Annotated in this window: 52 protein-coding genes and 3 pseudogenes (1 of these 55 running past the window's edge); 18 read left to right on the plus strand and 37 right to left on the minus strand. The window is 69.4% G+C overall.

All coding sequences use genetic code 11. The annotated features are described in order from the left end of the window. Positions 1-76: 76 nt before the first annotated feature. The 8 genes and pseudogenes from ABZT93_RS29330 to ABZT93_RS29365 all read right to left on the minus strand — a co-directional run. A complete protein-coding gene (locus ABZT93_RS29330; RefSeq protein WP_356110402.1) occupies positions 77-1,000 on the minus strand; it encodes a site-specific integrase in 924 nt (307 codons plus the stop codon). 73 nt (positions 1,001-1,073) lie between these two features. Next, on the minus strand, positions 1,074-1,283 hold the full coding sequence (locus tag ABZT93_RS29335; RefSeq protein ID WP_356110404.1) for a helix-turn-helix domain-containing protein: 210 nt from the start codon (positions 1,281-1,283) through the stop codon (positions 1,074-1,076). 217 nt (positions 1,284-1,500) lie between these two features. After that, the gene (locus ABZT93_RS29340; protein WP_356110406.1) at positions 1,501-2,676 is read right to left on the minus strand and encodes a DUF3631 domain-containing protein; all 1,176 of its coding nucleotides are present in this window, start codon (positions 2,674-2,676) and stop codon (positions 1,501-1,503) included. A gap of 349 nt (positions 2,677-3,025) precedes the next feature. Beyond that, positions 3,026-3,916: a bifunctional DNA primase/polymerase gene (locus ABZT93_RS29345; RefSeq protein WP_356110409.1), complete on the minus strand. Its 891-nt coding sequence runs from the start codon at positions 3,914-3,916 to the stop codon at positions 3,026-3,028. A gap of 160 nt (positions 3,917-4,076) precedes the next feature. Then, entirely contained in the window at positions 4,077-4,538 is a 462-nt protein-coding gene (locus ABZT93_RS29350) for a hypothetical protein (RefSeq protein WP_356110569.1), read from the minus strand. 10 nt (positions 4,539-4,548) lie between these two features. Continuing rightward, on the minus strand, positions 4,549-4,743 hold the full coding sequence (locus tag ABZT93_RS29355) for a hypothetical protein (protein ID WP_356110571.1): 195 nt from the start codon (positions 4,741-4,743) through the stop codon (positions 4,549-4,551). A gap of 152 nt (positions 4,744-4,895) precedes the next feature. After that, positions 4,896-5,147, minus strand: coding sequence for a hypothetical protein (locus ABZT93_RS29360; RefSeq protein ID WP_356110411.1), 252 nt, complete (start codon positions 5,145-5,147; stop codon positions 4,896-4,898). 141 nt (positions 5,148-5,288) lie between these two features. Continuing rightward, a pseudogene (locus ABZT93_RS29365) lies at positions 5,289-5,701 on the minus strand (cell division protein FtsK); the annotation flags it as partial. Between ABZT93_RS29365 and ABZT93_RS29370 the strand changes: the two are divergent. Beyond that, on the plus strand, positions 5,702-6,574 hold the full coding sequence (locus ABZT93_RS29370) for a hypothetical protein (protein WP_356110580.1): 873 nt from the start codon (positions 5,702-5,704) through the stop codon (positions 6,572-6,574). It begins immediately after the preceding pseudogene. Between the two features lie 353 nt (positions 6,575-6,927). Beyond that, positions 6,928-8,415: a hypothetical protein gene (locus tag ABZT93_RS29375; protein WP_356110413.1), complete on the plus strand. Its 1,488-nt coding sequence runs from the start codon at positions 6,928-6,930 to the stop codon at positions 8,413-8,415. Between the two features lie 427 nt (positions 8,416-8,842). On the opposite strand, the gene ABZT93_RS29380 is transcribed toward ABZT93_RS29375, so the two are convergent. Next, positions 8,843-9,304, minus strand: coding sequence for a hypothetical protein (locus ABZT93_RS29380; protein ID WP_356110415.1), 462 nt, complete (start codon positions 9,302-9,304; stop codon positions 8,843-8,845). Between the two features lie 670 nt (positions 9,305-9,974). On the opposite strand from ABZT93_RS29380, the gene ABZT93_RS29385 reads away from it, so the two are divergent. Further along, a complete protein-coding gene (locus tag ABZT93_RS29385; RefSeq protein WP_356110417.1) occupies positions 9,975-10,751 on the plus strand; it encodes a hypothetical protein in 777 nt (258 codons plus the stop codon). A gap of 497 nt (positions 10,752-11,248) precedes the next feature. Here the strand turns inward: ABZT93_RS29385 and ABZT93_RS29390 are convergent, their stop codons facing one another. The 3 genes from ABZT93_RS29390 to ABZT93_RS29400 form a co-directional block, all read right to left on the minus strand. Then, positions 11,249-11,647 carry a hypothetical protein gene (locus ABZT93_RS29390; RefSeq protein WP_356110419.1) on the minus strand — a complete coding sequence of 133 codons (399 nt, stop codon included), beginning with the start codon at positions 11,645-11,647 and terminating at the stop codon, positions 11,249-11,251. A 463-nt stretch (positions 11,648-12,110) separates the two neighbouring features. Next, positions 12,111-12,452, minus strand: coding sequence for a hypothetical protein (locus ABZT93_RS29395; protein ID WP_356110421.1), 342 nt, complete (start codon positions 12,450-12,452; stop codon positions 12,111-12,113). Between the two features lie 296 nt (positions 12,453-12,748). Next, entirely contained in the window at positions 12,749-13,666 is a 918-nt protein-coding gene (locus tag ABZT93_RS29400) for a LysR family transcriptional regulator (protein WP_356110422.1), read from the minus strand. A gap of 128 nt (positions 13,667-13,794) precedes the next feature. Between ABZT93_RS29400 and ABZT93_RS29405 the strand changes: the two genes are divergently transcribed. Together ABZT93_RS29405 and ABZT93_RS29410 are read left to right on the plus strand one after the other, a co-directional pair. Then, positions 13,795-14,805, plus strand: coding sequence for a DMT family transporter (locus ABZT93_RS29405; RefSeq protein WP_356110424.1), 1,011 nt, complete (start codon positions 13,795-13,797; stop codon positions 14,803-14,805). 278 nt (positions 14,806-15,083) lie between these two features. Beyond that, entirely contained in the window at positions 15,084-15,314 is a 231-nt protein-coding gene (locus ABZT93_RS29410; protein WP_356110572.1) for a hypothetical protein, read from the plus strand. Between the two features lie 5 nt (positions 15,315-15,319). On the opposite strand, the gene mgtA is transcribed toward ABZT93_RS29410, so the two are convergent. Both mgtA and ABZT93_RS29420 read right to left on the minus strand, forming a co-directional pair. Continuing rightward, positions 15,320-17,986: a magnesium-translocating P-type ATPase gene (gene mgtA, locus ABZT93_RS29415; RefSeq protein WP_356110573.1), complete on the minus strand. Its 2,667-nt coding sequence runs from the start codon at positions 17,984-17,986 to the stop codon at positions 15,320-15,322. A 628-nt stretch (positions 17,987-18,614) separates the two neighbouring features. Further along, entirely contained in the window at positions 18,615-18,974 is a 360-nt protein-coding gene (locus ABZT93_RS29420) for a metalloregulator ArsR/SmtB family transcription factor (RefSeq protein WP_356110426.1), read from the minus strand. 444 nt (positions 18,975-19,418) lie between these two features. Here ABZT93_RS29420 and ABZT93_RS29425 point away from each other — a divergent pair, with 444 nt between their 5' ends. Next, on the plus strand, positions 19,419-23,408 hold the full coding sequence (locus ABZT93_RS29425) for an AAA family ATPase (protein WP_356110428.1): 3,990 nt from the start codon (positions 19,419-19,421) through the stop codon (positions 23,406-23,408). 458 nt (positions 23,409-23,866) lie between these two features. Here the strand turns inward: ABZT93_RS29425 and ABZT93_RS29430 are convergent, their stop codons facing one another. Next, a complete protein-coding gene (locus tag ABZT93_RS29430; protein WP_356110430.1) occupies positions 23,867-25,102 on the minus strand; it encodes an amidohydrolase family protein in 1,236 nt (411 codons plus the stop codon). Positions 25,103-25,328: 226 nt separating this feature from the next. On the opposite strand from ABZT93_RS29430, the gene ABZT93_RS29435 reads away from it, so the two are divergent. Next, the gene (locus tag ABZT93_RS29435) at positions 25,329-25,667 is read left to right on the plus strand and encodes a hypothetical protein (RefSeq protein ID WP_356110432.1); all 339 of its coding nucleotides are present in this window, start codon (positions 25,329-25,331) and stop codon (positions 25,665-25,667) included. 80 nt (positions 25,668-25,747) lie between these two features. Continuing rightward, a complete protein-coding gene (locus ABZT93_RS29440) occupies positions 25,748-28,000 on the plus strand; it encodes a DUF6571 family protein (protein WP_356110434.1) in 2,253 nt (750 codons plus the stop codon). 827 nt (positions 28,001-28,827) lie between these two features. Here ABZT93_RS29440 and ABZT93_RS29445 read toward each other — a convergent pair. Continuing rightward, positions 28,828-29,133, minus strand: coding sequence for a winged helix-turn-helix domain-containing protein (locus ABZT93_RS29445; RefSeq protein WP_356110436.1), 306 nt, complete (start codon positions 29,131-29,133; stop codon positions 28,828-28,830). 813 nt (positions 29,134-29,946) lie between these two features. Between ABZT93_RS29445 and ABZT93_RS29450 the strand changes: the two genes are divergently transcribed. Then, positions 29,947-30,222, plus strand: a complete 276-nt coding sequence (locus ABZT93_RS29450; RefSeq protein WP_356110438.1) for a hypothetical protein — start codon at positions 29,947-29,949, stop codon at positions 30,220-30,222. Between the two features lie 131 nt (positions 30,223-30,353). Here ABZT93_RS29450 and ABZT93_RS29455 read toward each other — a convergent pair whose 3' ends face one another. The 5 genes from ABZT93_RS29455 to ABZT93_RS29475 all read right to left on the minus strand — a co-directional run bounded on the left by ABZT93_RS29455 (position 30,354) and on the right by ABZT93_RS29475 (position 35,511). Further along, on the minus strand, positions 30,354-31,691 hold the full coding sequence (locus tag ABZT93_RS29455) for a S8 family serine peptidase (RefSeq protein ID WP_356110439.1): 1,338 nt from the start codon (positions 31,689-31,691) through the stop codon (positions 30,354-30,356). Positions 31,692-31,777: 86 nt separating this feature from the next. Further along, the gene (locus ABZT93_RS29460) at positions 31,778-33,199 is read right to left on the minus strand and encodes a hypothetical protein (protein WP_356110440.1); all 1,422 of its coding nucleotides are present in this window, start codon (positions 33,197-33,199) and stop codon (positions 31,778-31,780) included. 50 nt (positions 33,200-33,249) lie between these two features. Beyond that, positions 33,250-33,564, minus strand: a complete 315-nt coding sequence (locus ABZT93_RS29465) for a hypothetical protein (RefSeq protein ID WP_356110442.1) — start codon at positions 33,562-33,564, stop codon at positions 33,250-33,252. A gap of 178 nt (positions 33,565-33,742) precedes the next feature. Beyond that, on the minus strand, positions 33,743-34,489 hold the full coding sequence (locus ABZT93_RS29470; RefSeq protein WP_356110444.1) for a TIGR03943 family protein: 747 nt from the start codon (positions 34,487-34,489) through the stop codon (positions 33,743-33,745). After that, positions 34,486-35,511: a permease gene (locus ABZT93_RS29475; protein WP_356110445.1), complete on the minus strand. Its 1,026-nt coding sequence runs from the start codon at positions 35,509-35,511 to the stop codon at positions 34,486-34,488. Before ABZT93_RS29475 ends, ABZT93_RS29470 begins: the two co-directional genes overlap by 4 nt. A gap of 219 nt (positions 35,512-35,730) precedes the next feature. Here ABZT93_RS29475 and ABZT93_RS29480 point away from each other — a divergent pair, with 219 nt between their 5' ends. Then, positions 35,731-37,590: an NAD-binding protein gene (locus tag ABZT93_RS29480; protein ID WP_356110575.1), complete on the plus strand. Its 1,860-nt coding sequence runs from the start codon at positions 35,731-35,733 to the stop codon at positions 37,588-37,590. Positions 37,591-37,709: 119 nt separating this feature from the next. Here ABZT93_RS29480 and ABZT93_RS29485 read toward each other — a convergent pair whose 3' ends face one another. Further along, complete coding sequence (locus ABZT93_RS29485; protein ID WP_356110446.1) at positions 37,710-39,524, minus strand: prolyl oligopeptidase family serine peptidase; 1,815 nt, start codon at positions 39,522-39,524, stop codon at positions 37,710-37,712. A 150-nt stretch (positions 39,525-39,674) separates the two neighbouring features. Between ABZT93_RS29485 and ABZT93_RS29490 the strand changes: the two genes are divergently transcribed. Both ABZT93_RS29490 and ABZT93_RS29495 read left to right on the plus strand, forming a co-directional pair. Further along, complete coding sequence (locus ABZT93_RS29490) at positions 39,675-40,049, plus strand: nuclear transport factor 2 family protein (protein WP_356110448.1); 375 nt, start codon at positions 39,675-39,677, stop codon at positions 40,047-40,049. Positions 40,050-40,092: 43 nt separating this feature from the next. After that, positions 40,093-40,902, plus strand: coding sequence for an SURF1 family protein (locus ABZT93_RS29495; protein WP_356110450.1), 810 nt, complete (start codon positions 40,093-40,095; stop codon positions 40,900-40,902). A gap of 74 nt (positions 40,903-40,976) precedes the next feature. Here ABZT93_RS29495 and ABZT93_RS29500 read toward each other — a convergent pair whose 3' ends face one another. From ABZT93_RS29500 to ABZT93_RS29515, 4 genes are all read right to left on the minus strand, one after another. Beyond that, on the minus strand, positions 40,977-42,005 hold the full coding sequence (locus tag ABZT93_RS29500; protein WP_356110451.1) for a hypothetical protein: 1,029 nt from the start codon (positions 42,003-42,005) through the stop codon (positions 40,977-40,979). Between the two features lie 140 nt (positions 42,006-42,145). Further along, the gene (locus ABZT93_RS29505) at positions 42,146-42,802 is read right to left on the minus strand and encodes a SigE family RNA polymerase sigma factor (protein WP_356019436.1); all 657 of its coding nucleotides are present in this window, start codon (positions 42,800-42,802) and stop codon (positions 42,146-42,148) included. 373 nt (positions 42,803-43,175) lie between these two features. Continuing rightward, positions 43,176-44,234, minus strand: coding sequence for an aspartate-semialdehyde dehydrogenase (locus tag ABZT93_RS29510; protein WP_356110453.1), 1,059 nt, complete (start codon positions 44,232-44,234; stop codon positions 43,176-43,178). A gap of 163 nt (positions 44,235-44,397) precedes the next feature. Further along, a complete protein-coding gene (locus tag ABZT93_RS29515) occupies positions 44,398-45,675 on the minus strand; it encodes an aspartate kinase (protein WP_355749197.1) in 1,278 nt (425 codons plus the stop codon). Positions 45,676-45,878: 203 nt separating this feature from the next. Here ABZT93_RS29515 and ABZT93_RS29520 point away from each other — a divergent pair, with 203 nt between their 5' ends. Next, positions 45,879-46,562 (plus strand): response regulator transcription factor, encoded by a 684-nt coding sequence (locus ABZT93_RS29520; RefSeq protein WP_356110455.1) that lies wholly within the window; start codon positions 45,879-45,881, stop codon positions 46,560-46,562. After that, the gene (locus ABZT93_RS29525; protein WP_356110457.1) at positions 46,559-47,899 is read left to right on the plus strand and encodes a HAMP domain-containing sensor histidine kinase; all 1,341 of its coding nucleotides are present in this window, start codon (positions 46,559-46,561) and stop codon (positions 47,897-47,899) included. The genes ABZT93_RS29520 and ABZT93_RS29525 overlap by 4 nt, the downstream gene beginning before the upstream one ends. Here the strand turns inward: ABZT93_RS29525 and ABZT93_RS29530 are convergent. The 6 genes from ABZT93_RS29530 to ABZT93_RS29555 all read right to left on the minus strand — a co-directional run bounded on the left by ABZT93_RS29530 (position 47,865) and on the right by ABZT93_RS29555 (position 51,029). Further along, positions 47,865-48,365, minus strand: a complete 501-nt coding sequence (locus ABZT93_RS29530) for an SgcJ/EcaC family oxidoreductase (protein WP_356110458.1) — start codon at positions 48,363-48,365, stop codon at positions 47,865-47,867. The two genes, ABZT93_RS29525 and ABZT93_RS29530, sit on opposite strands and share 35 nt — an antisense overlap. Before the next feature lie 201 nt (positions 48,366-48,566). Then, positions 48,567-48,818, minus strand: coding sequence for a helix-turn-helix transcriptional regulator (locus ABZT93_RS29535; RefSeq protein ID WP_356110460.1), 252 nt, complete (start codon positions 48,816-48,818; stop codon positions 48,567-48,569). Continuing rightward, positions 48,815-49,231, minus strand: coding sequence for an SsgA family sporulation/cell division regulator (locus ABZT93_RS29540; protein ID WP_356110461.1), 417 nt, complete (start codon positions 49,229-49,231; stop codon positions 48,815-48,817). The genes ABZT93_RS29535 and ABZT93_RS29540 overlap by 4 nt, the downstream gene beginning before the upstream one ends. Before the next feature lie 127 nt (positions 49,232-49,358). Continuing rightward, positions 49,359-50,015: a DUF5063 domain-containing protein gene (locus ABZT93_RS29545; protein ID WP_356110463.1), complete on the minus strand. Its 657-nt coding sequence runs from the start codon at positions 50,013-50,015 to the stop codon at positions 49,359-49,361. Next, positions 50,008-50,607, minus strand: coding sequence for a recombination mediator RecR (gene recR / locus ABZT93_RS29550; protein WP_356110464.1), 600 nt, complete (start codon positions 50,605-50,607; stop codon positions 50,008-50,010). Before recR ends, ABZT93_RS29545 begins: the two co-directional genes overlap by 8 nt. A 77-nt stretch (positions 50,608-50,684) precedes the next feature. Continuing rightward, positions 50,685-51,029: a YbaB/EbfC family nucleoid-associated protein gene (locus ABZT93_RS29555; protein ID WP_059209072.1), complete on the minus strand. Its 345-nt coding sequence runs from the start codon at positions 51,027-51,029 to the stop codon at positions 50,685-50,687. 253 nt (positions 51,030-51,282) lie between these two features. Here ABZT93_RS29555 and ABZT93_RS29560 point away from each other — a divergent pair, with 253 nt between their 5' ends. Further along, positions 51,283-52,008: an SLATT domain-containing protein gene (locus tag ABZT93_RS29560; RefSeq protein WP_356110468.1), complete on the plus strand. Its 726-nt coding sequence runs from the start codon at positions 51,283-51,285 to the stop codon at positions 52,006-52,008. A gap of 31 nt (positions 52,009-52,039) precedes the next feature. On the opposite strand, the gene ABZT93_RS29565 is transcribed toward ABZT93_RS29560, so the two are convergent. The 4 genes and pseudogenes from ABZT93_RS29565 to ABZT93_RS29580 form a co-directional block, all read right to left on the minus strand. Continuing rightward, positions 52,040-53,602 (minus strand): substrate-binding domain-containing protein, encoded by a 1,563-nt coding sequence (locus ABZT93_RS29565; RefSeq protein WP_356110469.1) that lies wholly within the window; start codon positions 53,600-53,602, stop codon positions 52,040-52,042. A gap of 123 nt (positions 53,603-53,725) precedes the next feature. Next, positions 53,726-53,983: a hypothetical protein gene (locus tag ABZT93_RS29570; RefSeq protein ID WP_356110470.1), complete on the minus strand. Its 258-nt coding sequence runs from the start codon at positions 53,981-53,983 to the stop codon at positions 53,726-53,728. A 57-nt stretch (positions 53,984-54,040) separates the two neighbouring features. After that, positions 54,041-54,295: pseudogene (locus ABZT93_RS29575) on the minus strand (MarR family transcriptional regulator); the annotation flags it as partial. Continuing rightward, positions 54,278-54,552 (minus strand): annotated as a pseudogene (locus tag ABZT93_RS29580) (glutamine amidotransferase); the annotation flags it as partial. The pseudogenes ABZT93_RS29580 and ABZT93_RS29575, both read right to left, overlap by 18 nt. Positions 54,553-54,597: 45 nt before the next feature. Here ABZT93_RS29580 and ABZT93_RS29585 point away from each other — a divergent pair. From ABZT93_RS29585 to ABZT93_RS29595, 3 genes are all read left to right on the plus strand, one after another. Further along, positions 54,598-55,953 (plus strand): aspartate aminotransferase family protein, encoded by a 1,356-nt coding sequence (locus ABZT93_RS29585; RefSeq protein ID WP_356110472.1) that lies wholly within the window; start codon positions 54,598-54,600, stop codon positions 55,951-55,953. A gap of 92 nt (positions 55,954-56,045) precedes the next feature. Continuing rightward, positions 56,046-56,747 (plus strand): GntR family transcriptional regulator, encoded by a 702-nt coding sequence (locus ABZT93_RS29590; RefSeq protein WP_356110474.1) that lies wholly within the window; start codon positions 56,046-56,048, stop codon positions 56,745-56,747. A 130-nt stretch (positions 56,748-56,877) separates the two neighbouring features. After that, entirely contained in the window at positions 56,878-57,528 is a 651-nt protein-coding gene (locus tag ABZT93_RS29595) for a hypothetical protein (RefSeq protein WP_053849031.1), read from the plus strand. Positions 57,529-57,540: 12 nt separating this feature from the next. Here the strand turns inward: ABZT93_RS29595 and ABZT93_RS29600 are convergent, their stop codons facing one another. Continuing rightward, on the minus strand, positions 57,541-57,671 hold the final stretch of the coding sequence (locus tag ABZT93_RS29600) for a hypothetical protein (RefSeq protein WP_356110476.1). Its footprint extends 652 nt past the window's final position; the window shows 131 of its 783 coding nt (coding positions 653-783); its start codon lies off the right edge, out of view; it ends in the stop codon at positions 57,541-57,543.

Genomic DNA, 57,671 nt, shown 5'->3' on the forward strand with positions numbered 1-57,671 from the left:
CAGCAGCCTCGGCTATCGCAGTCCCGCCGAATACGAGACCGCACTCGCAGCCTGACCATCACACCGATGGTGTCCGTCAAAGCGGAACAAGCTCAAGTGGTTCGCCGCTCCGCGTCGTGAAGACGCGGCTGGTCGGGCTCCACTCCATCCCGCGCGATGCCCGCTCCTGCTTCTGCCATCGCATGTGCTCTTCGAGGACGTCGACCACCTGCTTCGGCAGAGCGATGGTCCGGCGGCTCTTCCTGGTCTTGGTATCACCGTGCTTGCGGACCGAGCGCCACACCGCGACGTGCGGCGGGGCCCCGTCCTTCGGCTCCAGGAAAACGTGATCCCAGGTAAGGGGCCGCGCCTCTTCCGTGCGTACACCGCTGAGCAGTGAGAGCACGAGGTAGGCGTACAGCCGTGAGGGGCGCGCGGCAATGAGCACCGCTTTCGCCTGCTCCAAGTTCAGCGCCTTGCTCGGGCGGCCGGGGCGCCCCTCCGGTGCGGTGACGAGTAGGGCGACGTTCCTCGCGGCCTTGTCCCTGCGCTGAGCGTGCGCGACGGAGCGGCGCAGAATGGCGAGCAGGTCGCGCAGGCTTCGCGTCGCGAGGAATTCGGCCCTGTCGTCCAGCCAATCGTCGACGTCGTCCGCGCTGAGATCCTTCAACTTGGCCTTGCCGATGAACGGAATCAGGTGCTTGTTCGCCATCGAGCGGTTCTTGCCGATGGTGCCTTTCTCGTCGCGACCCTTGAGTCCACGCTCCAACCAGTCGTTCACCGCGTCGGCCACGGTGTAGTTGGCCGGCGCTTTGACGCCGGTCTGCATCTCCTTCTTCAGGTCCCGGATCTTGTTGCGCACTTCGGTCTTCGTCTTGCCGTACACCTTCGGTCGGCGGCGCTTGCCGTTCGGGGCGTACCCCAGGGAGACGGCTCCCACAAAGCTTTTCTTGACGGGGTCCCAATAGATCGTGTCCGCACCGTGGCCTGCCCTTTGGGCGCGCTTCGGGGTCTCGCTCATGTTCTGTTGTTCCTCCATAGGACAGGGCCGCGCCCTGATGGACGCGGCCCTGTAGATCAGTGGTGAAGGTGATTCAGGCGGTGGCCTCTGCCTCGCTCTTGAGGAGTTCGACGTACCGCGCGATGTACTCCGGCGGCACGAGTCGGCGGCGGCCTATGCGGACGGTCTGAAGTCGCCCGAGGCGTATCTCCTCGTAGACCATCGAGCGTCCGATCCTGAGTGCCTTGGCTGCTTCTTCGGGGCGATAGAGGAGCTGTTCGGCAGGTTCAGCAACGGTGGCCATGCGGCGGTGCCTCCTCGGCAGGGTTCCGGGGACTGTGGCCCCCTTCCTGTCAGGTCCGCTACTTCCGCTACCTCCGCTACCTCCCTGGTCAGGGGCATGATCCAGGTAGCGGATAGGGGTAGCGGTAGCGGATGGAGCCGCTACCGGCCCCGGGTTCGTGACCGCGGGGCGGGTAGCGGATGGGGTGTTGCGGTAGCGGATGCGGAGCGGCTTGCCGCTACCCGGAAACCGCCTCTGAGCTGCCCGGTAGCGGAGGTAGCGGAAGTAGCGCACTTTCCGCGGGGGGCGGGCAGTAGCGCTGCCACGCGTCGTGCAGATCGCTCGCGTAGTAGCCCTTCATGACGCTCCCGCCTGCCTTGATGTTGCGGGCCGCGATGGGTGTGTTGTCCGCGGTCATGTACTCGCGCAGCATCCGAGACAGCCCGCGGGCATCGAGCGGCTTGCCGCTCATGTCCGCCCACGGCGCCTCTTCCAGGCTGTGCAGCCTGTCGAGGATAGCGACGGTGGGCAGGCGGTCTATGCCGTTGAACACGTAGTCGCGCAAGTCCGTGAGCAGGCGGATACCGATGCTGCCCTTGTCGCTGGTCTTGGCCGCGTTCACCAGCTCGATGCACGCGGTTCGGGCCTGCTCCGGCCACGCGCCGCCCGCGGCGTCCGCGATGGCGAGCAGGGGTTCCCACACGTCCGCGGGCCGGTCGCTGATGCCCTCCGGCAGTGCCGGGAACACCCCGTCGACCAGGTGGCGCACGGACTGTGCCCATGCGGCGAGCCGGTCACGCAGCGCGTGGCCCTCCTTCTCGTGGATACGCTGCCGGAACGGCTCAACCCGCTCGTTCGGTGCACGGCGACGCATGCGGACGATGACCGAGCGGGTCAGGATTGTGTCCGGCAGCGAGCCGAGACCGGCGACGGCGACCCCGCAGAACGACGGGAACTCCTGCACCTGCTGATTGGAGCCGTCGCCGACGCAGCGCCACATGACGCCGGAGCGACGGTGACCGGCGTTCAGGAAGCCGCGGAGCTGTTCGTTCTCTCCGGCCTTGGGACCGAATACGGTGTCAATCTCGTCGAACAGGATCGTGGGGCGTCCCTCCATGCCAGACACCGCGCGGAAGAGCGCGGAGGCGGAAGCGTTGACCGCGACCATCGGTTGCGGCACGAGGGTTTCCACGATCTCCAGCGCGCGCGATTTGCCGGAGCCGGGTTCCGGCGACAGGAAGGCGAGCCGCGGTGTGGAGTCGAAGCAGTCGAGCAGGTGCGCGTGCGCGTCCCACAGCGTCACTGCGACGTACGCGGCTTCGAGAGGGAAGATGTTGAAGCGGCGGTGGAAGGCTTCGACTTCGTCGAGCAGTGCGGAGCCGTCCATGGCGGGTGCCGGCGGGTTGGTGCTCATGCCGCCTGCCTCCCTTCCTGGTTGGTGCGGAGCGGGCATGCGTCACGGTGGGCAGCGTGGTCGTCGACCAGGGCGAGCACCTTCGGGCGTCCGACGGCGCTTCGGTCCCTGCCGCACAGGCACTTCGAGGTAGCGGTGGGCACGGCGCCGCGCGGCGCAGCGATGCACAGCCACGCGACCGGATAGCGACCGTCGCCCGGGTGCGGGTCGGGACGAAGAACAGAGGGGACGCCCTTGCGGGCGGCGCCTTTCGGCTCGCCCACGGCCGAACCGGGCCCGGCTTCAACGGCGAGGCACGGACCGGTGGGAGTTGTGGAATGGCTCTTCAGGGAGGGGCGGAGAGGGGTGCTCATGCCGCCCTCCGCTGACTGTTGCGAGGGATGGACCACTCCAGACCGCTGCGAATGGTCGCCTCACACGACCGCGGCGACAGACCGGCCTGCTCCCCCGCCCACTGAAGAGCCTCCTCAACCTGCTCCCTGGGAAGGTCGCCCCACGCGACGAACCGCCCCAAGGCTCGCGCCGCTCGGAGCAAGGTGGCGTTGCGCTCACCCTCCGGCGCCTGCCGTACGGCCGCGGTTTCCGCGTTCAAGCCCGATGCTGCGTAGTTGGAGGCGCGAACGGCCGATGGTGCAGCCGTCAATGCTTGCGAAGCCTGACGAGCCGTCAGGCGAGCGCGCAGCCATTCCGGCAGAGGTGCGGGCGGCACGTCGTTGACGATCGCGTAGGCGCCCGTGGGGGTGAGGCTTCCGGGGGCAACGACGTAGCCACCCCACGCGCGGGTGTCGATACGCTTACCGAGCCGTCCGGCGGTGTTGCCGAGCCGGGCCCCGGGCGGGGCGGCGAAGTACAGATGCACCCCACCGCCCGCAGTCCGCACCGTGCGCGTAGTGGGCACAGCCTGTCCGGCGCGCTCGCAGAGCGCCCTGAAGGTCGTCACGCCGTGAGGCGTGTCCACACTGCTCTTCCGCTTGGGCATGTCGAGGTCGACGACGACCAGCCCAGACGGGCCGGTCGCGATGCCCACGTTGAACGCCAGATCGCCCCACGCGCGGCGGATGCGATCCGGGTCGATGGTGGCGCGCTCTTCCCACTTCCGGTGACCGCCCGCGCAGTCCCCGATGCCGGGGCAGACGTCTTCACCGTGCAGAGCCGGACGCTTGTCGCCGGGGCGGAGCGGGAGAACGGCCCACCCCTGCTCGGCAGCGGCAAGAGCGGCGTACAGGAGGTGACGGTTCATGCCGTCACCCCCGCCATGCTCGAAGGGGTGGCATGGGCCGGACGGCCCTCGCCCAAACGCACTCGTTGGGTCATGCTGGAGATCTCCTGCTCTCTTGGAGGGACTGGAGAACCGGGGCGGGCGCAGGCTTGTGGTGAGACGGCGCCCGCCCCGGGCGTAGCTAGCCGTGGAAGTGATTGCGCTTGAAGACGGCCTTACGGATGTTGACCGTGGTCCCGCCGCGGTGGCCGCTCGCGCTGAAGACCTGCACGGCAACCCAGCCACCGAAGATGACGGCAGCGAGGGTGATGAGCTGAGCGATCAGCGCGGTCAACGCAGCGACGAACGCAGTCAGCAGGAACAGTCCGCCACAGACGGCACCGAACCCGATGCCCCCGAGCGCGATGTTCACCGCCGCGCGCGAGACGGGCGGCTTGGCCGCGACCGGTTCGGACTTGGCCGGTTCGAGGGAGTAGCCGGTGACGACGCGGCCATCCGGCAGAACGATGCTCGTCACCGCCGAGATCGTGCCCGGCTGCACCGGTACGACCGGCGCGGACGACATCGGGGCGAGCGGGGTAGGCCGGTGGACTTCTACAAGCGCCTTACGGTCCGGATACGGGGTTGGCGTGCTCGTACACAGCGAGCCTCCTTCAGTTGCCGAGGGCGGACAGGGCGTCGGCGGACGCCTGCACGAGGTTGTGGATGGGCTCGTAGGCCCCGGTCCCGGCGGCGAAGAACCCGAACAGGAACAGCACGATGGCCGAACCGCCCCCGGCGGACTTGGTCTTGACGGCAAGGGCGGACGCAGCGCCGAACAGCAGCACGGCAGAGATGCTCAGGACCATGGTGGAAACTCGCTTTCGGCGAGGTCGGTGGGTGGATAGGCTCAGCGCGCCCCGGGTGCTGGCAAGTTCGGGGCGTTGACCGGCGACCGCGCCCACCTAGCTCCTGCACGGAGCGGGGTCCGTCTCATGACGGGCGGTCGTCTGTCTTTTCCTCAGCTGGTTCCGGAGCGGCAGATGCGGGCCCAGCGGCTGTAGAGCCAGCGGCCGATGCGGATGCGCTTGCCGGTGGCCTTGCAGCGGCGGCAGTCCTTGCCGCGCTTTTGGCGGCCCTTGCGGTCGGTCTTCATGGCGAAGCCCCAGCCGTTGCACTTGCGGCAGTTGCCGAACGGCGAGGCAGCACACACGGCGACGTAACAGAACGTGACGCCGAGGATGAGGGTGATAGCGAGCAGGGCAGGGGTCATGACGGGCCCTCTCAGGCGGGTTTCAGGGGTTTCCGCAGGTGGGCCACTATCCGCTAGCAGCCTGATCAGATCGGGTTTGGGGCGCTAGCGGGGCCGCTAACGTTAGCGGGGTGTGCCGCTAGCGCTAGCGGCCCCGGATGCTCAGCCCGCGTCCCGGTTTCCGTCACGCTCCGCGATAGCGGTGGTGATGTGGGAGCGGTCGATGCCGCGCCGGTTGACGACCTTGCCGTTGACCCGGCGGCCCACCTGGATCGTGGAGACGCCATGCGGCTTCAGGGCGGCGGCGAGCCCTTCGGGTCCCAGCCGTCGTAGACCTCGGGCCGCAGTTCGGCGAGGCGGGAGACGACGGTCTCGGACCACACCTTGGGTTCGTCGGCCGGGACGACGGCGAGGATGTCGCGCAGCAGGTCATACGCGCTCATCTCGTCGGCCTCGGGCTCTTCCCCGAGCGCGTAGCCGGACAGCGTGCCGGCGAGTTCGCGGGCCTTGCGGGCGCGGGCCCCGATGGCCTCAGCAGCCGGGGCATCCACGTACACGGAGCCGACGATCCGGGCGTGGAGTACCCGTTCATGCCGATCGAACAGCTCCTCGTCGAGGGGCGTCAGTGGCTCCGCCGCGTCGTCGACCTGCATAAGAAGAGCCTCACACTCGCCCAGCACCGCGAAGTTCTCGCACTATCTGGTTGGCTTGCGCTTCTGGTCGGCTGCGTCGAGTACGACACGGGCGACCGCCACGCGGCCGAGTCGACGCGCCAGGCCGCGCTCTCGCTCGCGACCGAGGCAGACCATGCAGAGGTCGCCGGGTGGGCACACGAAATGCGGGCCTGGTTCGCCCTTACGACCGGCGACTACCGCGGCGTCATCGCAGCGGCGCGGGCCGGGGCGGAAGTGGCACCGCATCACGGCGTAGCTGTGCAGCTCGCAGGCCAGGAAGCCAAGGCGTGGGCGCGGCTCGGGGACCGCCGGCAAGTTGAGGTCGCGCTAGACAAGGGACGGCAGTTGCTCGAAGCGATGCCGTACCCGGAGAACCTCGACAACCACTTCGTGGTGGACCCCGCCAAGTTCGACTTCTACGCGATGGACTGCTACCGCCTAGTCGGTGAGGACAAACTCGCGCGCACGCTCGCCGAAGAGGTCCTGAGGGCGGGAACGGACTTCGACGGCACCGAGCGCTCGCCGATGCGCAACTCTGAAGCCCGCGTCACGCTGGGCGTGACGGCGGCGCGCGAGGGTGACCTGGAGCAGGCACTCATCATGGGCGAACGGGCCCTCGAAGGTGACCGGCAGTCGGTGCCGTCGCTCATCATGACCAGCCGAGAACTCGCCGCCGAGATGAAGAATCGGTACGGCTCCGAGCCAGCTGCATTGAACTACCTTTCGCGGCTCCGTTCGCTCGCCGAACAAAAGCCTGGTTTCCTGCCACGATAGCGAAAGTCTGAGAGGGCGCCGACCCTAGGTCGGCGCCCTCTTTCGTGCTCGTTAGTTGCTACGGAAGTCAGTTCTCTTCACGTGCAAGTAGAACAAGAATCAACAGCGCTACGAGAACCTGAAGTGAGACAGACGCCTGGTCATCGGCGTTCGGCAGTATGGCCATCACGAACTGCGCCAGATCCTCCGGACCGAACCGCACAGGTTTTAGAGACACGAGGCAGCACCCTCCCCTACATTTGAGGTGCTGGGCTAGTTGGCCCAGCAGATCTAGGCTGACCTGCTGGACGGGTGTTGCCGCTACTGTCACGCGTTGCCACCTGAGCGGCAACGCTTGGAACAGGGAGAGCAAGATGAGCGAGCTAGTCCCTCTGAGTGAAGAAATCCCCGACGCGGCGCGAGCACTAGCCACGGAACTGCGCAGATTTTTTCGACTTCTTGAAATATCTGTTCGCAGATATGCCACTCGATGCAACTATGACCCCGCCACAGTTTCGCGATACCTAAACGGAAAGAGAGTTCCTCCGTGGTCATTCATCCAGGGCCTCCTCACCGAGGTGGCAGAGCATCGCGGGCTACCCATTCAACCTGGCGCCCTAGAAGTTATTCGCAAACTGCACAGATCAGCCCTTCAGGCCAGCAATAGGCATCTTTACGAAGTTCAGATACTCCAAGATAAACTGGCCGAAGCCGACAAGGAACACAAGCTTGCAGAACTTCGCGAAAAGGCCCTCTTGGAGGCGGTACACGTTCGCGAGCACCGGATTTCAAAGCTAGAGCTTGAAACTCTAGAGCTCAACTCTTCACTACTTGAAGAGAGAGAAAATTCCACGAATTTGCAGAAAAGGATAGATAATGCTCACTCTACCGAAGAGGAGCTCACTAAACTCAAAGAGGAGGTGCGGGAACTCAAGGAACAGCTCGACCGCGCACAGGAGCTAAGCGAGCAAGCCGAAGCAAGGTGCGAAGAATTGGAGCAGAAACTGCGCGAAGCCGAGGAGGCAGCAAACTCTGGCAGGGAAGCCAGGGAGCAAGAAAATCTGGAATCAGCCCTACGGGAAGCGGCAGAGGCAAAATCTACCGTCGACCGCCTCCGAGAAGAGCTCGAAGAGCTGCGGCGCGAAAAGGAGGCAAAAAGCACCAGCACGCCCACTCCCCCGGAACCCGCACCTAAGGAACCCACACAGGGGGATATCCTCATAGATTCGGCACAAGAGCTCTCTACCAATGTGCTCGCAGCCGAGCTTGTGAAATTGAACTTCCTCGACGAAATCGACGAATATCGCGCTTCGACCGAGATATCAAGAGTCTACCCACTGGCGCAGCTTGGAGAACTCGTCCTCGAAATCGACAAGATATCTAATTCGATTGGGCGGACGTTCCTCCTCCTGATTTGCGCCCAACGCCCAACCGAAGACATATTCACGCTAATTGAAAACTATGGCCCGCACACCATCGCCGACCATTCAAATTTCGCCGAAAATGCAGTGAACTGGTTCACGCGAAGAAGGACCTGGGCAGAAATCAAATCCATGGCCGAACTCCTAGCTAACGCAGGACTAACAGAATTGGCGAAACAATGCTTCTTGGATACTGGCGCAGCTCAAGCAAACCACAATTTCGTTGAGACCCTCAGGGAAAGCTCAGGGATTGAGCGCGAAATCGTACTTCAAAGTATGGCACAGAACCGAAGCGACGAGAAGCTACTTGAACTCCTCTCTGAACTACACAGATCCGATTCTCCTCTTCTCTCGACTGTAATGGCGGCTATGGAGAAGGTAAACGCGAAACGCGCCAAGGGCCTCTCACGGACGTTGAGCACCCTCGGAGTCTCTTGGTAGACGTAGTGGGCACCCTAGACATCGTCCTCAGGGACTGATCAATACGGTCTGCATTCTGTTTTGCGCTCTTCCCGGCAGCTCGGAGTCGCTCCTCAGCTGTCCGGTGGCCATCCAACGGGATGCTGGGAGAATCGTGGGAGAAGATCTTCTCCCGAGGCCTCCTATACACCATGCGACACCGACCTACGCTAAGGCTTCAACCAGCACGAACAGGCCCAAGGTTTGATGTCGATCTTGCCCTGGCCTTATACGAAGAAGTCGTGGGTTCAAATCCCGCCACCCCGACGCTGGTCAGAGGGCCAATCGCATGATCGCGATTGGCCCTCTGTCGTGCTCGGGGGCCAAACGGGAGGCCCAAGGAAGTGGATCAAGCCCTTCGATCAGCCTCCGGTCGACGTAAGGTGTCTGCCCTGCATGAGCCAGTCGGCTAGATCGTCGACCAGGGCATGTAGAGAACGTAGTTCCCGTCGATGGCCTCCGTCTCACGCTGTGCGGTGCCGTTGAGTGTTTCCAGGGTTCGTCGCGCTTCTCCGATGTCGCTCGAGATTCGCTCCCCTATGTCGCCGGGCAGGGAGAACATCGCGTTCTCTACACCAGTGGCAGCTACGAGCCAGTCGTGCCCATCCGTGTTGGGGACAGGTCGGCTGTGATCCTCGCGGGCCCTCTCCAACAGGCTGAGGTATCCGCCGCCCAGATGGAAAAGCTCTATCGCTGCCCGGCGCGCCTCCGTTAGGAGTGCAGCTCGCTGCTGCCTTCTGTGGGTCGCTGATACGACTCCCCAGGCTGTCAGCGCAGCCACCACGCCGCCCAGCATCGCGGAAAGAGCGCCCTGTAGCAGTAGCCCCCACCAACCTTGCGGATCCACAACGTCCCCGATCGTGGCAGCCACGCACGCTGAGCAGCGCACCCCTACACCAACGGTCATGGCTACCCGCAATCAGCCGACGACAGCCCTCAGGCCGTTATCTCCTCTCATCGGCGAAGATGTCGTCCATCGCTTCGGCCCCCTCTGTGATTACGGGCCGGAGTTGCTTCCGGTAGACAGCCTCGGTGGTTGCCTGACTCCTGTGACCGAATCGGCCGCTACCTTCCGAGCACACACGGCCTCAGGTGGAACGAGAAGCGGGGCTGCTGGAGTGTGCCTACCCGTCACATCCTCGAGCTGGCTCGGCACCTGCTGCGCTATAACCAGGTGATCATGCTTAGGCGTGAGTACAACCCGATCGAGAAATGCAACGGGGCCTGGCGTCACACAGCAGGCCCCGACTGCCAGTGCTCATACCGGGCGAGCACCTCGGCCAAGGGAAATGGAAGGCAGGCTGGATCGAGGTGAACGAGTTCGACGCTAACTACACGGAGGCTCCTGGCACTGGACCGTCTTCACCCGCGATACCGACAGGCGACAGCGCCTCGATCAGAAGCCCGAGGCCAACTGGCGAAATGCCCGCGCCACAGGTGCCTGTCGATGAATACCGCCTCTGCAATTCGTAGGTAGCTGTGTGACAGCCACCCCGAAAGGCCCGCTTCGATGGCTGCGAGCGCTGGCATGATGCACGCTCATGGGAGCGAGAGACGGCAGTGACGAGGCGTACGTGGTCGGCTTGTGCAACCAGGTACTTGGCGAGACCGCACTGACCCAGCACAAGTTCGACTGGCTGCAGGGCGACCCCGGGACGGGCGGCCGACGTGCCAAACTGCCGGTCGATGCCTACTGGCCCGGCCACCAACTCGTGGTCGAATACCGGGAACTTCAGCACGACCAGCCCATGCCCCACTTCGACAAGCCCGACAGGCTCACTGTCAGCGGCGTCCACCGGGGCGAGCAGCGGGCACTGTACGACGCCCGGCGCGATGAGGAGATTCCCGCGCACGGGCTGCGGCTGATTGTGATCCGGCCGGCCGACCTCGACGCGGACGGTCGCGGACGACTGCGCCGTAGCCGGGAGACGGACCTCGCTGTGCTGAAGAAGATCCTGGTACGCCACAGCGACGAGGACCGGGTCACCGACGCCTTCCGTACCTGGCTTCTTGCCGAGGGATGGACACTGGTTGATCCCACGGATCGTTGGACCGACCTCGAAGCCGTACGTGGTGATGAGCGGCTGATCTGCGAAGCGAAGGGCCGCACCAGTGAGCAGGGCATCGACACCGACATCGCCTACGGACAGTTGCTGCGGCGGATGACGAGCCAGGAACCCCTCACGCGGTACGCGCTGGTGGTGCCGTCCTCATCAGTGAAGGCCGTCGAGCGCGTTCCGGCGCATGTTCGCAAGCTGTTGCGCATCGACGTGTACGAAGTGACGGACGACGACGCGGTACGCCGACTGCCGGCATAGAGGGTTTCCGTCCCGGACCGCTGCACCCCAGTGCAATACGGTCAGCCGCAAGACAGTGCCAGTTCGGTGGCGGATTCGCGGCGCTGATGCCGTCGGGCGCCCCGGGCTCAGGACGTGGGCCAGTGCTTCGGCGGGGATGCCTTCGGGTCAGTGATCTGCAGACGGTTGTGGCGCGAGGGGTCGACGGCCGTGAGGGACACCAGCCGCTGCCCATCGGCCCCTTCCAGTTCGGCAATGGCGTGCGGCAGTGCGGCACACACGATGGCTGTCGCGGTGCCGAGGCCGACCAGGCCGCCGTACTTGTAGTCCAGCGATCGCCTGGACTTCCATAGGCCGGTTCAGTTGCTTGGCGTCCTTGGTGATGATCGCCACGCGGCCAACGCGCGGTCAGAAGAATGCGCACGATCTCGACCATGGGTCTGGGGACGTTCTCATCGAGCAGCTGCTTCACGCGACATCGGTTCGAGTGCCCCGCTGAACCTCGGGCTGATCCCTCCTCAGACAGGCTCCGGAAGCCAGCCGAGGTGCTTGATGACGCGCTCGCGCAACAGGAGGTACTCCTCCCAGCGACGGGGCAGCGGGCCCGGCGGGCGCTCGACGACACGGGCGGCCGTGACGATCTGTCCGCGCTGGAACTGTTCAAACGTCAGGTCGAGTTCGACGCCGCTGGGCAGCTGGTTCCACCAGTGAAAGCCATGCTGGGTCCCGTCAAGGTGCACCTCGCCCACCATGAGATCGCCGCCGAAGACATCGTTGACGATCAAGGCCGTGATGTCGCAGTGCCCCCAAGACGGGTTGCCCGGCTGCCAGTCAGCCTGATCGTCGGGCGAACAGGTGTCAGAGGCCCAGCTGGCGCGCAGAGCCTTGTCGAGATCAAGCAGGTTCCAAGGGATCATGCCGCCAGCATCGCACTCACCACTGACATCACAGATGGTGAGATCGCCACGGCCCCCAGCCGTCCCAAACTCGCAGGAGCCGACGAACAGTCGGTCGGTCTATTGCATTACCTGCGGTGGCCGCAGACCTGGGCGGAGCACCGCCGTACGATGATCGCCCCTAGACCTCGGTAAATGACTGAGCGGGTGCCCATGCAGGTAATCAGGAATATCGTCGCCGGTGCTCTTGGGCTCTGTGGTGCGCTGCTGGGGGCGCGGGAACTCCAGCGGCAGGCTTCCAGTCGAGACGGGAAGAAGAGTCTCCTGCTGCTTGCGGTTGCTCTCTGTGCGGCGAGCGTGCTGATCAGCCAGGCGTAGCAGCGGCTCTGGGCCGTAAAGAAGCGGGGCGGTCCTTGTCAAGGACGCGTGCGGCAGACCGTAAGACTCGGCCAACCGCGTACGCGGTGATCTCTCTTGTGGCTGATCAGGTGGGGATCCACTCAGGCCACTGTGGAGGGACGTTGCTCACCGGGCAGAGTCCGGAGTCGCCGGGATAGCCGTTCAGCGTCCCTCGGGTCGCGAAGAGCCACCATGCCGATGACACCGTCGCGACGACCACCAGCAGCGTCGGCAGTGAGACGCGGACCGTCGTCGGCGCGCGAACCACCAGGCGTCGACCGATGGCCCACGCCACGAGCCCGACAAGTGCTTCGCATCCCACGACAAGCGGGAGCAGGAAGTTGAGTTCGAAGCGTCCGCCGGCGTCGTAACCCGCGTCGCAGTATGCGCGCGCCCAAACGGTCAGCGACCAGGCGGCGCAGCCCATGGCAGCTCCGAACAATGCGGAGCCTGCCCAGGGGAGACAGGAGGTTGATCTCGGCTCGGCTGTGTGCACGACTGACACGACATCGAACGCACCATTCACGGTTCCGAGATGGGCGGGGTTCGGGTGAGTGTCTCACCGCGTGACAACGCCGACGAGCCACGACGGACGAGCACGGACGTCTGTGGATCATCGCGGACGTCTGCGGATCATCAGCGCAGTTGAGAGCCACACCAGCCCAGGGCAGTACCCCCCACTCGAGATGCTGTGGGACGAAGAGAGCGTGGGTTCAGATCCCGTCAGTGCGCCGCAGCCCCCGTCGGCCGGTCGGTGGATGCCGCGTCGCGCAGGGCTGTCAGGAGGCTGCGCAGAGCGGGCTGGTCGAGGGCGGTTTCGCGGGCTATCGCTGAGATCACGCGGATCGGTTCGGGGTTGCGGACCGGGCGTACGACGACACCGGGGTGGCGGCCGCGCAGGCCCAGCCTCGGCATCAGGCCGACGCCCAGGCCGGCCGCGACGAAGCCCTGCGCGGTGGCGTAGTCCTCGCTGCGGATGACGAAGTCGGGGCTGAACCCGGCCGCCGCGCAGGAGTCGAGCACCGGTTGCAGACAGGGGCCCGGCGGTTCGCTGCCGACCCACTGTTCCCCGGACAACTCGTTCAGGTCGATGACCTCCCGGTCCGCGAGCCGATGCCCCAGAGGCAGGACCGCGTCGTACGGGTCGTCGAGCAGATGGACCAGGCGGAAGCCGTCGCCCACCCGGCTCCGTGCCTGTACGACCACCGCCAGGTCGGCCCGTCCCCGCACCACGTCCAGGAACGGGTCCTCGGGGTCGGCGAGTTCGAGGTCGACCCGTACGCCCGGGTGTTCCGCGCGGAGCCGGGCCAGGGCCGGGGCCACCAGCGTCGAGCCCGCCGTGGCGAAGTAGCGGACCGACAGCGTGCCGATGCGTCCGGCGCGCAGATCGGCGAGGGCGGTCTCCGCCTGGGCGACCGCCGAGCTGATCAGGGCCGCGTGCTCGGTGAGCAGCAGTCCGGCGGGGGTGGGTCGCACCCCGCGTCCGACCCGTTCGAGCAGCGCGGTACCGGCCTGCTTCTCCAGCGCCGCCACCTGCTGGCTGACGGCGGACGGTGTGTAGCCGAGGTGGGCCGCGGCCGCCGTGACCGTCCCGCTGATGACCACCGCGCGCAGGACCTGGAGGCGCCTCACATCAAGCATGTAGCACAGCTTAACAGAATGGGTAGAACCATTTGCTTGTCCTCACAGTTCGCCTGGGGGATCGTCGAAGGACCGGACGGAACGGATCACGTACCTGGCCGGGTGTCGGCCGGATGGAGGAGAGCAACGTGAACAGTGGGCCAAGGAGTCTGCGGGGCGGAGTACGGGTGGCCGTGCTCGCCCTGCTGTGGGGCTCGACCTTCCTCTGGATCGAACTGGCACTGCGCGGCCTCTCCCCGCTCCAGGTCACGTTCGTCCGCTGTCTCCTCGGCGCGCTCGTCCTCACCGTCGCCTGCTACGCGTCGGGCCGGCGCATGCCCCGTGGCCGTACGGTCTGGCGCCACATCGTCGTCGCCGCCTTCTTCTGCAACGCGCTGCCCTTCGCCCTGTTCAGCCTGGGCCAGCAGACCGTCGACTCCGGCCTCGCGGGGGTCCTGAACGCCACGACCCCGCTGTGGTCGATCGCCCTCGGCCTGGCCCTCGGCTCGGAACGCGGACTGCGCCCGGCCCGTGTCGCGGGCCTGGTCCTCGGCTTCGCGGGCACGATCGTCATCCTCGCCCCGTGGCAGTCGGCCGGGGCCACCGGCTGGGGAGCCCTCGCCATTCTCGGGGCTGCCGCCAGCTACGCCGTCGCCTTCACCTACATGGGCCGCACCCTGGTGCGCCGGGGCACGCCCACCATCTCGCTCTCCGCCGCCCAGCTCGTCGCCGCGAGCGGGCTGACCGCGGTCGCGATGCCCGTCGGCGGCCTGGAGTCGATCGATCCCGGTCCGGCGGTCGTGGCCGCGGCCCTGGTCCTCAGCGTCTTCTGCACCGCGATCACCTTCCACCTCACCTACCGGATCATCAACGACGAGGGCGCCACCAACGCCGCCGTGGTCGGCTATCTGCTGCCCGTCGTCTCCGTGCTCCTCGGCGCGGTCGTCCTGGGCGAAGCCCTGAGCGTCCGGGTCGTGCTGGGCATGGTCGTGGTCCTCGTGGGGGTCGGGTTGACCCGGCGGAAGGACGCGGTGGCCACGGCGGCCGCCCAGTCCGGCGAGAACGAGGACACGTCGTCGGCACTCACCGAGGACGCGCCCACCGATGTCCCGTCGGCCACTCCCGGCGCGGCGCTGGAGAACGCCGGATGCGCGGGATGACCTGCGGCGAGCCCCGTCTGCGGTCGGCGTACGCGAGCTGGCCGAGGGAACAACGACCCCACCGGCCCCACGGGCTCTATCGCCCCATCGGTCCCAGCAGCCTCACCAGTCCCACCAGTCCCACCGGCCCCACTAGTCCCACCGGAGCGCGGCGACGATCCCGTCCGCGTCCGGTGGTACGTGGACCGCAGCCGTCAGGGCAGAGCATCGGGCGTCGTGGATCGGCCCCGGGACGGTTGCGCAACCTCTAAACTGTCGGCGTGGACGCAGCGGAGACAGTGGAGACGGCCGACGTGACCGGGTGGGAAGTCGCCGTCCTCGACGGCGGACCCGCCCACGGGATGCGGGTCAAGGTCGCCGACCGGCCCCGGGTCGTGCAGGTGTCGTACCCCTGCCGGGCGGAGGGCGCGCCGTCCGGGGTGCGGGTGGAGGGCGTCTACGTCTACCGCCTCGATCACGGCGTGACGGACGAACCCCTGCGGTACGGCTTCGACATCGCCTGCCCCTGAGACGGTCAGCCGTCGGATCGCGCACTGGTGCGGTGGCGCTCGTGGCGCGTCCTCGCCGCCAGCAGGCCTACGGCGTACAGGGCCAGGACAAGCGCGAGCAGTCCGTAGTACACGCCGGGCAGTGCGGTCAGGCCCAGAGCCGGCCCCAGCGGGGACGCGGGCAGGAGCAGACCGGTCGCGGCCAGTGCGGCGGCGGACCAGGTCACCGGGCCCGGCCGCAGACGGCCCCTGCCAGATGCACCGAGCGAACCGAGTGAGCCGAGCGAACCGACTGACAGCAGCACCATCACCACGGCCTGTGTCAACAGGTTCTCCGTGAACCAGCCCGAGTGGAACAGCGCCTCGTCGTCGCCCGGGCCGCGCAGGGCGAAGGCCAGGGCACCGAAGGTCGCCAGGTCGGCCACGGCGTTCAGGGCGCCGAATCCGACGATGAACCGGAGCAGCTCCCGAGGGTTCAGCACGCTCGGGCGGCGCAGCGCGGACAGGGCGGGACGGTCGTAGGCGAAGGCCAGTTGGGCCGCGTCGAAGCACAGGTTCTGGACGAGGACCTGGGCCGGGAGCATCGGCAGGAAGGGCAGCAGGAGGCCCGCGGAGAGCATCGCGATCACGTTGCCGAGGTTGGAGGAGAGCGTGATGCGCAGATACGTGGCGATGTTGCCGCCCGCGTGACGGCCGGCGACGACCGCGTGGCCGATCGCGGTGAGGTCCTTCCCGGCGAGCACGAGGTCGGCGTTCTGCCTGGTCACCCCTGCCGCGTCGCGTGGGGCGATGCCTATGTCGGCGGTGCGCAGGGCGGGCAGGTCGTTGACGCCGTCGCCGAGGAAGCCGACCGTGTGGCCGCCGGCCTGGAGGGCTCGGGTGATCCGGGTCTTGTGCTCGGGGGTGCAGCGGGCGAAGACGGTCGTACGGCGGGCCAGTTCGGTGAGTTCGGGGTCGGTGAGGGTGTCTAGACGGTCGGCGGTGACGACGCCGGCCACCGGGACGCCCAGTTCACGGCAGGCGCGGACCGCGGTGCCGGGGTGGTCGCCGGTGAGGACCTTGACGGTGACGCCCCGCCCGGCGAGTCCGGCGAGGGCCTCGGCGGCGGTGGGGGCGAGGTCGTCCCTCAGGGTGACCAGGCCACGGAAGGTGAGGCCGCGTTCGTGGGGACGGGTTCCGGCGGGGCGGTCGGCGGTGGCGACCGCGAGGACGCGCAGCCCGTCCGCGGCCTGTGCGTCGGCGAGGTCGCGCAGGCGGGAGCGCTCCTCCTCGGACAGCGAACAGCGTGGCAGTACGGCCTCGGCGGCGCCCTTCGTGATCAGGGTGTGCGTGCCGAGTCTGCCGGGGGTGCGGACGACCACGGTGGCCAGGCGGCGGCCCGGGTCGAAGGGGAGGGCGCTGACACCGTCGTACGACATGAGGGCGTCCTCGTCGGCGGCGGCGAGCAGGGCCTCGTCCAGGGCGTCGGGGGCCGGGAGGTCGGAAAGGTGGAGTGACCACCACGCGGCGGCCGCCGCCCACCGCAGTACCTCGGGGTCGTCATGGCCGTCGGCGTCCAGTGCGCGGTGGACGACCGGGCGGTCCTGGGTGAGGGTGCCGGTCTTGTCCACGCACAGGACGTCCATGGCGCCGATGTCGTGCAGGGCGGGCAGCCGTCGGACGATGACGCCATGAGTACGGGCCAGGAGGGCGGCGCCACGGGCCAGGCAGGTGGTGACGAGGACCGGCAGCATCTCCGGGGTCAGCCCGACCGCCACCGCGACGGCGAAGGGGAGGGTCTCCAGACCGCGGCCGCGCAGGGCGGCGTTGGCCATGAGCACCAGGGGCGGGGTCAGCAGCGCGAACCGGATCAGGATCCAGGAGACGCCTTGGACGGAACGTTCGAAGGTGGTCGTCGGTGGTTTTCCGGTGCGGCGGTGGGCGGCGGCGAAACGGGTGTCGCCGCCGGTCGCGGTGACCACGGCGGTGGCACTGCCGGAGGCGACACTGCTGCCCTGGAAGCAGAGCCGGGGGTCCTGGAAGACACCGCCGTCCCTGTCCCCCGTGCCCCCGTTCCTGTCCCTGTCCCTGTCCCCCGGGTCCTCGGCCACCGACTTCTCCACCGGTGCGGACTCTCCGGTGAGTGCCGCCTGGTGGACGGTGAGCCCGGCCGACCGCAGGAGTCGTACGTCCGCGGGGACCAGGTCTCCCGGGCCGAGCCGTACGACGTCGCCGGGGACGAGTTCCTCGACCGGGATCTCACGGGTGACCGGGGCCGTGTCCTCGTCGACCCGGCGCTGGACCGCGACGGTGGTCGCCACCAGGCGGCGCAGTCCCGCCGTGGAGCGGCCGGCCCGGTGTTCGCCGGAGGCCCGCAGGACGCAACTCACGGCGACCAGCAGAAGGATCACCGAGGTGGTGCCCCAGGCGAAGACGGCGGCCGACACCAGTCCCAGGCAGAGCAGCACCGCGGTGAAGGGGTCGCGCAGGCTCCGTGCGAACAGGCGGGGCCATGAGGGGTCATGGTCATCCGGGACCGAGTTCTCCCCGAACCGCGCCAGCCGCTCCGCCGCCTGCACCTCGGTCAGCCCTCGCGGCCCGCTGTCCAGCCGACGGAGAACTTCGAGAAGGCTCGCGGCGGGGGCCTCCGGCCGGGGTCGGGAAGGGGCACCGGGGTCACCCTCGTCACCGCCCGGGGGAGGGAGAAGCCGCAGGGCCGGAAGGGCGGGTGAGGGGGAGGTGGGCGCACGGGACGCCGGGGCGGGAACGGCTGGGTCCCCCGTCGGCCCGGCCTCAGGAGCAGGCGCAGGCGCAGGCGGTGGAGGTGGAGGTGGAGGTGGAGGTGGAGCAAGAGCAGGCGCGACCGGATCCGCGGTGAAGGGCCCGGACGCCGACCGAACCGGACCAGTGGTCGCATACGGGGGAACCGTCCCGGTCGTGGGCCGTCCTGGAGAAGCAGGGTCGGTGGACGCAGGTGCCGAACCCCGCGGAAGAACAGACGGGGACACCTGCCCGCCCCCGGCGCCGAGCCCGTCCCCGATACCAACCCCGACCACCGACCCAGCGGGCCCAGCAAGCGCCCCGTCCGGAACCGGAACGGTGGACGCCGGTACCGAACCCCCCGGAAGAACAGACACGGACGTCGACCCACCCCCCGCACCCGCTCCGGAGACCGACCCAGCAGGCCCATCAGGCCCATCAGGTCCACCAGCCCCACCAGCCCCACCAGGCTCAACCGCCCCGGCAGCCGCCCCGTCCGGAACCGCGCTCCCCCGCGCCGCCCGATGCGGCCCGGTGAACGTGGTGGGCGGGGCTTCGTCCTCGGCCCGCGCCTCCGACTCCTCAGACACCGGCCTCGCGCAGTCGGTCCGAGGTCCCGGAGGAGGTCTCCCGGGCGGTCAGCTGGCCGACCATGACGCGGACGACGGTCACGATGTCCGGGTCGTCGATGTAGTAGACCTGTCGGCGGCCCTCGCGGCGGGAGCGCACGAGCCCGGCGAGTTTCAGTTTCGCCAGGTGCTGGCTGACCGCGGGCAGCGCGCCGCCGACCCGGTCGGCGAGGTGGGTGACGTCGCTCTCGCCCTGGGACAGCGCCCACATGATGTGCAGCCGGGCGGAGGAGGCGAGGAGTCCGAAGACGGCGGCCGCCTCGGCGAGCACCTCCGCCGACGGGTCCTGGAAACCGCCGACGACCTTCGCCACAGCCCTCTCCCGTCCTCTCGGATCAACTGGCTCGGAGCAACCGGCTCGGAGCAGCTGGCTCGGACCAACCGTCTCGGACCGCATCGGACCAACCGCATCGATCACTTCGAACCGCCGGCCCCAGTCTAGGGGCGGCGCAGTGATCGTCCCGCTTCGTCCGGTACCGGTCCCTCCCCTCGTGGGGACCGGTACCGGAGGAAGCGGGTGACCGTGGGCTGAAATGTGGCCGAGAACGTGCGGCACGCCGGTTGGCATGCGGGGCGCCGGGCTGGTGGCCTGTCATGGCGTCGCCCGGTGGCTGTGTCGTGGGGTCATGATCCTGCCAGCCAGGGGATCCACTGAGGAGGTTCCGGTGCCGGAAGCAGTGCGTTACCGCAGGTCAGCCATATAAAGTGAGTTTTCCGGTCCGGATTCAACCGCGAGGGAAGTAAGGGGTGGAAGACCTTGAGCTCCGACTCAGGAGCACGCACGGCCTTCGCGGAACGTCTCGCACTGTTGTACAGAGAGGCAGGGAATCCGCCCCTCAAGCGGGTGTCCGAGGGAGTCGGCCGGCTCCAGCGTGTGGACGAGCGTGGGCGGCCCGTCCGGGTGTCCGCGCAGCGGATCAGTGACTGGCGGCGGGCCCGGAACGTGCCCGCTCAGTTCACCGCCCTCGCGGCCGTGCTGCACATCCTGATTCCCGAAGCCCGGCGGATCAGTCCCACCCCCGTCTCGGCCGGTCTGTACGACCTCGTGCAGTGGCAGCGGCTGTGGGAGCGCGCGCTGGCGCCGGACGAGGACGAAGGCCCCCAGCCCGAGCCCCCCGCCGGGGTCTGCCCGTACCGCGGTCTGGCCTCCTACCGGCAGGAGGACGCCCGCTGGTTCTTCGGCCGGGAACGCAGCACGAAGGCCCTCGTCGAGCTGCTCCGCTCGGCCGCCGGGACCGGCACCGGCGGTCTGGTGATGCTCGTGGGCGCCTCGGGCGCGGGCAAGTCCTCCCTCCTCAACGCGGGTCTGGTGACGGCCTTGGAGGACGGCGCGCTCGACGCTGCCGGCGAGAAGAACGAGAACGGCGCGAACGGCGACCGTACGGTCGTCCAGCTCGTGCCGGGCGCCGACCCGCTCACGGAACTGACCGCCCGAATACCCGAGCTGAAACCGCTCGTCTCCGGCAGCGACACCGACACCGACACCAGCGGACCGGACATCGACCATCCTCCGGAATTCGCGCACGCCGTCCGGGAAGCGGTCGCCTCGTGGGCTCAGCGCGAGGCCGCCACCGCCCGGCCGGTAGTGATCGTCGACCAGTTCGAGGAGGCGTTCACGCTCTGCTCGGACGAGACGGCCAGGCGTACGTTCGTCCAACTGCTGCACGCGGCCTGCACGCCCGCGGGACCGGACGTGCCCGCGCCCGCCCTCGTCCTGCTCGGCATCCGCGCCGATTTCTACGAGCGCTGCCTCGACCACCCCGAACTGGCCGACGCGCTCCAGCACCGGCACATGGTGCTCGGGCCGCTCACCGGCGGGGAACTGCGTGAGGCCGTGACCGGTCCGGCCCGGGCCGTGGGCCTGGAGCTGGAACCGGGGCTGGCGGAGCTGATCGTGCGCGAGGTGAGCGCCGACGGCCCGCGCGGGGCCCACGACGCGGGCGTACTGCCGTTGCTCTCGCACGCCCTGCTGGCGACCTGGCAGCGCCGCAAGGCGGGCCGGCTGACCGTGGCCGGCTACCGCGCGGCCGGCGGTATCCAGGGCGCGGTCGCGGCGACCGCCGAGCGGGCCTGGTCCGCTCTGGATCCCGCGGCGCGTACGGCGGCCCGGCTGCTGCTGCTCCGCCTGGTGCGGCTGGGCGAGGACACCCCGGCCACCCGCCGGCGCGGTACTCGGCGCCAGCTGGCCGCGGAGTCGACCGACCCCGGCAAGACCGAGGAGTCGCTGGAGGCTCTGGTGCGCGCCCGGCTGGTGACGCTGGACGCGGACACCGTGGAGATCACCCACGAGGCGCTGCTGACGGCGTGGCCGCGGCTGCGCGAGTGGATCGACGAGGACCGCAGCGACCATCTGCTGCGCCAGCGCATCGAGGAGGACGGCCGCTCCTGGGAGGGCTCGAACCGCGACTCCTCACTGCTGTACCGGGGATCACGGCTCGAACAGGCGCGCACCTGGGCGAAGTCGGCCGGGGACACCTATCTGACCCGCAGCGCGGTGGAGTTCCTGGCCGCCTCGGTCCGGCTGCGCCGGCGTACGGTCCTGATCGCCCGGGGCGCGGTGTCGGCACTGGTGGTCCTCGCGATGGTGGCCGTGGGTTCCGCGGTGGTCGCCTGGCAGCAGCGCAACGACGCCGTGTTCGAGCAGGTCGTCGCGGAGGCGGACCGCGTCCAGTACACGGATCCGTCGCTGTCCGCCCGGATCGACCTGGTCGCCCACCGTCTCAGGCCCGACGACGAGGGCACCAACAGCCGTCTGATCTCCATCGTCAACGCGCCGCTGGCCACCGCGCTCACCGGTCACACCGGCGCCGTCTACCTCACCTCGTTCAGCCCGGACGGAAAGCTCCTCGCCACCGCCGGCTACGACCGGACCGTCCGGCTGTGGGACGTCAGCGACCGCAGTCACCCCAAGGCGCTGGGCGAACCCCTCGCCGGTGGCACGAGCTGGGTGAGCAGCGCGGTCTTCAGCCCGGACGGCAGGACGCTGGCCAGTGCCGGGGACGACGGGAAGATCCGGCGCTGGGACCTCACCGACCCCCGTGGGCCGAGGCCCCTCGGCGCCCCTCTGACCGGCCATCTCGGCACGATCTACCTGATCGCGTTCAGCCCGGACGGCCGGACCCTGGCCTCCGCCGGCGAGGACAGGACCGTACGGCTGTGGGACCTGCGCGGCACGAGGCCGCCCACCACGCTGTCCGGTGCCGGTGCCGCCGTGCGGTCCGTGGCGTGGAGCCCCGACGGGCGCACCGTGGCCGCCGGTGGCGACGACAACACGGTCCGGCTGTGGGACACCACGGATCCGCGGCGGCCCCGGGCGTACGACCGGGTGCTGAAAGGGCACACGGGTCTGGTGCACTCGGTCGCCTTCAGCCCGGACGGGACCGAGCTGGCCAGCGGCAGCGCGGACGACACCGTCCGGCTGTGGGACGTGCGCGACCCGGCCGACCCGGGCCCGGTCGGCTCGCCGCTCACCGGGCACACCGGTCCCATCTGGTCCGTGGCCTTCAGCCCCGACGGGGGCATGCTCGCCGCCGCCAGCGCGGACAGCACGGCGAGTCTGTGGAACGTGAGCGACCCGGCGTACCCCTCGCAGGTCGGCGAGCCGCTGGCCGGGAGCAGCGGTGAGATGTACGCGCTGGGCTTCAGCCCCGACGGCCGTACGCTCGCGACCGGCAGCGGCGACAGCAAGGTGCGCCTGTGGTCGATCCCGGCGGGAGACCTGGTGGGCAGCAGCGGGGCGTTCCGGCGGGACGGCGAGGTGCTCGCCACGGCAGGGCGGGACGGGCGGATCCGACTGTGGAACGTGACGGACCCGCTCCGGCCCGTGGCCCTGGGCAAGCCGTTCACGCCCGTGGTGCGCGACCCGTTCTCCCAGGTGCTGTTCTCCCCCGACGGCCGCACCCTCGCGGTGCTCACCACCGGCCGGGTCCAGCTGTGGAACGTCACCGACCCGGCCCACCCCGTCCCCTACCGTCCGGCGCTCGTGCTGCGCTCCCGGTTCATGGGGCCGGACGCCCTGGCGTTCAGCCCTGACGGACACACCCTGGCCACCGCCTACGACAGCCGCAGTTTCCAGCTGTGGGACGTCACCGACCCGGCTCACCCGGTGTCCCACGGCCCGATCGCCGGCCATCGGGGGTACATCGACAGCCTTTCCTTCAGCCCGGACGGCCGGACCCTGGCCAGTGGCAGCGCGGACGGCACGATCCGGCTGTGGCAGGTGACGGACCCGGCCCGTCCGGCCCTGCTCCGCAAGCCGCTCACCGGGCACACCGGTCCCGTCAACGTGCTCGTGTTCAGCCCGGACGGGCACACCCTGGTCAGCGGGGGCGACGACGACGCGGTCCGGCTGTGGGACGTGACCGACCCCGCGCATGCCGAGCAGACGGGCGCGGCGCTCACCGGGCACACCGAGGCGGTCGTGTCGCTGACGTACAGCCGTGACGGCTCCACGCTGGCCAGCGGCGGCAACGACAACTCGGTCCGGCTCTGGGACGTGGCCGACCCGTCCGCGGCCGGACCCATCGGGCGGTCGATGAGCCCCAGCGCCAAGACCGGCAGCTTCCTCTCCTTCAGCCCGGACAGCCGCATGCTCGGCGTCTCCAGCGGCGGGGACACCATCCGGCTGTGGGACCTGGACGTCGACGACGCGATCAGCCGCATCTGCGCCACGACGTCGAACGTTCTGACCCGCCGGGTCTGGGAGGAGTACCTGCCGCGGCTCTCGTACGATCCTCCGTGCGACTGAAGCGCATGACGTGATCCCGCTCACAACTCCTCCCCGCAGCGGAGCAGTCCGCTCCCGCTGTTCCTACGGCCTTGTTAGTCTTGGCCACAGCCCGACCGCTGGTGCATCCCCCGTCGCCAGCGGTCGGGTCTTTTGATGCCCGCCCGTTTCCTGCCGGGGACTGGGAATGGCGCTGGGAGTGGCGCCGGGTGTACCAGGAGGACGGCCGGGCGGAGGAGGTGCGCCCGTACATCCCCCGACGCTCCAGGTGCTCTTTCGTCAGGCCCGCCCCGTCGCGCACGATACGGGGCCGTACGTGCAGGTCCGTAGGCCGACGACCCGCTCACCCTGGGCGCCGCCGTGAGCTGCTGCTCGCCTTTCGGCGGGGGGATGGCTCTGCCCGCCTCCGAGGCCGGCGGCCTCGGGCTCGGCCATCGGCTATCGGCTCGGCTTTTCGACTATCGACTATCGGCTATCGGCTATCGGTCGAAGTCGAGGTCCAGCATCCGGATCGCGTTCCCCCGCAGCAGCTTGTAGGTCACGTCCTCGGACAGCCCGGCCACGTGCTCCTCGGCGACCTTCTTGGTGTGCGGCCAGGTCGAGTCGACGTGGGGATAGTCGGTCTCGAAGGTCGCGTTGTCCACGCCGACGGTCTCGATGGCCTCGATGCCGTGCCGGTCGCGGAAGAAGCAGCAGAAGATCTGCCGGTAGTAGTACGTCGACGGCGGCTCCGGGATCAGGTCCCTGACCCCACCCCAGGCCCGGTGCTCCTGCCAGACGTCGTCGGCGCGTTCCAGGGCGTACGGGATCCAGCCCATCTGGCCCTCGCTGTACGCCAGTTTGAGCCGCGGGAACTTCACCAGGACCCCGGAGAACAGGAAGTCCATCATCGACGCCATGGCGTTGTTGAAGGACAGGGACGCCTGCACGGCGGGCGGGGCGTCGGGGGACGCGGCCGGCATCTGCGAGCTGCTGCCGATGTGCATGTTGACGACCGTCCCGGTCTCCTCGCACGCGGCGAAGAACGGGTCCCAGTAGCCGGAGTGGATCGACGGCAGCCCCAGATAGGTCGGGATCTCGCTGAAGGTGACGGCCCTGACGCCCCGTTCGGCGTTGCGGCGGATCTCCGCGACGGCGAGTTCGACGTCCCACAGCGGGATCAGGCACAGCGGGATCAGCCGTCCCCCGCTGTCCCCGCACCACTCCTCGACCATCCAGTCGTTGTAGGCGCGCACACAGGCGAGCCCGACCTCCTTGTCCTTGGCCTCGGCGAAGGTCTGCCCGCAGAAGCGGGGGAAGGTGGGAAAGCACAGGGAGGCCTCGACATGGTTCATCTCCATGTCCTCGATACGGGCCTTGGGATCCCAGCAGCCCCGCCGCATCTGCTCGCGGGTGATTCCGTCGAGGGTCATCTCGTCCCGCGAGAAGCCGACGGCCGCGATGATCCGCTTGTACGGGAAGAGGTCTCCCTCGTACTCCCACCAGTCGGTGAGCTGGCCTTCCGGATCGGTGGTGAACCGGTACTTCCCGCCGACGTACGCGAGGTCCCCGATGCCGGCGGTGAGCGGCTTCGGCCCCTTGTCCCGGTACTTCGCCGGAAGCCAGGTCTCGAAGAGGTGCGCGGGCTCGATCACGTGATCGTCCACGCTGATGACCTTGGGGATGTCCCTGATGCCCGGTCCCGCTCCGGTTCCGCTCTCGGTGGTGACGGCCATTGCCTGCCCCCTAGCCGGTATCTGATGGATCGTCAGATTGCAGGCTAGGGGGAGGGAGGTGAGACGGCAAGAGAGGGAACTCTTCGGCGAGGTCGGTGCGGTTTCAGCAGAATGTCAGTGGGCCAACACGCCGGGCGGGAGACGGCGAACGCCTGGGGCGGTGCCGTACCGCGATGATATTTTCTCGCTTACTGATCGTTGACGTGAGTGATACGGGGAGTGGGTCATGTCGGGCGGGACGGACATTGACGATCCGGCGGCGTTGAACCGCGCGGGCAGCGGTGCCGGCGAGATGGCGGGCCGGACGCGGACCACCGGGATGCACCCGGTCGACGAGACCCGGTCGGCGTCCCGGGACTTCGGCAGCGGCCACTGGGACGGCGGACTGGGCGGGGCACTGAGCGGTCTGGCGGAGACGTGGTCGAGTCAGGTCTCGGCGCTGGCTGCGAAATGCGACGGGCTGTCCCGGCAGTGCGGCGGCTCGGGCCTGCTGTACCAGAACACCGAATCGGCGAACACGCAGACCATGCGCTCACTGTCCGGTGGCCAGTCGCCCTTCGGATGACCGTCCTGCCCACCCGGCCCCAATCACGACCGCGCTCACACCACCACAGCCTGCCGGACCACGGGGGACCCACCGCAGCCATGCCGACGTACGAGCAGCTCTACCACCTCAACCTCAGCAACCTCAAAGCCGCTGCCGACCGCTGGGAGGAGACGGCCACCAAGTTCCAGCAGCTGCACACCGGATTCGGTGACGAGGTGGCCCGGCCGTTCAAGCAGGCAGGCTGGCGGCAGCCGGTACTGACGGCGGCCAAGGCGGACAGCGATGTACGCGCCGCCCACCAGGAGTTCTCCGACGCCCACGAGGAGGCACGGGGCATCGCAGGTGTCCTCGGTACTCTGCACACCGCGCTGCAGAAGGCCAAGAACGACCTCCACCACCTCGCCGACGTCGAGGCCGAGAAGCAGGACCTGCACGTCAGCGCGACCGGGGTCGTCACCCCGCGCAACGACCTCTCCCACGGCGCCGCGCGCCACGACCCCGACGGCCAGGCCCTGATCCGCGAGCAGCAGCAGGCCTGCAACGCCCTGGTCAGTCGCATCGAAGCCGTCCTGCAACAGGCCGCCGACGCCGACGAGAGCGCCTGCTGGGCGCTGCGCCGCGATCTGGGCGGCCGTTCGGACGACTTCAACTCCAAGGTCGTCACATCTCTCGACTCCGCCGACGCCACCCACGCCGCCGAACTGATGAAGAAGGGCGACAAGCTCACCGACACCGAACTGACCGAGCTGAACCACCTGATGAAGTCCAACCGTGGCGACGCGGAGTTCTCCACCGACTTCTACAAGCAGCTCGGCCAGAAGGGAAGCCTCCAGCTCTACGGCCAGCTCGCCCTCCAGACCTCCGACGCGAGCGACGAACGCAAGGCGCTGCTACGGGACATGCAGCGCAACATGGGCAACACGCTGGCCACCGCGACCGACCCGGACAAGAAGCCGCACCTGTCCGAGCAGTGGACCGCGGAGTTCCGCAAGCTCGGCACACAGCACGTCAAGCTCTACCCCGACAGCATGAACGAGGGCCCCTACGGCTACCAGCTCCTCGGCGGCATCCTCCGCTACGGCGACTACGACTCGAGCTTCCTCACCCCCATCGCCGAACACGTCACCCAACTCCACGCCAAGGACCCGTACTTCTTCGCGAACACCAAGGCCGACTTCGGCGACCCGATGTACGGCTTCAACCCCTCGGGCAAGAACGGCGCCGGCTACGACCCGATGAACAGCGTCCTGGAGGCACTGGGGCACAGCCCGCAGGCCGCCGTCGACTACTTCACGCCACCCATGGAGGCGTACGCGGAGAACGGCACCCACAAGGGCGAGCTGTCCGAGATCGACGGGGCCGGCAGTTACCTGGACTACCTCACGAGCAAGGACTACGACTCCTTCCCCGACATCACCGGCCACGACCCCGACGCCGCCACGAAGTCCATGAACGACTTCCCCGACGCCTTGGGCCACGCCCTCGAAACCGCGGTCTCTGGCCAGCTGTACGACAATCAGGGCGAGCCCGTAGCGGGCCACTCGGCGGAACAGGCCACGCTCATGCACCAGGTGGTCGACAAGTTCGGCAGCGACCCGTCCCTGATCAGCGAGAAGGACAATGGTCCACTGACCGCGATGTCCGACAGCTTGGGGAACATGACGGCCGAGTACATGTACGACGTTCAGAGCGCGATGGCGGGAGACAGCGAGGCATTCCCACCATTCGGTGAAGGCTCGCAGCTCACTGACCTCAACGACGGCACTCTGGCCGACTTTGTCGCCGCTGTTTCCAAGGATCCCGACGCGTATGGCGCTATCAGCAACGCGCAGCAGGCTGTCACTACCCAAGTTGTCACCGGGGCCCTGGAGGACCGGACAGGGAATGACGTACCGACAGACAAGATCAAAGACCTGGTAGCTCCAGGCGCCATCATCAGCGGCATCATGGAAGAGTCGCGCTCGCAGGCCGTGTACGACGAAAAGATCGCCTCCGACGCCGATTTCAACGAGAATCTGGCCACCGGCGACAAGTGGGTGGGCCGACTCGTGGGGATGGGCACGAGCAAGATTCCTGTCGCCGGCGATGCTGTCGGCTGGGTGGTGGAGGATATCCGAGGGGCCGTGGTCGAGCACTACACCCGCGACTCCAGCGATGAGGCCAGTGACGAGGCAAGGCATCAGTTGGAGGCCGGGCGCGAGACGGGCGCCCAGGCGATCAAGGCAGCGACCCAGACGGCCGGTCGGGAGGCAGGACTCTCGGAGGACCAGATCAGCGATCTCGGAAGCGCCGTGTACCACCAGGCGAATGTGGACTACGGCGATGGCCGGTCGCGAGCAAGAGGACTCTGATCGCCGCGCGCGCCGCAACTCGTATGGTGACGCCCCTCATCGTCAAGAGATCCGAGGTTCATAGCAATGGTCATCTCTCGTACAGTCGCCGATGCTCGGCGCTCCAGTCGCCGAACACGCTGGACCGCTGTTGCCGTAGGGTGCGCTGTTCTGGCGGGAGGAGTCGCGTGGTGGGCTATCCAAGATGGGGGGGATCCAGCGATTTCCGTACCGTCAAAGGTGTGTGATGGTTCCCTCGCAGGGGATCTGGTGTCCCCCCTTCTCGGGGATCACGGCAACGCATACAGCGAGGAGGTGCGGGGCTTTGAGAAGAATGGCACCACGGGCTTCTGCTCTGTCCGAGGAGGGGGCCTCGCCTTGCAGATCTCCTACCACCGTTGGTCCGGGGACTCTTACAAGGACGAGACCGTCGAAAAACTGATCTCGACCGACGGGCGCCAGGCATTGAAGGCGGGTACGGCGAAGGGATACACGAGCGACAGTGCTGGCGCCCTCTTCGTGCCCTGTCCCACAAACGATGACCCTGGCTCGAAAGTTCAGATCCAGGCCGCATACCTGCACCATGACGGGACGAAGGACACGGAAACCAGGGCGTTCCGTGATCTGACACTCGCGACTGCTCGTTATGTCGCTCAAGATCTCCTTCGGTGCGAAGGAGCGGAATCGCTTTCGGAGTCGACCCCCTGAGAACGTGAATCTCAGTTTCCCTCGCAGCCTGGCTTCACGCTGCGAGGGGGGATACGGCCGGGGTCCTCTCAGGCGTGGGGACGCTGCACCATACGGCGCGGATGGTCAGCTGCTCGGGGATGCGCAACCGGACTCGGCTGTCACTCCGTCGGCTTTTCACCCTCGGTGCGGGAATCCGCAATCGCCTCGGGCAACGGGTCCGCGACGAACGTCCCGCGGCCGTGCACGGTCTCGATGAAGCCCCGGTCGCGCAGCACCTGGGCAGCCCGCCGGACGGTGAGGTAAGCGACGCCGTATTCCTGCGCGAGATCGCGCTCCGCGGCTAGGCGCGCGCCAGGCTGCAGTTGTCCGGCTCGGATCCTCGCCTCGATGTGGTCGGCCACGGCGACGTAGATGAGCTGGGCCCCCTGCGGGGCGAAGTCGGGTACCTCACTGCGGTCACTCACAAGGGCAACGTAGGTCGGTGCCGAGCTACCTGAATCTCCAGAGAGCTATACATAGCTCTACATGGCTTAGTAAGGTCAACAGGCAGACGACACCCCGGCGACCGCGCGAACGGTCCCGGGGCATGGCCACCAGCCTCTGAGGAGCTGATGACAGTGAGCATTATCCATGCGCTGCTGCGCTGGATCCTGGACATGTGCGCGCCTGGTACGGGTAGGCGGAGGGCGCATGCCCGCTCGGTCGCGCCGGTTCTCGCCGTGGAGCTGGAGACGCCTGGTCGCGTTGCGGTACGGCTGCCCGCCCACCGCTCGCCCTACGGACTGTTCGCACCGCTCGACGGCCGGACGGCGGCCTCTGTGCGCCCGTACGTGCTCGCGGCGGAGTGGGCTTCTCAAGTACGAGAGCGCGAAGAGGCGCGCCAGGCGCGGCGCCGGTGGCCCTGGTCCTCGCGGCCGACTTCGGCATCGACCTCGACCGTCACGTCATCGGTGCGGAAGGGGCTGCGTGATGGGAACGCGGAACGAGCGGGCCGGCGAGGGATCATCTCCGGCCCAGGGGCGGCGACCCAAGCCGGTGCCGCCCCCGGAACAGGATCTGGTGGCGGCGCGGCGACCACAAGCGGGAACCCGTAAGCCAGTACGGATGTGCGTCCGCTGCCATGTGACCACCGAGACTCCCGTCGTGGTGGCCGTGGTGCACCAGAACTCCGGGCCGGGCTTCGTCGTGTACGCGTGCCGAGCATGCGCTCCGCACTTCCCGCCGCAGCCGGAAGTCCTCACCGCACTCCCGCCGTCCCGTCGAACCAGGAGCGGGCGGTGAGCGTGCCGCCCGTCGGCACGGCGAACGCGCGGGAGGTGTCCCCGGAGTGTGCGCTGGCCCGTCGACCCGGATACGAGGACGTGCACACCGAGTGCCGCGAACTGCGGGACGGCCCGCTGCAACACGGCAGGGGCCTGCTGCTGGCGCACAGCTGCGGCTGCGACTGCCACCGCCCGACAGGGGAGGCAGAGCAGTGGGAGCCGGAGTTCCGAGAGTGCCGTCGGCTGGGCGACAACTCTGCCCGAGCCGAGCCCCTCGCACTTGACCTCTGAAACGCTCAGGCGTTCAGCCGCCACCGAAAGTCCGGGCCTCATGGAACAACGCGCCCCTGCTCTCATACTCCTCTGAGCACGGAGAGCAGGGGCGCACGAGTCCGGTGCCCTGTCTGGCCAGCACCTGGCAGTTACTGCTGGGGCGGCCACTGGCCGTGGGGCGGGGTGGGCGGCTGCTGGTACGGGTTCTGCTGCGGCGGGACAGGCTGCTGCTGGTACGGGTACTGCTGCGGCGGGACGGGCTGCTGGCCGTACTGGGGGTAGCCTCCCGGACCACCGGGGCCGCCGTGGTTGTTCTTGTCGCGCCGAGACCGCTTGACGATCAGGAACACAACTAGGGCGAGCACGGCCAGGGCGATGACACCGGCGACGACGAGGAAGAGGGTCTGCTTCTGGTCCGCCTGTTCGGCCTCTGCGGCGTAGTCGGCGTCGGACTTGCCGCCGGCGCTCGGAGCGGCGGAGGGGCTCGCGGACGCAGGCGCAGAGGTCGGGGCCTTGAGGGGGCCGTACTTCGAGCCCGCGGGGATGTCTTCCGTCAGTGCGGCGAGCGGGCGGATCTCGCCGTAGCCGTACTTCTCGTCGGGGAGGGAAAGGCCCTTGGCGGAAGCGGGGAGAACGGCCGATTTGGTGAGGCGGTTGGCGATCTGACCTGCCGTGAGGTCGGGGAACTTCGATCGGAGAAGGGCAGCGGCTCCGGACACCAGTGCCGTCGCATCTGAGGTTCCCGTCCCCCTCCGCAACGCGTTACCAGGAGAACTTGCACTCACGATACGTGTAGCGGGAGCGGTGAGCAGAACTTCTGGCCCGGAGTTCGACTTGGACCAAACAACTCCGTTCTCATCCACGCCCCCGACTGTCAGAACACCGGGATATTTTGCCGGGAAATCGATGCGGTTCACGCCTTCGTTTCCGGCCGCCACAGTGATCAAGACATCGTGGGTGAGGGCGTAGGTCACCGCCTCGCGGTCTTCAGGAAGATCCAGGTGGTTTGAGACAGAGATATTGATGATGGAAGCGCCATGGTCCACTGCATAGCGAATCTCATCCGCGAATCCGGCCTCGCCTTGCATGTCCCATCGGATGGGAAGGATCTTGGCTTCTGGAGCAAGTCCGATGACTCCGTCGGTGGCGCCCGCTCCGTGCCCGTGTGCGGCAATCAGGGATGCCATGGCCGTACCGTGGTCGTCTCCGGACGCCGGAGACGGATCGTTGTCCCCGTCCCAGAAGTCCTTGCCTTCGAGCACATTCCCTTCAAGGTCCTGGTGCTCGGCGTTGACGCCGTCGTCAATGACCGCGACTGTGACACCTTTGCCTTTGGAGACCTGCCACGCGTCCTTGGCCTGCAGCGCGTCCAGGGCCCACTGGTCGCTTCTGGTCTGGTCGGCGGAAGCAGAGGGAGCCGCCGCGAGGATCAGCGCGCCCGTGAGTGCCGTGGCGCCCAGCACACGCACCGTTCGCGTGAAGGCCATTCCGTCTCCCTCTCCCATCGCAGACGCGGGCGTGACCCGAAGGCCACGCCCACGCATCCTGTCACGTACCGGTGAGCACCCTGCGGCTACTCGATGACCTTGGGCGCCGCGTTCGTCTGCGGCGTCCAGGTCTCCTCGTCCTCGACCAGGTAGTCGGGACGCTCGCCCTCGCGCTGCTCCTCTTCCTTACGGCGACCGGTGCGTGCACCAGGGGCTCCCGCGACGCCGCCCTTGCGGACAGCACCGGCTCCTCCCCGTCCTGCGGCACCGCGACTGCTGTGCAGACCCGAGCCACCAGCCGTGCCCCGGCCCGAACCCGCACCTGCACCCGCACCCGCACCCGCACCCGCCTTGGGCATGCCACCGACCACACCGCCACTTCGGCCGGCCGCGCCTCTGGCACGCGCGGCACCGCCCCTGGCAGCACCCGCGCCTGCAGCGCCACCAATGCCCCCGGCGCGCCCCGCGATACCGCGAGCGGCACCCGCTCCAGCCGCGCCGCCCATCGCACCACCGACGAAACCGGCACCGCCGCCGATGCCACCGCCGGCGGATCCACCGCCGACCGGGCCGACGCCACCAACGCCAGGTGCCCCCGTACGACCACCGGAGATGCCGTCAATCGCCGTGCCGACCTGGGGCTGTGACACCGTCGGCTTGTGCGTGCCGCCCGTGACGCCCGAGGGCGGTGCCACGGGCTTCGAGGAGCTGATCGTGCCGACCTGACCGCGGCCGGAAACACCCGCGCTTGCAGCCACCTTCGGGCTTCGAGGTGCGAGCTCCGCCGGGACCACCACGGGAGCGGGCGCAACACCGCCCGGGTCACCGGGATAGTCCTCGTGGTCGTCGTACTTGTCCGGAGGCAGAGGCGACTTCTGCTTCCAAGACCCCATCTCCGCAGCCCGACTGTTATAAGCCGCCCCCAGAACCTCCATCTTCGAAGCCATCCGAAGCTGCGCCTCGCGCCCCTCCGACAGGCTGGTCCCGTAGCTGTCGAGGGCCTCCTGCGAACTGACCCCGCTTTTGATGGCGTCGTCCGCGGCCTTGCCGCCGCTGCGGTCGCCGCCGTTGACGATGAAGTCCGCCGCACTGGAGACCTTGCCCGGCTTCTCCATCGCCAGGACCTCTGGCTTGACCTTCTCGAGGATCACCGCGGCGCCCGTGAGGGCCTGCGAGACGTTGTGGGCGTACTTGGAGCTGTCGGTGAGCTTGGTACTGATGATCCGCGCGTGCTCCTGGAACAGGTCCGCGCTCTGGCCCTCCCAGTGGGCCATCACATGCTCTACAGCAGTGTCCAGGATCTCCTTCACCCCGCCGGGCCCCACCAGATCCTTCTCCAGCCGAGCCCAGCCCTCCGCGACCGACTTCACCGTCCCCGAGTCCGCGTCCCGGACCATCTCCTTCATCTGGTCCATGTCGGAGTCGACGCCGAACTGCGTAGTGTGCTTCATCGCGAAGCACTGGTTCGCCGGGACGTACTCGAAGTTGTCGATACCCTCATCGGCCACAGCTACCGTCCCCCATCCTCATGTGACTCTCCACGCGGCAGAACACCGACTCACATCCTGTTGAACGCGGCGAGGTTCTCCGCCTCGGCGTCGGCATACGCGTCATGGGTCTTCTTCGTCTTCTGGCCGAAGGAGTCCAGCACCCGTTCCAAGTGCGCGACGATCTCGTAGAGACGTTCCTTCATCTGCTCGTGGGCCTTGTACAGAGCTTCGGCCTCACCGAAGTTCTTGCCCAGCGCCCCGGCAGGCAGGTACGTCGAGTTCTTCGCGTTCGAACCCGAGGTCCCCATGTCCTTGATGGCACGGTTCAGCTTCGTGATCGTGCCCTCGATCTCACTCAGATCGACCTTGTACTGCTCCGCCATACCCAACTCCCCGTTGGCTCCCCGTTGTTACCCATCTTCGCTCAAGCACAGCCCTTGCCGCCAGTCACTCAAGACCCGTCCGCCGGCACAGACGGGGAGTTCAGGCCACACAAAGTGATCATGCCAGCCCTCGGCCAGGGCAGGGATCAGCGTCACGGGGGACATGACATCGACGAGCTCAGTTGTTCCAGGTCTCGTCGTAAGGGTCGTGCGGCGTCGGGACCGGCTTGGCCTGGGTGACCTCCAGGTACGGGATCGGGCCGCCGTTCACCGTGTCCTTGGTCCGCCTGGCCGTGTAGGTGCCGGTCACCTGGAGCCAGCCGTCCGGCTTGAGGACCGGCGGGATCTGCCCGGTGAGGCCGACCTTGACCGGCTGGGCGTCCGCCGCGCAGCAGTTGAGGGCCATGCGGACCAGGTAGGGCGCGCCGGAGTGGTCCAGGGCGACGAACCCGGTGATGGTGATCTGCCGTCCGGCCAGGCCCCGGCCGTGCTCGTAGACGGCGCGGCCCGCGTAGTCGGCGAGGCCGAGCCGCAGGGGTCCGTTCTCCGGGAGCTTCATGTAGCCGTACGACTGCTGCAGGGCCGTACCCGTGCGCATCGCGCTGTAGGAGCCGAGGGCGGGCGGGGCGACGAGGATCAGGGCGAAGAGGGGCAGGACGAGGAGCCAGGAGACGCGGGGCTCGCGGTGGGCGTGCTCCAGCTCCGGCTCCTGCTCCTGCTCCTGCTCCAGCTCCTGCTCCTTGGGCCTGGCCCGCCACTCGTACCAGGCCGTCGCCAGTGCCGTCGCGATCAGGACGGCCCCGGCCGCCAGGACCAGCGGGCGCAGGCCCGCCTTGACGTAGCGGAGGTAGAGGTCGGTGAGGCCCGCGTGCAGGAGGGCCGCGCCGAGGACGAACAGGACCGCCGACTGTGCCTGCCGGTTCACAGCATCACCCACCCGGTCAGGACCGAGACCACGATCGCCAGGGCGAGGGTGGCGGGCGCGAAGCGCAGGGCGAAGGCACGGCCGAAGGTGCCCGTCTGCATCGCGAACAGCTTGAGGTCGATCATCGGGCCGACGACCAGGAAGGTCAGCCGCGCGGTCAGCGAGAACTGGGTGAGCGAGGCGGCCACGAACGCGTCCGCCTCCGAGCAGATCGACAGCACCACGGCGAGGGCGGCCAGGGCCAGCACCGCGATCACCGGGTTCTCCGCCGCCGTACGCAACCACGTCTGCGGGACCACGGCCTTCAGGGTCGCCGCCGCCATCGCGCCCACGACCAGGAAGCCGCCCGCGTGCATCACGTCGTGCCGGACCGAACCCCAGAAGGCGGCTCCCTTGCCCTGGCCCTCGTACGAGTGACGGGCCGGCTCCTTCAGCAGGTCGGTGCGGCCGAGACGCAGCCACAGCCAGCCCATCGCGCAGGCCACCAGCAGGCTCGCGACGAGCCGGGCCACCACCATCTCGGGATTCCGCGGGAAGGCCACGGCGGTCGCCGTCAGCACGATCGGGTTGATCGCCGGGGCGGACAGCAGGAAGGCGAGGGCCGCGGCCGGGGTGACACCGCGCCGGACCAGCGCGCCCGCCACCGGCACGGACGCGCACTCGCAACCCGGCAGCACCACGCCCGCCGCCCCCGCCACCGGCACCGCGAGGACGGGGTTCTTCGGCAGGGCGCGGGCGAAGAACGACGGCGGCACGAACACCGCGATCGCCGCCGACAGCAGCACCCCGAGCACCAGGAAGGGCAGCGCCTGGACGAGCACGGCGACGAACACCGTCATCCAGCTCTGCATGACCGGCGCGCCCAGCGCCCCCCGGATCGGCCCCTGGAGCAGCACCACCCCCAGCATCAGCAGGGTCAGCACGAGGGGGGAGTTGAGGCGCCGGTCGGCCGCGCCCTGCGGTTCGGGGCGCCGGTCCTCGCCGGTGTCCCGCGTGGGCGGGGGTGCTTTGGTGACGGCCACGGCCGGGATCCCTCCGGTGGTGAGGTGCTGGTTTCCCTGCTGGTGCGTACGACAGGGAAGGTCCGTTTGCTCAGCGTGCGCGGCGGTTTGGGGAATTCTTGACAGAGAGGCTCGTCACCCGCCGGACATGGCGGCAGCCGCCCCGGTGAGGCAGTCTTCTCCCTCGTGGGGAGCGTTCCGAACCAGAGTCCAGGGCTGCCGGGCGACACGGCCGCGCACATGGTGGTGTGCGGGGACGACGGGCTCGCGCACCGGCTGGCGGCCGAGCTCAGAGGGGTCTACGGCGAGCAGGTCACGCTCGTCGTACCGGCCTCCGAACGATCCGTGCGGCCACCGGTGGTGGTGCGGGCCCGGTCCGCCTCCGCGCTGCTCGACCGGGTGGTGACGGCGGCCGCGGGCCTGACCGGCAACGGCGGCACGGGCGCCGGCAACGGCACCGGCGGCACCGCCCCCGTCGGCGAACCCCCGGGCGGCATACGGCTGATGGAGGCCGCCGAGCCGAACGAGGCGGCGCTCGCCGCGGCGGGCGTGGAACGCGCGGACGCGCTCGCGCTCGTGTACGACGACGACGAGACCAACATCCGCGCCGCCCTCACCGCCCGCCGCCTCAACCCCCGGCTGCGGCTCGTCCTGCGGCTCTACAACCGGCGCCTGGGCCAGCACATCGAGGAACTCCTCGACCAGGCCGCCGTACTGGCCTCCGGCGGCCCGGCCGACGGGACCGGCTTCGACGCCTCCACGACCGTGCTCTCCGACGCCGACACGGCCGCGCCCGCACTGGCCGCCACCGCCCTCACCGGCACCAGCAAGGTCCTCCAGACCGGCGGCCTGCTGCTGCGGGCGGTCGAACGGCCCCCGGCCGGTAGCGGCGGGAGCGCCGATCCGGGTCTTGCCACGCTCGCCCTGCTCTCGCCGACCGACAGCCACGGGCCCGGCGGCGACCAGGGCCCGGCACTGCTGCCGGACGCGGCAGCGGTTCGGGACGGCGGCGGGCGCGCGACCGTCGTGCTGGAGCAGGTGTCGTACGCCGGGCCCGCGCTGCCGGACGGGCGCGGTGTGATGCCGTGGTTCGCCTCGCTGTTCTCGCGGCGGCTGCGGTGGTCGCTGGCCGGGATGGTGGGGTGCGTGGTCGCCCTCGCCGTTGCGCTGTGGCTGGTGACGGGGATCCATCCGCTGCGCGCCTTCTATCTGACGCTGCTCGACCTGTTCGCGATCGACGACCCCGCGCTCGGTCAGTCCGTCGGGCGGCAGATCCTCCAACTCCTGTCCGGGCTCGCCGGGCTGCTGCTGCTTCCGGTGCTCCTCGCGGCGGTCCTGGAGGCGCTCGGCACCTTCCGCACCGCGTCCTCCCTGCGCAAACCGCCCCGGGGCCTCGGCGGACACGTCGTGCTGCTCGGGCTCGGCAAGATCGGCACCCGGGTGCTGACGCGGCTGCGGGAGCTGAACATCCCCGTGGTCTGCGTCGAGTCCGACCCCGAGGCCCGGGGACTGGCCACGGCGCGGCGGCTGCGGGTGCCGGTGGTCCTCGGGGACGTCACCCAGGAGGGGGTCCTGGAGGCCGCCAAGATCCACCGCGCGCACGCGCTGCTGGCGGTGACCAGCGCGGACACGACGAACCTGGAGGCCGTGCTGTACGCGCGGGCCGTGCGGCCCGACCTGCGGGTGGTGCTGCGGCTGTACGACGACGACTTCGCGACGGCGGTGTACCGGACCCTGCGGGCCGCGCACCCCCGTGCCTCCACGCGCAGCCGGAGTGTCTCTCATCTGGCGGCTCCCGCCTTCGCCGGGGCGATGATGGGGCGGCAGATCCTGGGGGCGTTCCCGGTCGAGCGGCGGGTGCTGCTGTTCGCGGCGCTGGAGGTGAGCGGGCATCCGCAGCTGGAGGGCAGGACGGTCGGGGAGGCGTTCCGGGCGGGGTCCTGGCGGGTGCTGGCGCGTGAGGAGTCCGGGGACGCTCCGGGACTGGCGTGGGACCTGCCGGACACGTACGTCCTGCAGGGATCGGATCGGGTGGTGCTGGCGGCGACTCGTCGGGGGCTCGCGGAGTTGCTGGGTCGGCGGGGACGGGCGGGGGCGTAGCCGTACGCGAACGTCGTGCCAGGTCGGGTCGTTGTGCGGCTGCGGGCGAGTGGGGGGCTGGTCGCGCAGTTCCCCGCGCCCCTGAAAGACATGACCCGCAGCCGACAATGCTCCCCCGCCTACCCCAAATGCCTCTCCGCGAAGTCCAGTTCCAGCTTCACCTGCTTGATCCGCTCGTCCACCACCAGCGAGCCGTGACCCGCGTCGTACCGGTACACCTCGTGCACCGCACCCCTCGACTCCAGCCGCTTCACGTAGTTGTCGACCTGACGGATCGGACACCGGGGGTCGTTGACGCCGGCCGAGATGTACACCGGGGCCTTCACCTGGTCCACGTAGGTCAGGGGCGAGGACGCCTCGAAGCGCTCCGGAACCTCCTCCGGCGTGCCGCCCAGCAGCGTCCGGTCCATCGCCTTCAGCGCTTCCATCTCGTCGTGGAACGCCGTGACGTAGTCCGCGACCGGGACCGCCGCGATGCCGAGCGCCCACGCCTCCGGCTGGGTGCCCAGTCCGAGGAGCGTGAGGTAGCCACCCCAGGAACCGCCCGTGAGGATCAGCCGGGCGGGGTCGGCGAGACCGGACGTGATCGCCCATTCCCGCACCGCCGCGATGTCCTCCAGCTCGATCAGGCCGACCCGGTGCTTCAGCGCGTCGGTCCACTCGCGCCCGTATCCCGTGGATCCGCGGTAGTTGACCCGGACGACCGCGTATCCGTGGTCCACCCAGGCCGCCGGACCCGCCGCGAACGAGTCGCTGTCGTGCCAGGTCGGGCCGCCGTGGATGTCGAAGACCGTCGGCAGCGGTCCCGTCGCCCCCGCCGGCTTCTGGACCAGGGCGTGGATCCGGCCGCCCGGACCCTCGACCCACACGTCCTCCACCGGTACCGAACCGGGGGACTTCAGACCCGGCGGGTCCAGGACCACCTCACCCGTCGTCGAGCGCACCGCCGACGGCTCGGCGGCCGAGGACCACAGGTACTCCACGCTGCCGTCGGGGCGGGCCGTCGCCCCGGAGACCGAGCCGGGCGGGGTCGCGACCTTCTCCAGCTTGCCGCTCTCCAGGTCGTACCGGAACAGCTCGCTGCGGGCCTCGAAGCTGTGCACGATGAGCAGGCCCGTGCCGTCCGGGTACCACTCGGCGCCCACGTCACCGGGCAGGTCCAGGGCGAGGTCGCTCTCCTCGCCCGTGGCCACGTCCCACACCAGCGGCTCCCAACGGCCCCGCCGCTGATGGCCGATGAGCAGCCGGGTGTCGCCGTCGACCGGCGCGAAGCCGAGGACCTCCAGGCCCAGCTCCTCGGTGCCTCCCTCGGTGTCGTCGAGCTCGGCGACCGCCCTGCCGTCGGGGCGCACCACGCGCAGCGCCGAGTGCATCGCGTCGCCGTGCTCGGTGTGCTCGATCGCGATCAGCGAGCCGTCGTGGGAGAGGTCGCCGACACCCGCCGACTCGCGGTGCCGGTAGATCTCCACCGGGTCCTCGCCGTCGCGCACGAGGTGGAGGGAGGTGCCCTCGTCGTCGGTCGAGCGGCCCACGACCGCCGTCCGGCCGTCCCGGCCCAGGGCCAGGCCCGCCGGGTAGGAGGGCTCCAGGCCCGGCGCGGCGAGCTCGTCCGCGCCGCCCTCGAAGGGCTGGCGGCGCCAGACGCCGAACTCGTCGCCGTCCTTGTCGTCGAACCACCAGATCCACGCGCCGTCCGGGGAGAGCACGCCGTCCGTGGTGCCGTTGGGCCGGTCGGTGACCTGACGCTGGACGCCGGTGACTCTGTCCCAGGCGTACAGCTCGTACGTCCCCGTCGCGTTGGACACGAACAAGGAGCGGTCGGGGGCGTCCTCCGCCCAGTCGGGCAGCGACACCCGGGGCGCCCGGAAGCGCTTCTCCCAGTCCGGCATCTCGTCGTTCCGCTCGGCCGCGGCGGACCCGTTGCTCTCAGTCATGACCCCATACTGCCTGCCCTCACAGACAATCCGCAGACGAGGTCCCCAGCCTGTGGACAACTTCTACCAGCCGCTTACCCGAACCCGTCCCGAGCTGGTCGAAAAGGTCGTCCGGGCCCGTTGTCAGTGGTGGGGTGCACACTCGTCCCCATGACCGATCTGCGCAAGACCGTGGAGAGTTTCTGGGCCCTCGCCGAGGCCCGCGACTGGACCGCGTTCGCGGACACCCTGTCCGAGGACGTCGTCTACACCCTGCCGCAGACCCGCGAGCGCGTCAGCGGACGGGAGCGGTACGTCGAGTTCAACCGTGAGTACCCGGGCGACTGGCACCTGCGGATCGAGCGGATCGTCGCCGAGCCGGGCCAGGTCGTCACCTGGGCCCACTTCACGGTGGGTCTGGAGGAGATGTACGCCATCTCCTTCTTCACCGGTGACGACAGCGGCCGGATATCCACCGTCACCGACTTCTGGCCGGAGCCGTACGAGCCCCCGGCGGGCCGGGACCACCTCACCGAGCGGTTCTGACCCCGCGCCCCGGCGGCGCCCGGCGGCCCCGTACCGTGGGGGTGTGTACCGGTTTCTGCTGACACCCCGCTGGTTTGGCATCAACGTCTTCGTGCTGCTCGCCATCCCGTTCTGCGTCTTCATGGGGTCGTGGCAGCTGAGCCGGTTCGAGGACCGGATGACGGAGAGCCGGGACGCGAAGCAGTCGGTCGTCACCGACGAGCGCGAGGCCGCGCGGCCGCTGGCCGAGGTGCTGCCGGTGGACAAGGCGACCTCCGGCAAGCAGGTCACCGCGACCGGCCGGTACGACAAGCAGCTGCTCGTCCCCGACCGGCAACTCGACGACCGCGAGGGCTACTACGTCCTGACGCTGCTGCGCACCGACGGCGGCAAGGCCCTGCCCGTGGTCCGGGGCTGGCTGCCGGGCACCCCCGACCCGGCGAAGGTCCCGGCCGCGCCGAAGGGCGAGGTCACCGTCACCGGGGCGCTGCAGGCGTCGGAGACCCCGGGGGACAACGGCGTCAGTGCGCGGGGTGGGCTTCCGGCCGGGCAGACCGCGGCGATCAGCGCGGCCTCGCTGATCAACATCGTGCCGTACGACGTGTACGACGCGTGGGTCACCCTCAACACCGGTGACTCCGGGATGAAGGCCGTGCCGGCGACCGCGCCCGCCGACAGCGGGCTGGACCTGAAGGCGTTCCAGAACCTCGGCTACACCGGCGAGTGGTTCGTGTTCGCCGGGTTCGTGGTCTTCATGTGGTTCCGTCTGGTGCGCCGCGAGGTGGAGTTCATCCGGGACGCGGAGCTTGGGATCCTCCCGGACGACGAACAGCAGGAGCAGGACCGGCAGCCCCAGGAGAAAGCGACTGCCTGAACCCGCTCCGGCGGGCTCGGCGGTCCGTCACGACGACGTGCCGGCGGTCCGTCACACGACGTGTCGGCGGTCCGTCACGACGACGTGAGCACACCCGTCCAGTACACGACGCCCGCGCACGCGTTGGACACCGTCGTGGACACCGAGGGTCCGCCGCCCTCCGCCGTGTTCGTCACCAGGACGCTGCCGTCGGCCGTGCCGCCGTCCGTGAGGAGCTGGGTGGAGGTGCCGGTGTCGCCGCCGGTGGAGGAGCCCTCGCCGGCGGAGGTGTCCGGGGAGGTCGAGGGGTCGGGGCTGGGGTCGGTCGAGGGTTCCGTGGTGGGACACGTCTCGGACGGCACCCAGGCGAACTTCACGTCGTAGGAGGAGCCCGGCTGGAGCAGCAGCTGGGCGACCTCCTGGGACGGGTCGGGCAGCCCCGCCGAGGCCGCGTCGCCGGACACGTGGCGGACCGTGCTGATCTTGCTGCTGTCGGCCGCGCCCTGCGCGCTCGGCGTCACGGTGCCGGGACCGGTGACCGTGCAGGCGGCGGTGGAGCCGTTGGTGACGTGGAAGGTGCCGTAGACCGTCCCGGAGGCGTCGGGCACCGCGGTGCTCGCCGTGGGGGTGCCGAGCTGAACTGCCGTGCAGACCGGGGCACCGGCGGAGGTCGTGGCGGACGGGTCGGTGCCGCTGCTCGCGCCGGTGCTCGCGCCCGCGGTCTTTCCCTTGTCCTCGCCCTTCGACGTGGCCTTGTCCTCGTCCTCGGTCTTGCCCGAGGAGCCGCCGGAGGTGGACTCGCCGCCGTCCTCGTGTTTGCCCTGGCCCGCGCCGCCCTGCATCTGGGAGGTGTGCCCGGCGTTGGAGGTGTTGGCGCTGGTGCCGGTGGAGGAGACGTGGACGACGGCGGGGATCGCGGTGCCGAAGAAGAGGGCGGCGGCCGCCATGCCGACGAGGGCCTGCCGCTTGCGTGCCCGCCGGGCGGGGACCGCCTTGCGCAGATGGTCCAGGGTGCCGTCGCGCGGCTCCATCTCCTGGACCGCCTGGTGCAGCATCCGTCGCAGTGCCAGCTCGTCCGAGTCGAACTCCCCCGTGGAGCTCAGATCGTCGGGGCCGTGGTTCACAGTTCCGTTCCCAGCGTGCGATTGCTTCGGCTCTTGCGTGCCGACCCAGGTCGGCTCGTGCCTCCCCCTGGGCCCAGAAGGCTTGGGGGGTTCCCCATAGGGCTCGTGGGAGGGACGGTGTCCCTCGGAGTCGTCGCCGCTCACACCGGCTCCTCCATCGCGACCCGCAGTGCGGCGATCCCGCGGGAGCCGTACGCCTTCACGGACCCCAGCGAGATGCCGAGCGTATCGGCGACCTGGGCCTCGGTCATGTCCGAGAAGTAGCGCAGGACCAGGACCTCGCGCTGGCGGCGCTGCAGGCCCTTCATCGCCTTGATGAGGGAGTCGCGCTCCAGCAGGTCGTAGGCCCCCTCCTCGGCGCTCGCCATGTCGGGCATCGGCTTGGACAGCAGCTTGAGTCCGAGGATGCGCCGGCGCAGGGCCGAGCGGGAGAGGTTGACGACCGTCTGGCGCAGGTACGCGAGGGTCTTCTCCGGGTCGCGGACGCGTTTGCGCGCCGAGTGGACACGGATGAAGGCCTCCTGGACGACGTCCTCGCAGGAGGCGGTGTCGTCGAGCAGGAGGGCGGCGAGGCCGAGCAGGGAGCGGTAGTGCGCGCGGTAGGTCTCGGTGAGGTGGTCGACGGTGGTACCGGCTGCCGTCACGTCCTCGGCGCCGTCACGCTGACTGGGTATGCGGGCGGGCCGCGCTGCGGGCATGGGGGCGATCACCGGCATGCCACCGGGCGCCCCGGGCCTGCGGGGCCGGAGGACAGCCGCGCCGCTCGGCGCGGCAGGGAAGTCGAGTACCTGAGCCACGCCAGTTGGACACGCTCACCCCGGTGAGGGTTGTACGCCACCGTCCATCTTCTCTCAGGCAGCACAACTGACCGTGCGTCGAACGCGCTCATGCCTACCCGCTCTTCCCCTGTGTCCGATGGCCGAGGCGTCCCCACGCCTCGCATGCATCCCCGCACCCCCTGAAAGGGCGTTCGCAAAGACGCTCCCCGCCCTTCGCGCGGTTGCGGAGAGCGGGGAGGAAAATCTTCGGACGCCCGGGCGCCGGGATCAAGTGGTACGGACCATTAGTCGCACCACATGTCGCCCACAGATCTTACAAAGCGTTCAGGTCACGGCCAGGACTTTTCCCGTAGGCACAACTGCGTACGACAGATCGGCCACGGGACGGGCGTCACACGAACTCGGCCGCCACGAGCTCCGCGATCTGCGCGGTGTTGAGCGCGGCACCCTTGCGCAGGTTGTCCCCGCACACGAAGAGTTCCAGCGCGGTCGGGTCGTCGAGGGCCCGTCGTACCCGCCCCACCCAGGTGGGATCGGTGCCGACGACGTCGGCGGGAGTGGGGAACTCCCCGGCCGCCGGATCGTCGAAGAGGACGACCCCAGGGGCGGTCGCGATGATCTCGCGCGCCTTGCGGACGGTGACCTCGCCCTCGAAGCGGGCGTGGACGGTGAGGGAGTGCACGGTGACCACCGGGACCCGCACACAGGTCACGGCGACCGGCAGCGTGGGCAGGCCCAGGATCTTGCGGGACTCGTCCCGCACCTTCATCTCCTCCGAGGACCACCCGTCCTCGCGCAGGGAACCGGCCCACGGTACGACGTTCAGCGCGACCGGCTCCGGGAACGGCCCGGTGTTGTCGCCGACGGCCCGCCGCACGTCACCGGGGTGTGTGCCGAGCTCGGTGCCCGCGACCAGGGACAGCTGCTGACGCAGGGTCTCGACGCCGGCCCGGCCGGCGCCGCTCACCGCCTGGTACGAGGACACCACCAGCTCGCGCAGCCCGAACTCGGCGTGCAGCGCGCCCAGGGCCACGATCATGGAGAGGGTCGTGCAGTTGGGGTTGGCGATGATCCCGCGCGGCCGCATCCGCACCGCGTGCGGATTGACCTCGGGCACCACGAGGGGCACGTCCGGGTCCATCCGGAAGGCGCCGGAGTTGTCCACGACGACGGCACCGCGCGCGGCGGCGACCGGCGCCCACTGCGCGGCCACCTCGTCGGGTACGTCGAACATGGCGACGTCGACCCCGTCGAAGGCCTCCTCCGACAGGGCCACGACCTCGACCTGCTCCCCACGCACGGCCAGCTTGCGGCCGGCCGAGCGCGGGGAGGCGATCAGTCGGATCTCGCCCCAGATGTCCGCGTGCTGGGACAGGATCTGGAGCATGACCGTGCCGACGGCCCCGGTCGCCCCCACGACCGCGAGCGTCGGACCAGGCTCTGCCGTCACCTTCCCGCCTGCCTGGCGACGTCTGGCACGCACGCTCGCCGCGTTGCCGGGCCACCCGCGTGGCTCCGCCACGAGGGCGGCCCGGCGCCTTGCGATCGCACGCACCAGGCGCCGCCAGGCCCGCCCTCCGGGCGGACGGCGGGAAGGTGACGGCAGAGCCTCGTCATCGGCCGGTGCCCCCGTAGACGACGGCCTCGTCGCTGTCGGAGTCGAGCCCGAAGGCGCTGTGCACGGCGCGGACCGCCTCGGTCACGTCGTCGGCGCGGGTGACGACCGAGATGCGGATCTCGGAGGTCGAGATCAGCTCGATGTTCACGCCGGCGTCGGACAGCGCGGTGAAGAAGTCGGCCGTGACGCCCGGGTTGGTCTTCATGCCCGCGCCCACGAGCGAGATCTTGCCGATCTGGTCGTCGTAGCGCAGCGAGTCGAAGCCGATGCCGGACTTGTTCTTCTCCAGGGCGTCGATGGCCTTGCGGCCCTCGGCCTTGGGGAGAGTGAAGGAGATGTCCGTCAGGCCGGTGGAGGCGGCGGAGACGTTCTGCACGATCATGTCGATGTTGATCTCGGCGTCCGCGATCGTGCGGAAGATAACCGCGGCCTCACCCGGCTTGTCCGGCACGCCGACGACCGTGATCTTGGCCTCGGAGGTGTCGTGCGCGACACCGGAGATGATGGCCTGCTCCACCTTCTTGTCCCCTTGCTCGATCGGCTCACTGCTGACCCATGTGCCCTGCAGTCCGCTGAAGGACGACCGGACGTGGATCGGGATGTTGTAGCGACGGGCGTACTCCACACAGCGGTGGAGCAGCACCTTCGAGCCGGAGGCGGCGAGCTCCAGCATGTCCTCGAAGGAGATCCAGTCGATCTTCTTCGCCTTCTTCACCACCCGCGGGTCGGCGGTGAACACGCCGTCGACGTCGGTGTAGATCTCGCACACCTCGGCGTCGAGCGCCGCGGCGAGCGCGACGGCCGTGGTGTCGGAGCCACCACGGCCGAGCGTGGTGATGTCCTTCTTGTCCTGGCTGACACCCTGGAAGCCGGCGACGATGGCGATGTTGCCCTCGTCGAGGGCCGTACGGATACGGCCCGGCGTGACGTCGATGATCCGGGCTTTGTTGTGGACCGAGTCGGTGATGACGCCGGCCTGGCTGCCGGTGAACGACTGGGCCTCGTGGCCCAGGTTTTTGATCGCCATGGCCAGCAGCGCCATGGAGATCCGCTCTCCGGCGGTCAGCAGCATGTCGAACTCACGCCCGGCAGGCATGGGAGATACCTGCTCGGCGAGATCGATCAGCTCGTCCGTCGTGTCGCCCATCGCGGAAACGACGACGACGACCTGGTGGCCGTTCTTCTTCGCTTCGACGATTCGCTTGGCGACGCGCTTGATGCCCTCGGCATCGGCTACGGAGGAGCCTCCGTACTTCTGCACGACAAGGCCCACGTGCGCTCCTCGCTCAGTCCGTGTGTGTCGGCTCAGTTTACCGAGCGCCCGAATTCCACCTCCGCGGTATCGCATCGTGAGATTCGGACGCCCAGGTCAGCGCATGCCCAGCCGCGGACCCCGGGAAAAGTGCACCGCGTCACATGGCCCGGTGGGGCCTCTGTGACAACTGTGAATTAAGTTTCAAGGATTAGGGTGCGGCTGTGCGCGTACTCCTGGTGGAAGACGATGAGCCGGTCGCCCAGTCCCTGAGACGAGGCCTTCTCCGGTACGGATTCGAGGTCGAGTGGGTCTCCACCGGCGGGGCCGCGCTGAGCCATGAGGGCCCCTACGACGTCGTCCTCCTCGATCTCGGTCTGCCCGACACCGACGGCCTCGACGTGTGCAGGGCGCTGCGCGAGCGCGGTGACGTGCCGATCATCGTCATCAGCGCGCGCAGTGACGAGACGGACCGGGTGGTCGGCCTGGAGCTCGGCGCCGACGACTACGTGTCCAAGCCGTTCGGGGTCCGGGAGGTCATCGCGCGGATACGGGCCGTGATGCGGCGCGCGCAGCCCCGTACCGGGGCCGCGGCGGGTCCCGACACCTACGGCTCCCGCCTGACCATCGACCGCAAGGCCGCCCGGGTCCGCCTCGGCGGCGAGGAGGTGCCCCTCACGCCCAAGGAGTACGACCTGCTGGCCTTCCTCACCGAGGAGCCGGGCGCGCTGATGTCGCGCGAGCAGATCATGGAGGCGGTCTGGGACGCGAACTGGTTCGGGCCGACCAAGACGCTGGACGTGCATGTGGCGGCGCTGCGGCGCAAGCTCGCCGGGGCGGTCGTGATCGAGGCGGTCCGGGGCGTGGGCTTCCGGCTGGAGATCGCCGAGGACGCCGGGGCCTCATGAACCGGCAGCTCATCCGGAGTTACATCCTGCTGGTGGCGGTGGCCATCTTCCTGTTCACCGTCCCGGTCGCCTTCACGCTGACCAAGCAGTTGCGGGACGACACCAGACAGTCGGTCCTGCGCGAGGCGAACACCATGGCGCTGCTGCTGAGCAACGGCACCAGCACCTCGTGCGAGGCCCTGACCGAGGTGGCCACGGCGTACGGCGACGTCCAGGCGACCCCCACCGCGCACTGTGACCCGAAGCTGCCGGTCCCCGTCGCGGACGCGGCGCTCGAGCGGGCCGTGGAGAAGAACGAGTCGACCACCGACTGGGGCTCCGACTTCGTCTGGGGCAGGCATCTGACGGTCACCGTCCCCGCGAAGGACGACGCGGCCGTACGGATCGTCTACTCCACCTCGGACATGACCAGACGGCTCTGGCAGATCTGGGGGTTCCGGGCCGGACTCGCCGTGCTGGTCCTCGCCGCGGCCGCCGCCATCGGCGCGTTCGCCGCCCGCCGGATCACCGCCCCCCTGCGCGAACTCAACTCCATGGCCAGCAAGTTCAGCGACGGCGACCTGACCGCGCGCTCCCCGGTGACGGGCCCGCCGGAGACGCAGACGCTCGCGCGCACCCTGAACCAGGGCGCGGAACGGCTGGACACGCTGGTGGCCTCGCAGCGCATCTTCGTGGCGGACGCCTCGCACCAGCTCCGCACCCCGCTGACGGCGTTGCGCCTGTCCCTGGACAACATCGCGGACGGGGTGGACGACGAGTTCGTACGGGAGGACGTGGAGCAGGCGACGGCGGAAGTGGTCCGCATGAGCCGCCTGGTCAACGGCCTTCTCGTCCTCGCCCGAGCAGAGGCGAAGGTGACCGCCGCGGAGCCGCTGCCGCTCAGGGAGATCGTGGACGAACGGCTGACGGTGTGGAGGCCGGCCGCCGACGAGCGCGGAGTCACCATCGCGCTCAGGGGGAGTGTTGTCGACGACCGGCCGTCTGTGCTGGCCAGCCCCGGCCACCTGGACCAGGTGCTGGACAACGTGCTCTCGAACGCCCTGGAGGTCTCGCCGGACGGCGGGCGGATCACCGTCGAGGTCGAGTCCCGGGCGGACACGGTGGTGCTGTCCGTCCTCGACGAGGGACCCGGCATGCCCGATGCCGACAAGTCCCGCGCCTTCGACCGCTTCTGGCGCGGTCAGGGCCTCACCGGCCGCTCCGGATCCGGTCTCGGCCTCGCCGTCGTCAAGCAGTTGGTGACCGACGACGGCGGAACCGTGACCCTGGGGGACGCGCCGGGAGGCGGGCTGAAGGTGGAGATCAGCCTTCGGGCATCGCCGAGGAGTGGTGGTTGACGATCTTCCACTTGCCGTTCCGCTTCTCGTACTCGTACGTGTAGCGGGCCTCGACGACGCGCTTGGCGCCGCTCTTCGGGTCGGTGAGCGTGAACTCGTAGACGCCGGTGTCGATCGCGGAGTCGGTGTCGAGGACGTTGACGATCGTCTGGACCTTCTTGCCGACCGGCTTGTTCTGCAGGAAGTGCTCGAAGTAGTCGACGATGCCGGCGCGGTCGGTGCGGACCTTGTTGGAGACGGTGGGCAGGAGGACCGCGTTCTTGGCGTACAGGTCCGCGACCGTGTCGGCGTCACCGGTCTGCAGGGCGGCGTTCCAGGTGTCGAAGAGGTGGGCGATCTGCTTCTTGGAGGGCTTCTTCGCGTGCTCCGGTCCGGCGGTGGCCGCGACCGTGCCAAGGGTGCCGACGGCCACGAGCGCGGTGGCGGTGACGATGGCTGCGCGCTTGGTTATGGAACGACGGGTCATCGCTGTCTCCAGTGCGGTGAGAGGTGGTGCTGTGAAGTGACTCCAGCCTCTCTTCGCACTGGTTAGGGCCCGTGCAGCCGAGATACAGGGCACGGCCAGCAGATGCCCAATTCACGCTGTGTGACGGCTCGTTCGCGGGACGGCCACGCGGGGGCCCGCCCCCGGACCCGGCGGTGTGGTCGGCCTGGCGGGCCCACGTCGTCACGAACGCCGTACCCGCGCGGCCCGCGGCCCCCTGATCCGGGCGCCCAGCGCACGGGCGTACTCGCGCATGGTCCGCAGGTCGTGGATCTCGCCGCCCTCTATCTGAGTGACCCATGCCGGGAAGAAGTCGGCCGCCACGGCCACCTGTCCCCGCGTCAGGCCCTGTTCCTCGCGGACCTCGCGCAACCGGCGGCCGAGGGCGTACGCGTGCGGGGCGGACAGCGGTCCCCGGATGCCGACGCGGATCACACCCGGCCCCCGAACAACGCCACCAGCCCGTGGTCCAGTTCAGCCCCCACCGTCTCCTCGCCCGCGGCGACGACCGTGTACGTGCGGGCCAGGAAGCGGGTCAGGTCCGCGGTGGGGAACCTGAGGACGGCGACGCCGTGCGGCGCGCGGAACTCGACGTACGTGTGGGTCGAACCGGCCGGGCGGACCCGGATGTTGCCGATCCCGGCCGGTGCTCGCAGCCCCTCGCCCAGCAGCACGCGGGCGAACGTCCACGTCGTGGCCTCGCCGTCGACCGTGACATGGGGCGGGAAGTCGATGTGCACGGCCAGCGGGTCGGCGGAGGTGTAGCGCAGGGTCGCGGGGATCGCGAGCTGCTGGTCCGCGGCCGTGATCAGGCCGGCGCCTGTCGGCTGCTGGAGGGTGACGTGCATGCGGGGCTCCAAGTCGGCGAGGGGCACGGGCGGCCGGGTGTGGCCGTTGTGCAGTCAGACCACCCCAGGTGCCCGCGCATTACGCCGTTCCAGAAGTCTTCTTGTATGACCCGCGTCACACAGCCCGCTACTGCGGGGATCGCAGGCCCAGCGGAGCCGCGATCTCCTCCACCATCACCTTGCCCGCCTCGAACTCCAGCGTCTCGTCGCCGATCTCCTGGTCGGTGTCGAGGCCGTCCAGCTCCTCCAGCGGCTGGTTCAGGCGCACGTGCGCCACCACCGACTGCAGGGCCCGCAGGGTCGCGGAGGCCGTGGAGCCCCAGTTGGAGAAGTAGGAGAACTGCCACCACCACAGGGCCTCCGAGGTGCGGCCCGCGCGGTAGTGGGCCATGCCGTGGCGCAGGTCGGTGATGACGTCGGTCAGGTCGTCGGAGATCCGGGCCGGGACCGGGGCCTTGCGGGGCTCGTAGGGGTCGAAGACCTCGGAGTAGACGTCGATCGGTTCCAGCAGCCGGGCCAGGTTCTCGCGCAGTTCGTCCACGTCGGCGTCCGGGCCCGTGTCGGGCTCGTAGCGCTCGTCGGGGACGATGTCCTCGTGGGCGCCCAGGCGGCCGCCGGCCAGCATGAGCTGGGAGACCTCCAGAAGGAGGAAGGGGACGGCCGAGTCGGGTTCGTCGCCCTTCGCCACCTCCATGACGGCCACCAGGAAGCTCTCGACCTGGTCGGCGATCTGGACCGCGAAGTCGTCGGGGTCCTGGGCAGCGTGCAGTGTGGCGTCAGACATCTAGGAGTCGTCTCCCCTCGAAGGCGCGGCCGAGGGTCACCTCGTCCGCGTATTCCAGGTCGCCACCCACCGGGAGGCCGCTGGCCAGGCGGGTGACCTTGAGGCCCATGGGCTTGATCATGCGGGCGAGGTACGTCGCTGTGGCCTCGCCCTCCAGGTTCGGGTCGGTGGCCAGGATCAGCTCCGTGACCGTCCCGTCGGCCAGCCGGGCCAACAGCTCTCGTATGCGCAGATCATCGGGTCCTACACCCTCGATGGGGCTGATCGCGCCGCCCAGGACGTGGTACTTGCCCCGGAACTCCCGGGTGCGCTCGATCGCGACCACGTCCTTCGGCTCCTCCACCACGCAGATGACGGAGAGGTCGCGGCGGGGATCGCGGCAGATGTTGCACAGCTCTTCCTGTGCGACATTGCCGCAGGTCGCGCAGAAGCGGACCTTGGCCTTGACCTCCACCAGGCACTGCGCGAGCCGACGGACGTCCGTCGGCTCCGCCTGGAGGATGTGGAAGGCGATCCGCTGGGCGCTCTTGGGACCGACGCCGGGCAGCCGCCCCAGTTCGTCGATGAGGTCCTGGACCACGCCTTCGTACAACGGACTGCCGTCCTTCCTGGGGTTCCTTGCGATACGTACGCTAGTTGGCCGACACCCGACTCCGGAAGACGGGCTCCCTAGAAGGGCAGACCGGGGATGCCGCTGCCGCCGCCGAGCCCCTGGGCGAGCGGGCCGAGCTTCTGCTGCTGGAGGGTCTGGGCGTTCTCGTTCGCCGCCTGTACGGCCGCCACGATCAGATCGGCGAGGGTCTCGGTGTCTTCCGGGTCCACGGCCTTCGGGTCGATCTTCAGCGCGCGCAGTTCTCCGGCGCCGGTGACAGTGGCCTTCACCAGACCGCCGCCCGCCTGGCCGTCGACCTCGGTCCTGGCGAGTTCCTCCTGCGCGTTCGCCAGGTCCTGCTGCATCTTCTGGGCCTGCTGGAGCAGCTGCTGCATATTGGGCTGGCCACCACCGGGGATCACGATCAGCTCCTGTGTCGATACGGCTGTGCGGGCGAGGTTTTTCCTCTCTGGCACGAGCCTACGTGGTCGGGACGGGCGTCGCCCCAGCACTCTTTCGAGTGAGTTGACGTGGAGTCCTATACCTGATCAAGACCCTCTTCCGAGCGGAAAAGCGACCAAAGCACCCCCTTCGCCACCCATTGGGCGGTAGGAAGGATCCCCGCACATCAGCATCAGGCGTCACGCAGGGTGACCGATCAGTAGGGAGCGCCGGGTGGGTCAGCCGGAGATGCAGCCCGAGGGCCCGCCTCAGGACGGACGGGCCGATCTGGCCGGGCGGCCGTTCCCGCTCGGTGACTGGGGTGAGCCCGCCGTACGGCTGGACGAGCTGTACCGGTGGGTGGAGCACGGGGCACTGGAGGCGGCGTCCTGGTATCTCGCGGACCGGGTGGGGAAACGGCGCTGTGCGCGGGCTCTGAGGAGCGGCGCCGCGGCGGGGGCGGTGACCGGGTCCGTGCTGCCGCTGCTGGGGCTGACGGGAGTGGTGGGGGCCGGGATCGCGCCCTGGGGCTATCTCGCCCTCCTCCTCGCGGTGGCCTGCGTGGCCGTCGACCGCTTCTTCGGTGTGACCTCCGGCTGGATAAGGGACGTGGCCACCGCGCAGGCCGTGCAGCGCCGCCTCCAGGCCCTCCAGTTCGACTGGGCCTCGGAGAGCGTCCGTGAGGTGCTCGGCCCCACGGAGGGCACGGCCGCCGAGGCCACCGAACGCTGCCTGGGCGTCCTGCGCCGCTTCTCCGAGGACGTGACGGAGCTGATCCGGGTGGAGACGGCCGACTGGATCGTGGAGTTCCGCAACGGGTCCGCGCCGATGGGCATCCAGGGAGCGGTGACGTCCGGCGGACGCCAGGACTCCGGGAGCGCTCAGGGACGCCTCCCGCTGCCCCCGGGGCCTCCGGCCCGCCCCAACATGCCCCGGCAGCGACCGCCGGAGCCCCGGTGAGCCGCCTCGGGGCGACCCTCGCGGGGAACCGTCAGTCGCACGGCCCCGCCCCGCGTCCGCACGGCAGATGCCCCTGCTCCCGGATCACGTCCTGGCTCGTGCCCTCGTCGAGGTAGGCGAGGAAACCGGCGGCCAGCGAGCCGGGGGCCGGGGAACGGTAGGTGTAGGCGTACTCGACACCGCGGTAGGGGTACCGGTCCAAATGGTCGACGGAGGCCGCCACACCGTCCAGCGGCACCCGGCGCACGCCCTGGTGGCCGGTGGCCAGGGTGAGTTCGCTGTAGCCGAGGGCGCCGGGCTGGGCGGCGACCTTGTCCAGCACGGCCTCCGTGGAGGCGAGTTCGCAGCGGGTGACGGGCGCGCGGGCGGCCGCGGCCACCGCCTTGTCCGTCAGCGGGTCGCAGTCCAGTGAGGTCGTGGGGGTCATCTCCCAGGCGCCCGCCAGCACCCGCTCCTGGAAGATCTGCCGGGTGCCCGAGTAGGCGTCCCGGCTGACCAGCACCACCGGCAGGCCGGGCAGGCGCGGGAGTCCGGCGGGGCGGGATTCGTTCAGGTCGCTCCACCGCCGCACCTCGCCCCGGTACAGGCGCTCCACCTCGGCCCGGGTCAGGCCGCGCGCACCGAGGTCGATGCCGTCGTTGACGACGAGCGAGAAGACCGACAGGGCGATCTTCTCGCCGTGCAGGCCCAGCCGGTCGCCCATCGGGCCGTCGGAGAACGCGATCACGGACCGGGCCTCCTTCGCCGAACGGGCACCGGTGGCGGCGAGCCCGGCCACCCCGGCCTCGCTGCCACGCGCCTCCACCGTGATGTCGGCGCCCGCGCAGTCCTTCTCGTACTCCTTCGCGAGCGTCTCGATCACCGGGGCGAAGGCGGTGGAGCCGGTCACGGTGAGGCTGCCCGTCTCGCAGCCGAGCGGGGGCGGGGTGTCGTCGCGGGCGACCACGATCGTGGCGAGGACCAGGACGGAGACGGTGAGCAGCCCGGTGAAGATCCGTGCCGCCGGGCTGAAGACGGGCGGGATCTCGTCCGGGGTGGCGCTGCGGTTGGGGTGCACCTCGCCGTCCCGGATGCCGCCGATCATCCGGATCGGACGTCCCACGTCACCGCCGGACAGCAGCACGAGGAGCTTGTAGTGCTCGCCGCGGTTGAGCGGGACGCGGGGGATGCGCAGCCGGTTGCCGTCGTAGCCGAAGCCCCGTTCCGGGGTGAAGTGGTCCATGAGGTGGTCGGTGTCGATCGGCTGGGTGACCGAGACCCCGCGGACGGTGCGGTCGCTGAACACCGCGGTCAGACCGTGCCGTTCGGGGCCCGTGTAGTCGTCGCGGTCGATGCCCTGCGAGCCGTCGTTCTCGATGCGCAGGAGGACCAGGGTGGCGTCCGACATGTCGGGGGCCTCGTCGAAGAGGCCGAGTCTGACGTTGGCCCGGCCCAGCCGGACGTCGTCGCCGATCGGGTTGTCCATCTGCACCCGGTACCCGATCCGCTTCCTGCGCGGGACCCGGCGCTCGAACCAGACCATGACCCCGGACGCGACGATGCCGAGGACGGCGGTCCCCACCGCCACGAAGTTCTCCGCGCTCAACCACTCCACTGTGGGTGCCCCCGCAACTCCCGCAGTTCGCTCGTCAGACCACCGTACGGCTGTACGAGCGGCCCTCGCGGGACGGTGGGGCGAAGTTCGCGTGACATTCAACCGCCGTACGCGGAAGGGGTTTCAGGGCGAGGCCGAAGGGGCCGGAGGCGCCGCGCCGGGGCCCTCCTCGTCCAGGACGGCGTAGACCGTACCGCCGGCGCCCAACGCCACCACGAGCGCGATCGCGAGGAGTGCCAGCGTGACGGCACGGCTGCGGTCCCCCGTCTCCGGATCGGTCTCCCACCGGTACGGCGTCATATAGGTACCGGGCGAGAGGTACTCGCGGGCGTGGCCCCTCCCCTCCCCCTCCGCCGGGTCGGCACAGCCGTGTTCCTCCATCGCAGGCCCTCCCCCGAGACCGCGCGCCCGCACACCTGCGCGACAGAAGACCAGTGTCTACGCCGGTCGGCCGCCCGTCGAGATCTGGTCGAGCACCTTGGACAGCCGCTCCAGCACCCCTAGGGCTTCGGCGAGTTCGGCCTCCCCGAAGGCCTCGGCGAGCCGGTCGGCGAACGCCGCGTGCCCCGGGTCGATCCGCCGCACGGCGGCCAGCCCCTCCTCTCGGCGCGAGGAGCTTGGCGCGCCGGTGGGCGGGGTTGGGCCGGTTTGTCGCGTGATGCCGATCTCCCGGGCGATACCCGCGACCGGAATCCCGGCGTCGAGGAACTCCCGTGGCTTGCGGGCGAAGGGGGCGAGGTCGCCGGAGGTGTCCCAGAGGTCGGCGCCCGGGAGGATCAGCAGGGAGCTATCGGAGGGCCGGGCCGTACGTCGTCCAGGGCGCACGCGGGCTGCACCCGCAGGCCCCCGATGGAGGTCACCGGCTCGCGGTCAGGGCCGACCGTGCGGATCTCGTCGGCCCTGGACAAGCCCTGGACAACCTGTCGCGGAAAGCCCGCGTCCACAGACAGGACGCCGATACCGCTTCCGCATCGCGGACATTTACGCTCACTCGTATGACCCCTCAGCCACACCCCGAGGTCGGCGCCGCCGTGAAGGCCGCGGACCGTGCTCATGTGTTCCACTCCTGGTCCGCGCAGGAGCTCATCGACCCGCTGGCCGTCGCCGGTGCGGAGGGCTCGTACTTCTGGGACTACGACGGAAACCGCTATCTCGACTTCACCAGCGGGCTCGTCTACACCAACATCGGGTACCAGCACCCGAAGGTCGTCGCCGCGATACAGGAGCAGGCGGCGAAGATGACGACCTTCGCGCCCGCCTTCGCCATCGAGGCCCGGTCGGAGGCGGCCCGGCTGATCGCCGAGCGGACGCCCGGGGACCTGGACAAGATCTTCTTCACCAACGCCGGCGCGGACGCGGTGGAGCACGCCGTGCGCATGGCCCGGCTGCACACCGGCCGGACCAAGGTGCTCTCCGCCTACCGCTCGTACCACGGCGGTACGCAGCAGGCCGTCAACCTCACCGGTGACCCGAGGCGCTGGGCCTCCGACAGCGCCTCCGCCGGTGTCGTGCACTTCTGGGCGCCCTTCCTGTACCGGTCCCGCTTCTACGCCGAGACCGAGGAGCAGGAGACCGCGCGGGCGCTGGAGCACCTGGAGACGACCATCGCCTTCGAGGGTCCTGCCACGGTCGCCGCGATCGTCCTGGAGACCATCCCCGGCACCGCGGGGATCATGGTCCCGCCGCCCGGCTACCTCGCCGGTGTCCGCGAGATCTGCGACAAGTACGGGATCGTCTTCGTCCTGGACGAGGTCATGGCCGGGTTCGGGCGCACCGGTGAGTGGTTCGCCGCCGACCTGTTCGACGTCACCCCCGACCTGATGACCTTCGCCAAGGGCGTCAACAGCGGATACGTGCCGCTGGGCGGTGTCGCCATCTCGCGGAAGATCGCCGACACCTTCGGCAAGCGGCCCTACCCCGGCGGCCTCACCTACTCGGGGCACCCGCTCGCCTGCGCCGCCGCCGTCGCGACCATCAACGTCATGGCGGAGGAAGGGGTCGTCGACAACGCCAGGCACCTCGGTACGGCCGTCCTGGAGCCGGCGCTCAGGGAACTCGCCGAGCGGCATCCGAGCGTCGGCGAGGTGCGCGGTGTCGGCATGTTCTGGGCTCTCGAGCTCGTGAAGAACAAGGAGACCCGCGAGCCGCTGGTGCCCTACAACGCGGCGGGTGAGGCGAACGCCCCGATGGCCGCGTTCGCGGCCGCCGCGAAGAAGCAGGGCATCTGGCCGTTCGTCAACATGAACCGGACGCATGTGGTGCCGCCGTGCAACGTCAGCGAGGCCGAACTCAAGGAGGGCCTCGCGGCGCTGGACACGGCGCTCTCCGTGGCGGACGAGCACACGGAGTAAACATCCCGGGCTTTCGAACGCGTAAGGTGGCGTGCTCGTAGACATATGTACGAGCACGCCATCTGCACACGCGCGAGGGAGGCGCCCCGACCATGCCCGGCAGCAGCGGCAACGGTGCCGTCACCCGCAGTACGCTGCGGCAGCAGCTCGCGGACGCGCTGCGGGACGAGGTCCTCGCCGGGCGGCTCCAGCCGGGGCAGGAGTTCACCGTCAAGGAGATCGCCGAGCAGTACGGCGTCTCCGCCACCCCGGTCCGTGAGGCCCTCGTGGACCTGTCCGCACAGGGGCTGCTGGAGGCCGACCAGCACCGCGGCTTCCATGTACACGAGTACTCCCTCGACGACTTCCGGGGCATGATCGAGGCCCGCAGCCTGGTCACGGACGGCATGTTCCAGGCGCTCGACGCCGGTCACCGCATCCTCCAGGAGCTGGACGAACCCCGTACCGCCGCGGCCGTGGCGGGCGTACGGCGGCGCGGCGAGGAGGCCCAGCGGGCCGCCGCCGCGGGCGACCTGACCGTACTGATCGGCTACGACCTGCGCTTCTGGCGCGAGCTGAGCGTCCTGTTCGGCAACCCCTACCTCGCCGACTTCCTGCACCGGCTGCGCGTGCAGACCTGGGTGTGCACGGTCCAGCACCTGCGCCGGCTCACCGATCTGCGCGGCAGGCTGTGGTCCGCGCACCCCGAGGTCGCCGACGCCCTGTACCGGCGGGACACCGCGACCGCCCGCGATCTCCTCACCGCCTACAACGGCCACTATCTGACCCTCTTCGAGGGCCTCACCGCCGACTGACCGCCCCCGGCACGGGTAAGGGACCACCACGACCCGTACAAGGGGCCCCGCCCCGGGGCCGCAGCGACTACCCTTCCCTGACCACCGTGTGACGATATCCGCGCACCGCGAGTATCCGAGGAGCTGTCTTTTGGCCTGTGACCTGTGGCTGGTGCCGCTTGTCGACGTGTTGTGCCACACCCCGGACAACCCGTTCGCCGAGGAACTCGCGCAATACAACAAGGTGCTCGCCGAGGCCGGGTTGCCGCCGGTGCCGGTGTACCAGTACATGCCGGGCCTGTCCGGCGAGGTCGCCCCGGTGGCCGGTTTCGACTACGACGCCCTGCACTTCCTGCGCCGCGCCTATCTGCTCCAGGTCTGCGGGCTCCCGGTCACCCCGGTCGACGAACTCGGCGGCGACTACGAGCAGTTGCTGGAGATGTTCGAGACGACGGCCCAGCAGTCCCATCTGGTCTGGCACTACGACCACGCGGGCGCGTACGTCCCCGTCGACTTCCCGCACCCCCTGGCCAACGACGAACTCCTGGCGGGTGGCGGCCCGTTGGGCTCCTCGCAGGCCCTGCTGCGGGAGCTGGAGTTCGTGGCCCCGGTGATCGGCATCGATCCGGCCAACCCCCCGGCGCCCCCCGAGCCGCCACGCGCCCCCACGGAGCTGGAGGAGCCGGCCGTCCCCGCGCCGTACGATCCCAGTCCCTTCGCCCGCGAGCGCCATGTCTGGCTGGGGCTGCACGCGGCGGCGACCCGGAGCCTCGCCCAGGGCTCGATGATCATCTTCAGCTGACGGCGGGCCGGATCAGCGCGGCGCCGGGCTCAGCACCGGGTCCTGCGCCGCGGGCCCGTCGGTCCGGTCCCACCGGTAGATCAGGACGCCCACGAGGACCACGACCGCCACGACACCGACCGGCGCGGTCCACCACGGCAGAC

Source organism: Streptomyces sp. NPDC005303 (assembly GCF_040607335.1).
Classification (GTDB): Bacteria; Actinomycetota; Actinomycetes; order Streptomycetales; family Streptomycetaceae; genus Streptomyces.

Bases quoted from the DNA above. Each gene is read 5' to 3' on its own strand.
- ABZT93_RS29435 (WP_356110432.1), top strand. From the start codon at position 25,329: ATGTCGGGCGGGACGGACATTGACGATCCGGCGGCGTTGAACCGCGCG.
- ABZT93_RS29480 (WP_356110575.1), top strand. From the start codon at position 35,731: ATGGTGGTGTGCGGGGACGACGGGCTCGCGCACCGGCTGGCGGCCGAG.
- ABZT93_RS29485 (WP_356110446.1), bottom strand. From the start codon at position 39,524: ATGACTGAGAGCAACGGGTCCGCCGCGGCCGAGCGGAACGACGAGATG.
- ABZT93_RS29400 (WP_356110422.1), bottom strand. From the start codon at position 13,666: ATGCTTGATGTGAGGCGCCTCCAGGTCCTGCGCGCGGTGGTCATCAGC.
- ABZT93_RS29355 (WP_356110571.1), bottom strand. From the start codon at position 4,743: ATGGTCCTGAGCATCTCTGCCGTGCTGCTGTTCGGCGCTGCGTCCGCC.
- ABZT93_RS29570 (WP_356110470.1), bottom strand. From the start codon at position 53,983: ATGGAGGAACACGGCTGTGCCGACCCGGCGGAGGGGGAGGGGAGGGGC.
- ABZT93_RS29340 (WP_356110406.1), bottom strand. From the start codon at position 2,676: ATGAGCACCAACCCGCCGGCACCCGCCATGGACGGCTCCGCACTGCTC.
- ABZT93_RS29590 (WP_356110474.1), top strand. From the start codon at position 56,046: ATGCCCGGCAGCAGCGGCAACGGTGCCGTCACCCGCAGTACGCTGCGG.
- ABZT93_RS29440 (WP_356110434.1), top strand. From the start codon at position 25,748: ATGCCGACGTACGAGCAGCTCTACCACCTCAACCTCAGCAACCTCAAA.
- ABZT93_RS29385 (WP_356110417.1), top strand. From the start codon at position 9,975: ATGGGAGCGAGAGACGGCAGTGACGAGGCGTACGTGGTCGGCTTGTGC.
- ABZT93_RS29455 (WP_356110439.1), bottom strand. From the start codon at position 31,691: ATGGCCTTCACGCGAACGGTGCGTGTGCTGGGCGCCACGGCACTCACG.
- ABZT93_RS29375 (WP_356110413.1), top strand. From the start codon at position 6,928: ATGAGCGAGCTAGTCCCTCTGAGTGAAGAAATCCCCGACGCGGCGCGA.
- ABZT93_RS29360 (WP_356110411.1), bottom strand. From the start codon at position 5,147: ATGACCCCTGCCCTGCTCGCTATCACCCTCATCCTCGGCGTCACGTTC.
- ABZT93_RS29390 (WP_356110419.1), bottom strand. From the start codon at position 11,647: ATGATCCCTTGGAACCTGCTTGATCTCGACAAGGCTCTGCGCGCCAGC.
- ABZT93_RS29430 (WP_356110430.1), bottom strand. From the start codon at position 25,102: ATGGCCGTCACCACCGAGAGCGGAACCGGAGCGGGACCGGGCATCAGG.
- ABZT93_RS29345 (WP_356110409.1), bottom strand. From the start codon at position 3,916: ATGAACCGTCACCTCCTGTACGCCGCTCTTGCCGCTGCCGAGCAGGGG.
- ABZT93_RS29525 (WP_356110457.1), top strand. From the start codon at position 46,559: ATGAACCGGCAGCTCATCCGGAGTTACATCCTGCTGGTGGCGGTGGCC.
- ABZT93_RS29585 (WP_356110472.1), top strand. From the start codon at position 54,598: ATGACCCCTCAGCCACACCCCGAGGTCGGCGCCGCCGTGAAGGCCGCG.
- ABZT93_RS29530 (WP_356110458.1), bottom strand. From the start codon at position 48,365: ATGACCCGTCGTTCCATAACCAAGCGCGCAGCCATCGTCACCGCCACC.
- ABZT93_RS29490 (WP_356110448.1), top strand. From the start codon at position 39,675: ATGACCGATCTGCGCAAGACCGTGGAGAGTTTCTGGGCCCTCGCCGAG.
- ABZT93_RS29545 (WP_356110463.1), bottom strand. From the start codon at position 50,015: ATGTCTGACGCCACACTGCACGCTGCCCAGGACCCCGACGACTTCGCG.
- ABZT93_RS29540 (WP_356110461.1), bottom strand. From the start codon at position 49,231: ATGCACGTCACCCTCCAGCAGCCGACAGGCGCCGGCCTGATCACGGCC.
- ABZT93_RS29330 (WP_356110402.1), bottom strand. From the start codon at position 1,000: ATGAGCGAGACCCCGAAGCGCGCCCAAAGGGCAGGCCACGGTGCGGAC.
- ABZT93_RS29335 (WP_356110404.1), bottom strand. From the start codon at position 1,283: ATGGCCACCGTTGCTGAACCTGCCGAACAGCTCCTCTATCGCCCCGAA.
- ABZT93_RS29395 (WP_356110421.1), bottom strand. From the start codon at position 12,452: ATGGGCTGCGCCGCCTGGTCGCTGACCGTTTGGGCGCGCGCATACTGC.
- ABZT93_RS29465 (WP_356110442.1), bottom strand. From the start codon at position 33,564: ATGGCGGAGCAGTACAAGGTCGATCTGAGTGAGATCGAGGGCACGATC.